Source organism: Bacteroides sp. HF-4919 (assembly GCF_018860125.1).
Genome location: NZ_JAHKNF010000007.1, coordinates 115,344 through 173,014, shown reverse-complemented (window position 1 = coordinate 173,014; position 57,671 = coordinate 115,344). Strand labels below are relative to the sequence as shown.

Sequence of the window (57,671 nt, the reverse complement as noted above, 5' to 3'; positions counted from 1 at the left end):
TCTACGGATAAAGCTTGCGCTCCTATTAATCTGTACGGTGCTACTAAACTTACATCTGATAAGTTGTTTGTTTCTGCGAATAATATAAAAGGTGCAAAAGATATTAAGTTTTCAGTCGTTCGTTATGGTAATGTAATGGGTTCACGTGGTTCTGTTATTCCCTTTTTTATAAGCAAGAGGGATAATGGAACAACAGAATTACCTATAACCGATATGAAAATGACCCGCTTTAATATTTCTCTTCAAGCCGGTGTGGATTTGGTGATGTTTGCTATCGGACATCATTTAGGCGGTGAAATATTCATCCCTAAAATCCCCTCCTACCACATTGTGGATGTAGCCAAGGCTATTGCTCCCAACCTTCCTTTGGTTGAAGTTGGTATTCGTCCGGGTGAAAAACTCCATGAAGAAATGATTACGGCAACGGACGCCTTGAATACTATTGACTTAGGCCGTTATTATGCGATACTTCCCTCAGTGTCGTTTAATTATAGTAAAGAGGATTATATCCTCCATCATCATGCCATTGCTGTTCCCGGTGATTTCCATTACAGTTCAGATAAAAACGAGGAATGGGAAACGGTGGAGAGCATGCGTGAAAATATAAAGAAATATGTGGATCCAAATTTTGAAGTCAAATGATCAGTAAACCTATTCCTTATGGTCGCCAGTGTATAACAGACGGGGATATACAGGCTGTTATTGAAACCTTGAAATCAGATTATTTGACTCAAGGGCCTAAGATTAAGGAGTTTGAGGCAGCTTTCGCAGAATATGTAGGTGCCAAATATGCTGTGGCCGTAAATAATGCTACTTCAGGTCTCCATTTATCGGCTACTGCATTGGATGTCCGTCCCGGTGATAAAGTAATTGTTACTCCCATGACTTTTGCGGCGAGTGCTAATTGTATTCGTTACTGTGGTGGTGAGGTTGTTTTCTGTGATATTGATAAGGATACTTATCTAATGGATATTCACAAACTTGAATCTTTACTTCAATTGTCTCCCAAAGGGACTTATAAGGGAATTGTTCCGGTCGATTTCGCCGGGTATCCTTTGCAGATGGAGGCTTTTCGCAGGTTAGCAGATGAGTATGGGCTCTGGATCATAGAGGATGCTTGTCACGCTCCGGGTGGATATTTTGTAGATGGTAATGGGCAGAAACAGTATTGTGGGAATGGTTCTTTTGCCGATGTTTCAGTTTTCTCATTCCATCCTGTAAAACATATTGCTACGGGTGAGGGGGGGATGGTGACTACTAATAACAAAGAGTTATATGACCGACTGTGTCTTTACCGTACGCATGGCATTACAAAAAATCCTGATTTACTTCAAGAGCATCATGGTGGTTGGTATTATGAGATGCAAGAATTAGGTTATAATTATCGGCTCACTGATTTTCAGGCCGCTTTAGGCATTTCTCAACTGAAGCGTGCTGATTCAGGTCTGGCACGTCGTCAGGAGATAGCTCAACGCTATACTGAGGCTTTTTCCCAGCTAGAAGGTATTTGTACACCTCGTGTGGATCGTGACATTTTCCACGCTTATCACCTTTATATTATCCAAGTGGCAGATCGTTTGGGATTATATAACTATTTGCATGATAATAATATCTATGCACAGGTCCATTATGCTCCTTTGCATTTGATGCCTTATTATCAGCAATTCGGAAATAAAAAGGGAAGTTTGCCTGTTGTTGAAGAATATTATGATCATTGTTTAAGTTTGCCTATGTATCCAACTTTGACAGATGAAGAACAGGAATACGTGATTCATAAAGTGATAGAATTTGTGAGAAAATGAAAAATTTGGCAATAATTCCTGCAAGGGGAGGTAGTAAACGTATTCCTCGGAAAAATATTAAGCCCTTTATGGGTAAGCCCATTATTGCTTATTCCATTGAGGCGGCATTACAGTCAGGCATATTCGATGAGGTAATGGTTTCAACAGATGATGAAGAGATAGCTGAAATGGCAAAACAATATGGGGCTAATGTTCCATTTATGCGGTCAAAAAAAAATTCTGATGACCATGCGACAATGGAAGATGTTATAGAAGAAGTGTTAAATGAATATTATTGTCAAAATAAATCTTTTGATTCATTCTGCTGCATTTTGTCTACGGCTCCATTTTTGAGATCAATGTCTTTGATTAATAGTCATATTAAATTTTTAGATGGGCAATATGACTCGTTATTTCCTGTTTTGCGTTTTACATATCCTATTCAACGTGCTTTGAGACAAATTGACGGAAAAATTGTGATGCGTGAACCTCAGTATATTCATTCTCGTTCACAAGATTTAGAACCGATGTATCATGATTCTGGACTATTTTATTGGATGACTGTTTCTAAATTTATGGAAGTGAAAGAAATATTTTGTGATAATAGTGGTATGATAGAATTATCAGATCTGGAAGTTCAAGATATTGATACATATGAGGATTGGCGGATGGCAGAAATAAAATATCAAATGTTATATCATGTTGATAACAATTTTAACAGAAGGTAGCATTGATTGGGGAATAGGGCATATTTGCCGTTGTCTGGCTTTTTATGATGCGTTTTTAAACGAGGGTTTTGATGTTCGTTTTATAATTCATGGAGATACTTCTGTAACTTCACTTCTTTCTAACAGAAATGTCGAATATATTCCCTGGCTAGAAGATATAGCACTTTTAAAAAATTACATTAAAGATGAAGTGGTATTTATGGATTCTATTCAGGCGGATCAGTCAATGGTTGATTTTCTACAGAATCATGTTTATAAATTAATTGTAATCGATGATTATCGTCGTCGATATTACCGTGATTCTATTATCATTGATTGGACTCCTAATGTTGAAAATAGCCACCGGCATAAATGGAATTCCAGTAACTTGTATTTGTTGGGGTTGCAATATTCTGTTTTGCGGAATGCTTTTAATTTAAAATCTTTTTATACGGTAAAACCTTCAGTTACATCTGTTTTTATAATAATGGGCGGAACTGATGTGCGTGGTTTAACCATTCCTATAGTTTCCTCATTATTAAATTCATATTCTACTTTACAATACAATATTGTCATTGGTTCAAGAACACATGTTGATTTGTCTTTATTAAATAACAGAAATATTCGTTTCTTTTATTCTTTAGATGCTGAGCATATGAAAACGTTAATGCTGGAATCGGATGTGGCAATTTCTGCTGGCGGACAAACTTTGTATGAATTGGCTTCAGTGGGGCTTCCTACAATAGCAATTCAGGTAGTAGATAACCAGTCGGAAGATGTTTCCGGCTTTTTAAAAAAAGGAACATTGAGCAATGCTTTTCAATGGGATGATCCCTATTTGTTTGAGCACTTAATTCAAGAATTAAGAAAACTTTTTTCTTTTGAACGCCGTAAGTTTATATCGGATACTTCTTTGTCTCTATCTGTTGGAGAAGGAATGATTTCTATTGTTCAAGTAATAAAGGAAAATTTGGGATTATGTTGATTTTAGAGAATCGAGCTACTGTTATTCTATATAACTTTTTGCGAAGTAATATAAGATCGGGTAAATTTTTGTTGCCCGCTAATGTTTGTCCGATAGTTCCGACCACTTTTCTGAAGGCCGGTTTAAGTTTTGATTTTATAGATATTGACGATACACATGCGATGGACCAACATTTGGCACTAAAGGCTATTTGTTTAGGAGGTGTAAAGGGTGTATTGTTCGTACATGCTTATGGGCATCAATATGATACCTCAAAATTTTATTGTCAGATAAAAGAATTCGATTCATCTATTGTTGTTATTGATGATAGATGTTTATGTCCACCGGAGTTTCCTAGTGAGAATCAAAACAATATTGATTTGACTCTTTATAGTACAGGATATGCAAAATATGTAGAACTGTTGTATGGGGGATTTGGCATTATGAATGACTCCTTTTCCTATAAAAGAGAGTTTTTAGCCTATGATAATTCTGACTATCAGACCCAAATGGATTGCTATAAACAATATTTGTCAGATAATAAACGATATTATTATCATGACTCCGATTGGCTGGATATTTCAGGGAGTAACTGGACTATTGAAGAGTATAGGAAAATAGTTTTAGAAAAAAAAGAGATTGTTGATTTACATAAGCGACGACTTAATGCCATTTATGATGCTGAATTGCCCAATGATATAAAATATGGTTTAAAATATTGTGATTGGAGATTTCTTGTTTGTATTCCTAATCGGGCATTAGTTCTAAAAGCATTATTTGATAATGGTTTATTTGCTGGGACAAATTTCCCATCTGTTTCTTATATGTTCAGTGGTATCCATTCTCCTATAGCAGAAGTAAAATCTATGTGTATTTTGAATTTATTTAATGATCTTCGGGTTGATACCGAGTTTGTTTTTAAATCTTGCCGTATCATAAACTCTTTAATATAACTATGAAAAAAATTTTGATATTAGGTGCTGGAAACATTCAAGTGCCAATTATTTTAAAAGCTAAGGAATTGGGTTTGTATTGTATTGTGGCAGATATGGATTCGTGTGCTCCTGGTTTTGAATTTTCCGATGAACAGCTGGCTATTAGTACTTTGGATACTGATAAACTCATGAAATATGCTGAAAATAATAATCTTGATGGAGTCTTAACAACCTCAGATTATCCTGTAAATGTCGTTGCATCAATATCTAAAAAACTACATCTATCAGCGATGCCTGAAGATGTAGCTAAAATTTGTACGAATAAATACTTGCAGCGAGAACTCTTTTTGAGAAGTGGTGTTCATACTCCTGCTTTTTATTTATGCGATCAACAAACAGATTTGTCCTTATATCAAGAATTTCCTTATGTGGTAAAACCTGTCGATTCATCAGCTAGTCGTGGGGTTCAGCGTGTAGACAGTTTGGCACAATTGAAAGATGCTTTTGATTTAGCTTTGAGCTATTCAAGAAAAGGACAGGTTCTGATTGAGGATTTTATTGATGGGCGTGAATTTAGTGTGGAAACATTTACTCAAAAAGGAAGAACTTCCATTATAGCTGTTACGGAAAAGCTAATAATAGGTGAGGATGAAGGCTTTTTTGTAGAAGATACACACATTGAACCAGCCCGTATAACTGCTGATGAATATGGAATTATTGCCGCAGAGGTTATAAAGGCTATAAATATTATAGGTTTAGATAATTGCCCGTCACATACAGAAGTAAAGTTGAATTCCGGAGGAGCTTTCATCATAGAGATTGCATGCCGTTTGGGGGGAGACTATATAACATCGGATTTAGTTCCTCTTTCGACCGGTGTAGATATGCTTGGGAATTTAGTTAAAATATCGTTGGGTGAAACGATTGATGTCACTAAAAAGAGGTCTCGCTATTCCTGTGTGCAGTTTTTGAATCCACAGAATTATACTCGTTGCGTGGAATTTATAGAATCACATGATACCCATATCAGTCGATATGATATCCGTCCTTATTCAAAAACGTTAATAAAGAGTTCTCTGGACCGTTTAGGTTACATTATTTTTAGTACGGATACTTTGGCGGAATTAGAGTCGATTTTAGATAAAATAAAATAGAAAATATGAGTAAATGTTTCATAGTGGCTGAGATGTCAGCCAATCATAATGGAAATAAGCAAGTTGCAATAGAGACTATTAAAGCTGCAAAACGTGCTGGAGCTGATGCCATTAAACTACAGACTTATACAGCAGATACTATTACGTTAGATTGTAAGAGTGAAGATTTTAAGATAAAACAAGGAACTATCTGGGACGGTGGCTATCTGTATGATCTTTATAAACAAGCTTATACTCCTTGGGAATGGCATGAAGAACTTTTTCATGTTGCCCAAGAGGAGGGACTGGTTTGTTTTTCTTCTCCGTTTGATAAAACAGCTGTTGATTTTCTCGAAGGTTTGAATAATCCTATTTATAAGATAGCATCTTTTGAAATAACAGATATACCTCTGATAGAATATGCTGCCCGAACAATGAAACCTATTGTTATTTCTACAGGGATTGCTATGCAGGAGGACATCCAACTGGCCGTGGAAACTTGTCGTGCTGTAGGTAATAATGATATCACTTTATTGAAATGTACTTCATCGTATCCGGCCCCTATAAAAGAAGCCAATTTATGTATGATCAAAGATTTATCAGAGCGTTTTGGAGTGAAGGCGGGACTGTCTGATCATACGATTGGAAGCCTATCACCAATCGTTGCAGTTTCGTATGGTGCAGTTATGCTTGAAAAGCACTTTATAATAGATGCTTCTATAGGTGGTCCTGACGCATCTTTCTCCATGGATGAAAAGCATTTTGGCCGAATGGTGGAAGATATTCGTATAGCTGAGCAGTCAATTGGTGTGGTTTCTTATGAATTGACAGACAAAATGAAATCTGGGAGGGAATTTTGTCGTTCATTATATGTTGCTGAAGACATGAAAGTGGGTGATATTATAACAGAAGAGAATGTTCGTTCTGTAAGACCCGGATATGGATTACATCCGAAGTATCTAAAAGAAATATTAGGAAAAAAAATAGGATGTGAAGTTAAAAAAGGTGCGAAATTTCAACTAAATCTCATTAATTAAAGTTATGGATATTATAATAGGTGCAGGAGTTTCAGGTATTAGTTATGCCAATTTTACCAAAAGCGAGTATATTATTCTTGAAAAAGAGAAAGAGATAGGAGGATACTGTAGAACTATTAAAAAAGATGGGTATGTTTGGGATTACTCTGGACATTTTTTCCATTTTAGAAATTCTGATATTAAATCTATAGTAACTCGTAATATCTCTCCAGAAGAATTAAATATGGTTGAGAAAAGGACACAAATATTGTATAAGGATCAATATGTTGATTTTCCTTTTCAAAAAAACATACATCAATTAGAGAAAAAAGAATTTATAGATTGCTTGTATGATCTTTTTTCTGTGAAAAAGTTAACAGAAGATGTTAAATCATTTAAGGATATGGTTTATGCTAACTTAGGTAAGAGTATTGCTGATAAATTTTTAATTCCTTATAATCAAAAATTGTATGCATGTGATTTAGATTTATTAGATAGTGGAGCTATGGGAAGATTTTTCCCAAAAGCTAGTAAAGAGGAAATTATATTGAATTTTAAAAACAGTTGTCATAATAATTCATATAATTCTTTTTTTGTTTATCCAAAAGGAGGGGCTATTGAGTATATTAATTCATTATTTAAGAATTTAAATGAAGAAAAAGTTTTTCTGTCAGAGGAGGTTCTTAGTATTGATGTATGCAAGAAGGAAGTGAAAACAAATAGACGCATGCTTAATTATGATAACTTAATTTCAACGATTCCTTTTCCTGATTTATTGCAAAAATGTAATATTAAGTATGATTCTAATATATTTACGTGGAATAAAGTCTTAGTTTTTAACTTGGGATTTGATAAGAAAGGAAGTGAAACTAAAAATAGTTGGATATATATTCCTGATTCTGATATTATTTTCTATAGAGTCGGATTTTATGATAATATTATGGGAACAGATAAAATGTCTTTATATGTAGAAATAGGATTTGCAAAAGATACTGTAAATATTAATATTGAAGCTTATTTAGAAAGAGTCTTATTTGATTTAAAAAAGAAAGGAATTGTTACTGACCAAAAATTAGTAAGTTACAATTCTGTGCTAATGGATCCTGCTTATGTACATATCAATCGTAGAAGCATAGATACCGTGAATGAGTTAAAGAAGCGGTTAGCATTAAATAATGTGTTCTCTATTGGACGTTATGGTAGTTGGACTTATTGTTCAATAGAAGATAATATAATTGAAGCTCAAGAATTAACTAGATATTTGAATGGCGAAAAGTGTTGAGTGGATAAAACCTTATAAGGGGCTTATTAGCAACTTTTCTTATTTATCTGTATTAGAAGTTTTAAAAGTTGTATTTCCATTATTGACTGTTCCATATCTTTTCAGAGTATTAGGAGTGGACATTTATGGGCTTGTTGTTTTTGCTCAATCTATAATTGCTTATCTGAGTATATTGATAAGTTTCGGACTTGAGATTAAAGCGACAAAAGACATCGCAGTTTACAGAGAGGATAAAAAGAAGCTTAGTGAGATAGTATTGACCATTACCTATTTAAAGTTCCTGCTTTTTCTATCGGTGGCTTTGATTTTTGTTATTATAGTATTCACTTCATCCTTTTTTGCATCTCATAAACTTTTGTATATATTGTCATTGTCTATTGTTTTTAATGACATAATGTTGCCGTATTGGTATTTTCAAGGAATAGAACAAATGAAATATATTACGTTGATACGTTTTACTGTTGTTTCAGTATTTACTGCATTGACATTTATAGTAATCCGTTCTCCAGAAGATTATATTTATGTTAATTTATTGCAAGGAGTTGGAGGAGTTGTAGGAGGGGGAATGATTTATTATTTAATTTTTATAAAACATTCTCTTAGTTTTTATATTCCTCCATTGGATACAGCTAAATTATATTTTAAAGAAAGTTTACCTTTTTTCTCCTCAAGGTTGGCTAGTTTAATGAATCAAACTTTGGCAAAAGTGGCTTCGGGATTTTTTTTAGGTATGGAGCAGGTTGCCGTTTATGATTTAGCATATAAAATTTGTGGTGCAGCTTGTATTCCTCTACAAACAATAAATACTGCATTATTTCCATATAATGCTAAAAAACAAAATACTTCTTTTGTGAAAAAGATGTTGTATGTTTCGATTGCTTTAGGGGTCGTTTTGATGTTAATAACTGTATTGTTTGCTGATTTTTTTGTGAAAATTTTATCTGGTAAAGAAATAATAGAAGCTGTTTATGTTACATATATTCTTTCAGGATATGTATTAATGTGTAGTATGTCACTATATTTGGGTTCTCCAGTATTAGTTGCATTTGGATACTTTAAACCTTTTAATACTAGTGTGATTTATTCTACTTTGTTGCTTATTGCTGCGTATTTAATTTTGTACTTGGGAAATATTTTTAATTTATATATGTTTTCTGCTTGCTTGGTAATTATCGAAAGTTATATTGTAATATATAGACTTTGGTATTGTGTAAAATATAGAATTATTGTTTTTAAATAATTTATTCAATATTATTTAACTATGCTGCTTTATTATTTCTATTTGTAGTGAGAATAAAATATATAAGAGAAAACTATTTTTGATTTTACTGAATAGAGGTTTTATTAAAGTTTGAATTGTATGTTTTGTTTGCTTTTCTTTGGCCTTTTGTTGTTGCAAATAAAATAATATTGTTTATAAGACATATTTGATAAATTTATAATTTTTAGTTGATAGTGATATGGATGTTTTTAAGCAATAAATTTATAAAAAATGGGAAATTTGTCTAAATATAATGAGGATGGAAGTGTATTACGTGAGATTCAACTCCATATGTTAGAGATTTTGAAAGTATTCGATAAGATATGCCAAGAGTATAAGATACCTTATTGGCTTTCGTCTGGAACTTTACTAGGGGCAGTTAGACATGGTGGCTTTATACCATGGGATGATGATATTGATGTTGAATTATTGCGTGAAGATTTATTGCGTCTTATACCAATTTTGCAAAAAGAGCTTCCTAAGTATGGTTTAATCTATCAAGACCATCATTCTGATCCTGGTTATCTTTTTACTCATACGAAAATTAGAGATTTAAAATCTCACATATGTGAACAGAATAATATTGATGTAAATTATGAATATAGAGGTTTATTTATAGACATTTTTGCCTTGGAGAAAACGACTCCTATAATTATAAAATTGGCTAATATTGCTCGATGCTATATTCGTTTGTGTGGACATAAAAATGACAAATGGGGAATAAAAAGAGCTTTTGATGATTGTTGTTATCATGTTGCGCATGGATATTATTCTATTTTACGTTTGGTGTCGAAACTGTTTAAACCTAAATACTATTATGATCAGTTAGGTAGTGGTTATATTATGAAAAGGAATCCTCAATATATTTTTCCTCTCCAGCGAATCAAATTTGAAGATATAGAATTTAATGCTCCTGCTGATTGTGATGCATTTCTGCGTGATGCATTTGGAGATTATAGGAGATTGCCACCTGAAAGTGAGAGATGTGGTCATATAATTGATGCTGATTTTATTTGTAATAAGAAATGAAAATATTAAATTTTGTTTACTTAGGCTATGCAGATGCTCCAAATGGTGCTGCTACATTTTTTCGAACGTTTATTGAAAACAGGAATAAGTTCAATAGTGAAAGATGTGTTACGAGATTTTATTGCCAGAACTTAACTCAGGTTTTTCATGATAATAATGTTAGTAATAATGGGAAAATGCGTCATAGCATCTTTTTACGTCGTTTAATTTTGTCATATAGTAGGTATAGCATAATACTGACACTCGTTGTATTTTATTTATTTATTTTACGTCATGCCCAAAGAGTTGTGTCACAAATAAAGGACGTTGGAGAAAATGATCAATGGATTTTTAATGACCCTTTTGTTTGTTATTTTTTTCTTCAAAAATATTCATGTGTAAACAATAAAACATTGATTTTTCATAACGATGGTGACTTGACGAAAATGCTTTTTGTTAATTTCCCTAAACTCAAATGTAAGTATATAAAAAAAATAATAGAACACAAGGAAAATTTACTACTAAGGCATCTTGATAATATTGTATTACTTTCTGAGAATGCTTTAAAAGTTGCTACTAGGAAATATTCTATTTTAAATCTAAAATCAAAATACTTTGTAGTTAGTAATGGAGCGGAGTTACCCTATAAATTTAGGCAGAGAAAAGAGGATGGCAAACTAATTGGAGTATCTGTAGGAACTATTGGAATTCGTAAGGGTTTTGACTTGTTAGTTAGTGCTTGTGAAAAGCTGAATATTGATTCAAATAGAATTCATATTTATTGTATAGGCAATATTCAAGATAATAGCATTATAGAGTCATCAAAAAACTTAGATAATATCTCTTTTTTAGGTGCACTTTCACAAGAGTATATTGCCCAGGTATTAGCTGATGCAGATTTCTTTATATTATGTAGTCGTGATGAAGGAATGCCTATCTCTATTATAGAAGCTATGCAGTATAGTCTACCGATAATGGCAACCAATGTGGGAGCAATAGATCTGATGTTTGAAAATGGAAAAGAAGGAATTTTAATGTATCCAAGTGTTGAGAGTATATATGACACATTACAAAGTATTAATAATAGTAAATACTCTCTCAAAGAGATGGGAAAGGAGGCAAGAAGGCATTATGAGACTTGCTTTACAATAGAAAGTATGATTGAAAAATATAAGAAATTATTGAATGTATGAATCATTCCCTTAGACATGCGGTTATTCGCTGTAAATGGTTGTTGAAAATAATAAATGGATGCTTTAATTTTATTCATAGAAAACGTTTCAATCGAATAATAAGAGAAAGGAAAATGTTGTCATTATTTGACTATGACAAACTTGTTGTAAGTATCCCTTATAGTCCTAGTGAATTAGTAATTGATAATAATCTTTATGGAATAGCATATTGGTTAAAAAGTTATGCAGGATTAGATGTAAATAAATCATTAGATGCTTCAATTGAGCATGGTGTATTTTTTGGAAACTTAGTTCGCGAAGATGATAGATTGTATCCGGTTAAGTCGATGATAACTTTTGGTAATCGTAGAATTAAACATTTAGAGTATGGTGGAATAAATAAGAATATTATAGCTGTTGGACCATATATCCATTATGCACAATCATTACTATCTTATCAGGAGAAATCTGATTTGAAAGCCAAATTAGGACGAACCCTTCTTGTATTTCCGTCACATGGAATTATTGGTGTTACTGCGACTTTCAATAATGATGAATTTATTGAGGAAATAGAACGAGTTAGAAAGGATTTTGACACTGTTTTGATATCTTTATATTGGACTGATGTTTTGAAACCTGATTTGGTGGCTTCATATGAGGCTTTGGGCTATAAAATAGTTACTTCGGGTCATCGTTTTGATCTGAATTTCTTATCTCGTCAAAGGAGTTTTATAGAATTAGCTGATTATACAATGTCTAATAATTTAGGTACTCATGTGGGGTATTGTATACATTTAAATAAACCACATTATATCTTTCAACAAAGAGTATTTTATGATGCTAAAGATCAGAAGACACAAAAGCATTTAAGTGATGCTAGTAATCAAGATAATAACCTTACATATGAATGGGAATTGAAGGAAATATGTGAGGCTTTCAATCAATATGAAATAGATATAACAGAGAAGCAAAGAGAGATCGTTGAAGAATATTGGGGAGAATCATATATTCGTACTCCTGAAGAATTGAGAAATCTTTTGAGATATAGCAAATGACTTTCTATTATATGATTTTTTTATTTCTATTTTTATCCGTACTCTTAGGGAAAATATATAATAGAATACAATCAATCCTTTTCTTTTTGTGGATTATTTTCTTTGCAACAATAACTGCTATACGTGATGGAGTTGGAACTGATTTTGAATCATATGTAGGTATTTTTGAAATTACTCCCCAATGGGATAGTTTATTTTCTACTATGCCATTAGTCGATTGGGGCTTTTGGTATTTGAATTCTACGGTTAAGACATTTGGTGGGGATGTTGTAGTTTTATTTTTTTTTACTTCATTTATAACTACATTGTCACTCTATTTTGTATCTAAACGTATTTTACCTCAGTATACTTTAGTTGTATTGTTGATCTTTTATTCATTTTTTTTATTGAGATTTGAATTTAATACAATAAGGCATGGTATAATGGCTATGTGTACTTGGTTGGGCTTTACTTATATTCCTTCACGTAATTTTAAGTTGTTTTTTATTTATGTGTTTTTGGGAGGGTTGTTTCATGTTATAGGTTTTTTCTTCATCCCTTTTTATTGGCTTCTTAATTATAATATAAAACCTCAAAAATGTATTTTGGGTATTATTATTTCTTATTTTATCGGTTTTTATATTCCAATATTTCGATTTTTGCAAGCTGTGATACCTGTAAATAATATTATAGGAAATAAGTTGTTTTTTTATACTGAGGAGTATTATGCAACAGAAAATTCTTCCGCTGCAGGAATTACTTTGGGATTGATGGTATACACTATTTTATTTTTCATGTTACTATATTATTGGAAAAAAATAGAGAATTATACTTATGCTCTTTTATTAAGGAATTCTTTGTTTTGGGCTATATGCTTTGCTCTATTGTTTAATCAATATGGTGTTTTTGTAGAGCGGTTTACTAGTTTACTATATATAAGTATTGCATTTATTATCCCAATGATTATTCACACTTTACCTAAGGATAAACTAAATAAATTGATATTTTATTTTTTGTTCTTATTATATTGTTTTTTGTTACTTACTAAAAACTTATCATCAATAGAACCTTCAACAGGACATTTTCAATATATTCCATATCGTATAGTAAAAATAATATAAATGTAATGAGAAAAGAGATGGATTTAATTTCAATTATTACTCCTATGTATAATGGAGCAAAATATGTTAGTTATACAATAGACTCTGTTTTGGCCCAAACATATTCGAATTGGGAAATGATAATTGTTGATGATGGTTCAAAAGACAATGGAGCCGAGTTAGTCCAAACATATTCTGAGAAAGATGGACGTATTAAGTTATTTAGACAGGCAAATGGAGGGTCTTCAGTTGCTAGAAATAATGGACTGAAAAATGCAAAAGGAAGATATATTTGTTTTTTGGATTCTGATGATTTGTGGGAATCTAATTTTTTGGAGGAGCAAATCGTATTTATTAAAGCAAAACAAGCAAAAATAGTTTATGCTTCATATAAAAGGATTAATGATGTTGGGCAAGAGATATTAAAACCTTTTATTGTACCGACTCAAGTAAATTATAATAAATTACTAAGGTCCTGTTGTATTTCTTGCTTAACCGCTTTATTTGATAAAGAACAAACAGGTGACGTTTTCTTTGATGAGAAAATGGGTAGTATGCGAGATGATTATGTTTTTTGGTTGTCTATATTACGTAAAGGCGGATATGCATATGGGAATCAAAAAGTTCTTGCTTCATATAGAATTATGAATTCAAGTACAACGGGTGATAAAAAGAAAGTGATAAAACCACACTTTTTAGTTTATTATAAAGTTGAAAAATTAGGATTGTTCAAAAGCATTTATTACTTAATAAACTGGGCTTTCATCAGTTTTTTTAAATATAGAGGATAGTACATGAACATATTAATTACTGGAATTCATGGTTTTATTGGCTCTAATTTCGCGATAGCTTTAAAAGATAAACATATTTTATATGCCCTTAGTACTAGTTGCTCTATATTCAAAGGTGTGTTGAAAACTTTTTCTTGGCAAGATCTCGAACCCACATCTTTCCCTTTTCAAACTCTTCCTCAATTCGATGCCATTATTCATCTTGCCGGAAAGGCCCATGATACGAAAAACCAATCGGCTGCTCAGTCCTATTTTGATATCAATACCGGTTTGACTCAAAAGATATTCGATTTCTTTTTGGAGTCTTCTGCCAAGAAATTCATTTTCTTTAGTTCGGTGAAAGCTGCTGCCGATAGCGTAGTGGGAGACGTACTTACTGAAGACGTGACTCCGACCCCGGTTGGTCCTTATGGGGAGAGCAAGATTAAGGCGGAAGAGTATATAAAAGGGCATTTTATGTTTCCAACTGCTTCTATTGATGAGGATCAGTCTTTGCGGTTGGGGAAAGATAAGGGGAGGACGGCTATGAATAAACAGGTATATATCCTTCGTCCCTGTATGATTCATGGCCCTGGAAACAAGGGAAATTTAAATTTATTATATAACGTAGTGAAGAAGGGAATCCCTTGGCCTCTTGGCGATTTTGATAATCGCCGTTCGTTTACTTCAATCGATAACCTTTGTTATGTGATTGAGGGGCTTTTGAATCAGGATGTACCTACGGGCATCTACCATATGGGAGATGATGAAGCTCTGTCAACGAATGAACTGATTAGCATCATGTGTGAAGCAATGGGAAAAAAGCCGCATATCTGGAAGATGAACAAAGGGCTTATGGAAGGATGTGCCGGCTTGGGTACTCTGCTGCATTTACCTTTGAATACGGAAAGACTTCGTAAACTGACGGAGAATTATGTAGTAAGTAACGCTAAGATCAAAGCTGCTCTCGGGATTGATAAAATGCCTGTGACAGCTAAAGAGGGGTTGATGAAGACCATTCGTTCATTTGAAGAAACTAAATAACTTATGTACTATCTAATCATCTTAGTTCTGCTATTCCTGGCAGAACTTTTTTATTTCCGTATTGCGGATAAGTGTAACATTATCGATAAGCCTAACGAACGTAGTTCACATACCCGGATTACACTGCGTGGGGGAGGGATCATCTTTTATTTTGGGGTGTTGGCCTATTTTCTCACAAACCACTTTGAATATCCATGGTTTATGCTGGCTTTGAGTCTGATAACTTTTATCAGTTTTATAGATGACATTCGTTCTACTTCGCAAGGATTGCGTTTAGTCTTTCATTTTACGGCAATGGCTTTGATGTTTTATCAATGGGGATTGTTTAGCTTGCCTTGGTGGACAATCCTTGTTGCCCTGATCATTTGTATTGGGATTATTAATGCTTACAACTTTATGGATGGCATTAATGGCATAACAGGCGGATACTCATTGGTCATTCTGATAGCATTGGCCTATATAAATAGGGTATATGTTCCATTTGTTGAAACGGACTTTATTTATACTATACTTTGCGCAGTATTGGTCTTTAATTTTTTTAATTTCCGCAAACAAGCGAGATGTTTTGCCGGTGATGTTGGTTCGGTCAGTATAGCTTTTGTAATCCTGTTCCTGATCGGAAGTTTAATTATCAAAACAGAGAATTTTGGCTGGCTTATATTGCTTGCTGTATATGGAGTAGATAGTGTGTTGACGATCGTTCATCGATTGATGCTTCACGAAAATATTGGTTTGCCTCACCGGAAACACTTATATCAGATAATGGCTAATGAATTGAGAATACCGCACGTAGCAGTATCGTTGGTGTATATGATTGCGCAATTTGTAATTATCATCGGGTATTTATATTGCCGGGATTATGGTTATTGGTATTTATGGGGTTGTATCATCTTGCTGAGTGGAATATATATTGTTTTTATGAGCAAATATTTTCATTTGCATCTTTTACCTAAAAGATAATTATTATGTTTATGATAATTGGGGGTATGGTCGTTATTAATCCTTTCATAGTTGGAGGATATGTCTGATAATCCCTTCTATAACTTACTTTTCCGGTTTCTATAAACTGTTTTAATAAGGATGCAATTAATGCATCCTTATTTTTTTGCTTCGTTTATGGTGTCTTTTATACACGATGTATCCCGAAATGAGGATCAACGTTAGCAGAAGTCCGGAGATAAAAACGAATAGATCCGAGAAAACACCTAAGAGAGGTGAATAGCAGCGACCGACATGGAGTTCTAAGCAGAAATTCCATAATGACATGGGGTGCTGTTGCATAAAAACAGGCATTGCCGGCAATGCTAAATTATTCTCTTTATTGCGTGCTCCGTTGTCGTATTCGAAGATTACCTCCCGTGTGATTAAATCGTCGGTGAATCCGTTAACGAGACTGCCGCCGAGCGGTCTCCCGTAAGTTGCTGCCGGGGGTTGCCCTGTATAATAATCGAGAACACTTCCTGTAGATGGATTCCAGATAAACAGTCCGCTGAAAGAGCCGATTAACCATTCGTCCGGGTTTTTCGGATAAAACACATTAACTCCCATAGGACTTACCGGTGGGGTTCGTTTTAATTTAACCGGTGGCAGTGTAAAGTCGTTTATAAGATAGAAACCGGTTGACGAAGACAATAACCAGACATTTTTTGATGCGTCCCATCGGATACTGCGGAGTTTGTCATGCCACGGATTGTCTGAATCAAGAGTTGTTCCGGGGATGGGGTTCGTGTTCACCAGAACAAAAGGTATCATTAGAGGCGGTCGGAGACACATACCCGTAACAGATAACAATATGGTCAGTACGATCAGCCATGTACCCAATTTATTGTGCCAGTTCAGTGAAGTTTTCAAGGCCTTTGCCTGTGTTTTGACAGGGAGCCTTTTTCTGTGTCTTCGGCGAATGAATGAGGGAAGAAAAGTATATATGATTCCCGTTATACTGAGAATGATTAATACTACTCCCAGAAAATCAACTACCAGTTTGCCGGGTGTACCGAACAACTCTCCGCTATGGAGGAGCCAGATGGTACGGAATAAGGAGGTTTTCGGTGAATAACTCGCGGGGGCTTTTAATTCTATTTTTTTGAATTGATGGTAAGGAGATACACTGGTATACAGATTAGAACGTGTGAGCACGACCAGAGTATCTCCGCGTTGGGTTATATCTGAGATTCGTTCCTCGTTTCCGGATATCGGATACTCCTGCCATTTGTTTTTGTCCAGGAGATAGACAGAGTATAATCCGGCACACCAAATATCGTTATTGGCAAGGCGGATGATATTACTTATTTTGCGATTGTCGATTCCCCGAACCAGACCTTGGTTGAAATCGGTAAAGGTGATGAAACAGGAGTCTGTTTGCCAGACTCCTGCATTACCATATGCCAGAATTTTCCCATCAGGAAGGCGTAATGTTCCTTTTATGATTCCATTATTCCAGTTTCTGTAGTGATAGCTTTCCGGCATCCAGTTTCTGTTGACTTCAACTTTTGAAAAAAGTGTACGGTGATTGAGTACAATGCCTGAGAAACAGAACATCAGGATAAAGAAGCTAAAGAACAAACCTACCCATTTATGGTATTTCTTCCAGAAATTTTTCATTAGAGATTGTTACTTAGTTTAAATTGGTACTGCCATTCGGCTGAATGGCGTATTCAAAGGAATAAATGCCACTATTGCCTTCGTCATCATAAAAACTTTTGGCTTTTAGTTTTGCATATTTCCCACTGGCTGTGCGGACGATAAATACATAATCACTTGGCGTGTAAGTGGGAGGGGGGCCGGCAAAAGTGATTGCTTTACAAAGTACTTCGTTGGCAGTAGACTCCATGGTAGGAGGAGGAAATCCGGTGCCGGGAGCGGTAATGGTATAGGCTGCATCGACAGTGAATGTTCCTTGAGGAACTGTCGTACAGGCTGCCATATCTTTGATATTCGTGAGTAAAGCACCGCCTTTTCCCTTACCGGACGCGCCGCTGTTGGTACGCACATTGTAACGGTTGAATGCGATATCCCAATCTGTATTTTCGGCATGGGTTTCTTCACTGACGTTTACTTCTTTTCCTTTTTCAAGTGAATAATAAATCCAGTCGTTCCCATATGCTGTTTTCCGGCTCAGGCTTACCTGTTTTACCGGTAAAGCACCTCCCCCCTGTGAGGGATCGTCGGGCAGAGAACCGTTATTGTCACCTGAGCAGGAGGTGCTGATAAATGCTGATAGTACGCCAAATAATAGAATGGCGAATCTGAATTTGCTTTTGTTGTTCATACTTGTTTTAGTTTAATTTATTTATAGTGTATAATTACATGCGATAAAATAATTTCTTCCCGGTGAGGTAGAGGTATTGAAGGTTACCCGGTCTGAGGTATAATCGAACAGGTTGGTTATTCCTGCCGTGATTCTCAGGTTCTGCATGATGTATTGTGACACCGTCAGATCCCAAAGACAATAGGGGTTCACCTTAGCCTGATAGTAAGCTTCTACTTTCTTTCCCTCTATTTCGAGTTCGTCCAATACGTCGAATCTCTTTTTTCCCATGATATTGCCGGACAGATTGACAACTGTGGCATAACGGGGGATACGTGTATTGTATTCGGCACGGATGTTGCCGGAATGTGGACTGGAAGAACTTAACCGGACTCCGTCAGCGTCTTTGCTTGTGTAGAGGTAATTGTAAGCTCCGTGTACATTGATGTGTCTGTTTATCTGTACCTTGCACATGGTTTCAACTCCTGCCAGATGACTTTTCCCCACATTGGTATAATGGAGTTCGGTTTGGTCATTACTCCACATTCCTTCTATTTTGTTTCGGAACCAGTTACTGTAGATGTTGGTATTGATATTGATCCAACTATTCACGTACTCTCCTGAAAGTGATATATAATTGTTGGTTTCAGGTTTCAGTTTACTGTTGCCATATATCCAGAACATCCCCAGGTGATCCCAATTCATATAGAGTTCTTTAATGCTGGGTGAACGGTATCCGCGTGCATAATTGAAGCGGACTGTGAATGGGAATACTTTATACATGACAGAAGCTTTGGGAGTGACGTTGGCACCATATTTTTCATGATAGTCACATCGCAGTCCCGCCACAACGGAGAATTGCTTGTTGATACTCCAATCGTCCTGGAGGAAAGCGGTAGCATACCATTGGCTTTTGTTCTCTTTTACACCGGTTTCGAATTTATCACTGAACAATGACTCTCTGTAAAATTCCAAACCGCCCGTGATGGTCTGTTTGTCCAATGCAGTGGTAGTGTAAACGACGCGTGGCTGAATAATATTGTTTTTATATTCAAGGCGGCGCCCGCTTTTCAATTCGTATTTATCATAACGATTGTAATGGTCGGTATGAATAGAAGCAACCAGAGCCGATTTATCGGAAATCGTATAGTCTATTGTGCCCCCATAAGTATAGTCTTCTGATTTTTCGAAAATGTTATCTGCTTGAAAATCATACTTGTTTAGCATATAATAGCTTCCCTTTAACTGGACCTTCAGTCGTTTACTGAAACGATAATCCATTTTATGGGTTACTTGCACGTCTTCGTATCCCGATATGCTGGTGGGAGTTGTGTTGAGTTCTTCGGTAATTGTGGTGTTATAGGCCGGGAAGAATTTTACCAACGGCTTTTTGTCATATAATTGATATCCGTCGAAACTTTTATAAAGTATATCGGTGTTCATCGTGAATTTTCCTAAGTTTAATCCAAGGGATAAATTGGTGTTCAGATTGGGTTTATCTAAATGGGTCCGGTACTTGTATTGTGAATGGTCCTTGGGGGTATCTTTATAATTTTGCTGGTTTTTTCCCGCATAACGTATCCCTGCGGAGGCTTCAAACTTCTTTTGGGCTTTACGGGTAATGATATTGATGACTCCACCCATAGCTTGTGAGCCGTAAAGGGCAGAAGAGGCCCCTTTGACTATTTCGATATGGTCGATGTTATAAAGATTGATTCGTGAATAGTCAATGTTGCCACCGTTTTCTCCTGCTATGCGTTCACCGTCTATCAGGAAAAGGATATGTTTGGAGCCCAAGCCCTGTATGTCGATACTGGTTCCATAACCGACTTCCTGAAAATTGAGTCCGGGTACTTCCTGGGTCAAGAGATCCTGGATGTTACCGGTTCCCCTTTCTTCTATTTGTTTTGCGGTGATTACCTGAGTGATAACCGGTGTATTTTTTATTTTTTTTTTCAGTTCGGGTGGCTGTAACCACAATTTGTTCAAGGTTGAAAGGATCATCATTCATATAAGAAACTGTGTCCTTTTCTTGCCGTACATTCTGTGCTGCTAAAGGGAGTGCACCTATAAAAGTCAGTAGTAATGCAAATTTTGTTCTTATCATAATCTTTGTTTTTGGATCAGCAAAGATATAGGGTACTTAAAGAGTGTGAAATACCTAAAAATAGGTAAAAGACGGATGCAGATTAATACTAATTCCATCGAAATAATCAGTTCAGCTTCCGGATGGCTTTTCTCACCTCGCATATCGGAGGGATTCTGCCGCTTCTCTTAAAGAATTTGCAGGAGATGGTGTAAGGAGTGGAATAAAAATCGTATTTTTGCAACCAACTTTTTTAAAATAACCGGTTATGAATACCATTCAGATAAAAGATAAACTATTCACTGTTTCTATCAAGGAACAAGAGATTCAAAAAGAAGTGATTCGCGTGGCGAATGAAATTAATCGTGACCTGGCAGGTAAGAACCCTTTGTTCCTCAGTGTGTTGAATGGTTCGTTCATGTTTACTGCCGATTTGCTGAAACATATAACGATTCCCTGCGAAATTTCATTTGTAAAGTTAGCCTCTTATCAGGGAGTATCGTCTACCGGTACTATTAAAGAAGTGATCGGTATCAATGAAGATATAGCGGGACGTACTGTTGTTATCGTAGAAGATATTGTAGATACGGGACTGACTATGCAGCGTTTGCTGGAAACACTGGGAACGCGCGGGCCACAGGAAATCCACATTGCTTCGTTGCTGGTAAAGCCGGATAAGCTTAAGGTGGATCTGAATATTGAATATGTCGCAATGAATATTCCCAATGATTTCATTGTAGGATACGGACTCGATTACGACGGTTTCGGGCGTAATTATCCGGATATTTATACAGTTATAGACTAACATAAAATAAATAATAGGTATACCAGTAATGGTAAAATGTAGAATTATAAATTAACAAGATGCTGAACATTGTAATTTTCGGTGCTCCCGGTTCAGGAAAGGGAACACAAAGCGAACGTATTGTAGAGAAATACGGAATTAACCACATTTCAACAGGAGATGTATTGCGTGCAGAAATTAAAAACGGCACAGAGCTGGGTAAAACAGCTAAAGGCTACATTGATCAGGGACAGTTGATTCCGGATGAATTGATGGTAGACATTCTGGCAAGCGTATTCGATAGCTTTAAGGATAGTAAAGGGGTTATTTTTGATGGTTTCCCAAGAACTATTCCGCAAGCTGAGGCGTTGAAAGTGATGTTGAAAGAGCGTGGACAGGATATCTCTGTGATGCTGGATCTGGATGTTCCGGAAGAAGAGTTGATGACTCGTCTGATTAAGCGTGGTCAGGAATCAGGTCGGGCTGATGATAATGAAGAGACTATCAAAAAGCGTCTGGTTGTATATAATACACAGACTTCACCGTTGAAAGAGTATTATAAGGGCGAAGGCAAATACCAGCATATCAATGGTCTTGGCACCATGGAAGGTATCTTTGAAGATATTTGTAAAGCGGTAGATACATTATAATTATATATGTGCCGATGTGCTCATTAAGAAAATAGCATGGATTATGGGTATGTCGGCACATGATCACATTGAAAATTTATTGATTATGGCTGAATCGAATTTTGTTGATTACGTAAAGATATACTGCCGCTCGGGTAAGGGTGGAAGAGGCTCTACGCACATGAGGCGAGAAAAATATACTCCTAACGGTGGTCCCGATGGAGGAGATGGTGGTAGAGGAGGCCATGTTATCCTGCGTGGTAACCGGAACTACTGGACATTGCTTCACCTGAGGTATGACCGTCATGCTATGGCCGGTCATGGAGAATCGGGGAGCAAGAACCGCAGTTTTGGTAAAGACGGCGCAGATAAGATTATTGAAGTCCCCTGTGGTACGGTAGTTTACAATGCCGAAACGGGAGAATATGTATGTGATGTTACGGAACATGGACAGGAAGTCATTCTCCTGAAGGGTGGCCGAGGCGGATTGGGAAACTGGCATTTCAAGACAGCTACCCGTCAGGCTCCCCGTTTTGCCCAGCCGGGTGAACCGATGCAAGAAATGACAGTGATCCTTGAATTGAAGCTGTTGGCAGATGTAGGTCTGGTTGGTTTTCCGAATGCCGGAAAGTCTACGTTATTGTCGGCTATTTCTGCGGCAAAACCCAAAATAGCTGATTATCCGTTTACTACTTTGGAGCCTAACCTGGGTATTGTGTCTTACCGTGACGGACAGTCGTTCGTGATGGCAGATATTCCGGGAATTATCGAGGGAGCCAGTGAGGGTAAAGGGCTTGGATTACGATTCTTACGTCACATTGAACGTAACTCTTTATTACTGTTTATGATACCGGCAGATAGTGACGATATCCGTAAAGATTATGAAGTGCTGCTAAACGAGCTGAAAACGTTTAATCCGGAAATGCTGGATAAGCAACGGGTACTCGCAGTCACCAAAAGTGATATGCTCGATCAGGAGTTGATGGATGAAATAGAGCCGACATTGCCTGAGGGAATCCCTCATGTGTTCATTTCGTCCGTATCCGGTCTGGGTATCTCAGTATTGAAGGATATTCTGTGGACGGAACTGAATAAAGAGAGCAATAAAATAGAGGCTATTGTGCATCGTCCGAAGGATGTCAGCAGACTGCAACAGGAACTCAAAGACATGGGAGAGGATGAAGAACTCGACTATGAGTATGAGGACGATAGTGATGAAGATGATCTGGATTACGAATACGAAGAAGAAGATTGGGAAGATAAATGATTTCACTCACCGACGATAAGAAAATGTTGGGGTATGGGCTGTTGGGCGCATACCCCAACATTTCTCATTTTGTGACGACCCGACATGGAGGTTATAGTGAGGGAGCGTATACTTCTTTTAATTGTTCTCCTTACTCGGGGGATGAATTTGAAAAAGTAAAAAAGAATCAGCTTTTATTGTTTCAATCGCTACCGCAAGTACCGAAACATCTGATCCTCCCTTTCCAGACGCATGGAACAAAAGTGCTTCTGATTAATAAGGATTTTCTGGAGACTTCTATAGAATGTCAACAGGAAATGCTGGACGGGATAGATGCATTGATTACCAGTGAACCGGGTTGTTGTATCGGTATTTCAACGGCAGATTGTATTCCGGTACTGCTATATGATAAAGTACATGGGGGTGTAGCAGCAGTACATGCCGGATGGCGGGGAACTGTGGGGTATATCGTGGGACACACGCTTGAGAAAATGCGGGCGACATTTGGTACGGAGGGACGGGATGTGATTGCATGTATCGGCCCGGGTATTTCTATTCAATCATTCGAAGTAGGGGACGAAGTTTATGAAGCTTTTCGTTTGAATGGTTTTGATATGTCGCGTATCTCTTTCCGACATTCGGTTACCCATAAGTACCATATTGACTTATGGGAGGCAAACCGGCAGCAACTATTAGACTTTGGTGTGCCGGGAGTTCAGATTGAAGTAGCGGATATCTGTACTTACATCCATTATGAAGATTTCTTTTCAGCGAGAAGATTAGGCATAAAGTCCGGACGTATTCTATCGGGTATTATGATAAACTGCTGATGGACAAAATTTTGATTTATTATGTATACCATTACTATATCGAAAGAGTTAAAAGAAGCATGTCCTGTTTTTGCAGGAGCTGCTGTATATGCTGAAGTGAAAAACACTTCTTATTGTGAAGGACTTTGGGAGGAGATTCAATCTTTTACAGAAAAGCTCACTACAACAACCCAGTTGGAAGATATTAAAAAACAACCAGTGATAGCTGCCACACGTGAGGCTTACAAACGGTGTGGAAAAGACCCCGGAAGATATCGCCCATCGGCCGAAGCATTACGCCGCAGGCTGATGCGGGGAATTGCCTTGTATCAGATTGATACTCTGGTCGATTTGATCAATCTGGTTTCTCTTCGGACCGGGCATTCGATAGGTGGTTTTGATGCGGATAAGATAGCGGGCACCAATCTGGAGCTGGGGATAGGCAAAAAAGAAGAGCCTTTCGAAGGTATTGGCCGTGGAGTACTGAACATAGAGGGACTTCCGGTATACCGCGATGCCGTGGGAGGAATAGGAACACCTACCAGTGATAATGAGCGGACAAAGATGGATCTGGAAACGACTCATATATTAGCCATCGTTAATGGTTATAATGGGAAGGAAGGATTGCAGGAGGCTGCCGGGATGATACAGACTTTATTGCGAAGATATGCAGGATCGGACGGAGGAACGATCACCTATTTTGAATAACAAGCGTCCATGAAGAACATACACACTTTTTTGATTTTATCTCTGTTTTCGTTGTGTACGAGTGCACAACGCAGTGCACAAACCAAATTCTCGGATATGGAAGTTAATCATGTCCGGGTGGCTACACCGGGACTTTTTGCTAAAGAGAATTGCATCATGCTCAATCTGAATTCCCTGTCTCGGAATTACTCTTTTCCTTTGCCGGGAGGTAAAGTCATTTCCGGTTATGGAACCCGTGGCGGACATAGTGGGGATGATATAAAAACTTGTGCCCGTGATACGATTCGCGCTGCTTTTGACGGAGTGGTACGTATGGCAAAACCTTATGGTGCATACGGCAATGTGATTGTGATTCGCCATCCCAATGGGTTGGAAACGGTGTACAGTCATAATGTGAAGAATCTGGTAAAAAGCGGAGATGCTGTGAAAGCGGGAAAAGCTATTGCCCTGACCGGACGTACCGGGCGGGCTACTACGGAACATCTGCATTTCGAAACGCGGATTAACGGGCAACATTTTAATCCCGGTCTTATTTTTGATATGGATAAACGCACTTTGCGCAAGGATTATCTGCAATGTACGAAGAAGGGGAAAGGGATTATTGTGAAAGCTTTGAAAAGCGAAAAAGTTCCCCCTAAGTATAAAACTCTTTCGCCTTTCCTTTATGAACTGCCCGGTATTAAAAAACCGGAATGGAATATACCAGGCCTAGCGAAATCCGCTGTGTATTCGGGTCTATAGCTTCTAAACGGCGGGCAGCTTTCAGGAGTTCGTTCCGTTTGTACTGATAATGGAGGAAGATCAATAGTTCGCTGTTTCGCATCGGATAGTATTCTACGCAGGCTTGCCCGCACCAGGTACGACGATAGGTGCCTTTCTCAAAGATTCCGTTTGTTTTATAAATCTTACCGGTTTCGTAGATACCTTTCAAGTATACATTCCAATTGGGATGGAGACGGTAGTCCACATTGGCAATGGTAGTGAAGTATTCGGTATATTGGGCCGTTTGTGGATTCTCCAGGTCAGTGTGGGGTAAGGCACTGATAATGCCTTTGTTGTCGATCCCCTGTCGGGAGTACATCAAATCTACATAAGCGATCCATGGCCCTTTTTCATAGACGTTTCCGGCAGTGAGATACAGGATGTTTCTTCCTTTGGCCTGCTGTCCCCATGAAGCGGCATATCTTAACTGGATGGCTTTATCCAGATAGTAACTGTTCCAGTTGATAGTTGAGATCAGGGGAACTTTGGTAGCTTCTACATTTGCCGGTAGCCCGTGGAGATAGGTATCTTCATCCCCACCATTACGGTTGTTTACTATCTGGAAGTTCAATTCCTGAGTAGGGGTTACATTCCAGGTGGCAGATACACCTGCCAGAAAGCAGTTGACATAATTATTAAACTCACTGAACTCACGCACTTTAATCGGGTTGACATAGTATTCGTAGCCACCCAGCATGAGGAACTGTTTTCCGGCGGTGATGGAAAAGCGGTCGGAGAGGTGATAGGTCAGATAAGCATACTCTACGGAAGAAGACAGGTTGTCCAGTACAAAGGGATTGCTGTATTTATTAAAAGATTGACGGAAATGGTAAGAGAACTTCTGGTTGATATTTCCTACAATTTCTAATTTGAACCGATTAAGTTTGAAAGCGACCTCCTCTAATTCATTCTCGGTAAAAGAAGCAGCACATGAGGTGTAGAGTTGCAGGTTCATGTGAGCGGAGAATCCTTTGTTTTCTTTTCCGGTGATGCGTTGGACTACAGAAGAAATAGAGTCGTTTGGGGAAATAATGGGTTGCTGTTGGGCCGTAATGGTACCCATGGTAAACAAGGTTACCAAAAGGAAGACGTGTCTTTTCATATTTGTGAAATCTCTTTGGGTTAATAAAAGTGATGCAAAAATAATAAAAAACGTCTTCCTTTTCGTCTTTTCAAGGTAAAACTGTCTGTTTCTCCTTAAAGTTCCTGTTCTGTTAGTCTACAAATTTCAGGCAAACAGGTTTGTCTACTTTTATATCTTTCTTGATGTCGGTCAATAGTCCGGTAGTCTGGTTCCTTTCAAATATCTGAATGGTATTGGTGTCGCGGCACGCTACCAGCAAATATTTGCCGTTGGGAGTAATGATGAAGTTACGCGGATGGATTCCCGTTAACTGATAACCTATCTTGGTCAGGGTACCATTGGTCTTGTCGACTTTGAAGATGGCAATTCCGTCTGCTTTCAGGCGGTTGCTGGCATAGAGATATTTTCCGTCCGGACTGATGTGGATATCGCCACTGCCTTGCGCATTTACAGTATCGGCTGCAATGGTTTGAATTTCATCTAGCATTCCGTCGGTATACCGGAAAGCTATTACCGTCCCTCCTATTTCGTTAATAAGGTAAGCAAACTTGCTGTCCGGACTGAATATCAGATGTCGGGGACCGGAACCCGGAGCAACCTTAAAAGCTTCCGGATTACCCTTTGTCAGGAGTTTCTCTTTGTTATCGGCATTGGCATTCGGATTGAGATTGAATTTATGTATCTGATCGGTACCTAAGTCATCGGCGAGTAAATATTTGCCATCCGGAGTGATACGTACGCAGTGCAGATGAGGCATTGTCTGTCGTTCTTTATCCGGTCCGGAACCTTTAAATTCGATTACATCGGAGGCGGGTAGCAGAGAACCGTCTTTTCCGATGGGAAAGACAGTGATACTCCCTCCGCTATAGTTGGCAGTGATAACATTCTTTCCGTTGGTGATCAGGTAGCACGGATCGGCCCCCATTGTTTTCTGAGTATTCAATAAGCGAAGCGTTCCTTTGGTTTTATCGAAAGCAAAGGCGCTCACAGATGCCTGGTCTTTGCTGAATTCATTGACGGAATAAACGAATTTTCCGTCGTCCGACGGAACGAGGTATGATGGGTTAGCAACTTCTGTATCACTGAGTGGTACTGATGCTCCGGTTTCTTCGTTGAACCGGAAAGTGTAAATGCCTTTACTGTCGCCGGAAGTATATGTTCCTACCAGCATAATCAGTTCGTTGTCAGTTGTTGTTGGATCTGCCGGCTGTGCGGTTGTCTTCTTTGGAGAACAACTGGCTACAAGCATGCCGACTGCACAGATACTAATGATTTTTTCGACCATAATAAATAGATGTTATTTTGAGGGTTTGTTGGTTACCTTCGTTATATTCTGAAAACACAAAGTTAGTATAATCTCCTGTGTTTCTTTCCGGAATGAATAAAATATCTAAAATCCATCCTCTTTTTCTTTCTTTATGATGAATATTCCCTATCTTTGCAGCCACATAAGTGGTTACCACTTCCTCATCTCAAAAGGGGTTGACTGGTTTTGACAGCGGGCAGAAATGGTGGGTAAGCATGCAGTGCGTCGGTGATTTGCACTTTAATCTCAGTTATCAAAATTTTATCTGGCGAAACTAATTACGCTCTTGCTGCTTAATCGAATCATAGTAGATTAGCTTAATCCAGGCACCAGGTGCCAGGACGAGACATCACTCGGAAGCTGTTGCTCCGAAGCATTCCGGTTCAGTGGTGCAGTTACATCGGGGATAGTCAGAAGTGGCCTCGCGCTTTGGATGAAAATTTAGAGGATAAGGCAGGAATTGATGGCTTTGGTTCTGCTCCTGCACGAAAAACTTAGGCAAAGATAAGCATGTAGAAAGCTTATGATTTCCTCGTTTGGACGAGGGTTCGAATCCCTCCAGCTCCACTTTATGACAGAAACGTCCCTCTGAACCGGTAAGTTCAGGGGGATTTTTTGTTAAGAATATCCGGATTGTCCGGGTTATTTGTTACGTTCTCAACGTAAGTCGTTGATAGGTAGCTGCCTATCGGCATTTAAACTGCTGTTATTTGTCCGGGTACTTTATTTTGTCTTTTAAAATAAACACTCTACATTTGACTTCTGAGCAATTCGTCATAGAGAGTCGACAAGTGAGAAACGGTCTAATCCCAAGTATGGTTAAAGAAATTATTGTCTGCTCATATTTATTGTTTATTCATATTCCGGTAAATGCCCTTGCCAATCTATCTTTTTCTTAATAAAAACCATATTGGGGAAACAAACTGAATATTGTCTCGTTATAATGTAGATCAGATTGATTTTTCATGTGAGTCGCCTTTCTTGATGTCCTGTTGCTCACCGATAAACGATGTGAACATCTCATTACTATTGTTTTGTTAGTATCCTCTACGACAACAGGGAGGGATTTAAGGCGTTCAGGAGCGCCACAAATCCGGTCACCTACTCACGTGATGTGCAGAAGGTAGTGTTTTTCTTTCCCCCATGACTACCTTACTATAGGGTTCCCACTTTTAATAAAACTACTCCATTTTAATTATAACAAACAAAAAGAATGAAATATATTTTATACTTCATGATGATGATATATGGTTCGTTATGCCATGCCATCGTTTGCAAACACATTGTAGAAATAAGTGAAACGAATACTCGTAAAGTGCATCAGATACGGAGAGATGCCTTGGGATATATGTGGTTTATGAGCCATACCGGAATAAGCCGGTTTGATGGAACGAAGCTGAAACACTATAAGTTGTCTGCCGAAGGACAGACTGTGGATTATTATATGGGCTGTTGCCGGCTGCTTACGGACAAAGAGAATGGGTTATGGGCGGTTACCCGAAACGGAGATTTATGGACGTATAATCCGTCATTGGATAAGTTTGAGTGCAGAAACCATCTGCCGAACCAGGATAAGGCGTCAGTGCGCTTTCTCTGTGCAGATAGTCAGGGGCATATCTGGTTTTCCGCTGGAAACCGGTTGATTGCTTATCGGGGAATTACTAATACTTTCTATCGGGTGAATCACAATCTGAAACAGATTTCCGGTATGGTAGAAGTAGCTCCGGGAGAGTATTTCGTGGGCTCGGATGAAGGCCTGTTTGAGATAACCATGAAGGGTTATTCCATAGAAAAACAATCCGGCGAACTGTCCGGGAAGAGATGTCGCCGGATACATGAAATGCTTTTTCATCCGTATAGCGGTAGACTGATTATCGCAGACTATTCGGAAGGGTTAATGGTGTGGGACACGAAGTCGGAGCAGATGATTTATACATGGGACAGGCCTGTGAACAGCCGGATTAGCAGTTTGCGAACATTGGACGACCGGAATATCTTAGTAGCAACGGACGGTGAGGGGTTATATCGCATGGACATTATTAACCCGGAAATCAGGTCTTTTGTACATACCGATTTTGAGAATGGCAATTCAATTCGTACGAACCGGATTGCCGATTTGTTTGTGGATGATCAGAAACATATCTGGGTGGCGGATTATCCGGAAGGCGTATCAATGATTGATATGGATTCTCCGGATGATTATAAGTGGTATAGGTTTCAGGCAGGAAATACGCATTCATTGGCGAACAACCGGATAAATGCGGTATTACATGATTCGGACGGGGATGTCTGGTTTGCGACGGATCGTGGTATCAGTTGTTTTCACCCGTCGACAGGCAGATGGGAACGGATTGTTACAGATCTTCCTTGCCAGATGTATACTGCACTTAGCGAAACAGGTCCCGGAGAGATATGTGCCGGAAACTATGTACACGGCTTGTACATCATCCGTAAGAAGAATAATAATCAGGTTGTTCCGTATGCCCGCATTTCCGGGGTCAATGCACTTTGCCGTAAGGATAAAGATCGGTTGTGGATTGGGACGGATGAAGGTTTGTTTCTCTATTGTCCCAATGATAATGGTGTTGTAGAAGTGAAATCCTTGTCCGGTCTGCACATTCATGCCTTGTATCAGTCCGATAGCAATTGCCTGTATATTGGAACCGAAGGAAACGGTTTGCTGGTCTACCGTCCGGAGCAATCCCGGCTGGATACTGTGAAAAATTCAGGAGTTACTAATGTGTACGCTGTTTGGGAGGATGACAAGAAGCGGCTGATAGGAAGCAGTGACCAGTTTGCCTTTTCATTTGATCCTGTACAGCATTCGTTTCGGCGGTTTCCCAATAAAGGACTCCGGATTACGTCGGGAGCTTTTATTGGAGACGGCAGGCAGATACTGGGTACATACCAGGGAGCAATTGATTATGACAAACAAGAGCCTCGTTCGTTACACAAGACCTGCCTGGGATTTTATCTGGACGGGCTTCGGGTGCTGGATAAGGATATGACCGTAGAAACAGAAAATACTCCGTTAGAAAAAGCACTGAATTATACAGCTACCTTACAGTTGGATCATGATGAAAACACTTTTTCGTTTACGGCTACTGCCGTCCGCTACGATGAAATACAGGATATAGCTTACAGCTGGAAACTGGATAATACGGACTGGAGTAATCCGTCGCCGGAGAATAGAATTCGTTTTTCGAACCTTGCTCCGGGTGAATATGTCTTCTCCGTACGGGCAATATCCATTGGCAACGGACGTCCGTTTGCACAGAGGAATATGAATATTGTGATTCGTAAACCGCTCTGGAAGACAAATGGCGCTTTTCTTTGTTATGGAGTTTTGGCTATTACGCTGGGGTCTTTAGCTGTTCGTTCATGGTTCATCTGGCAAGACAGGAATCTTTCAAGAGAAAAGATACAATTGTTTATGAATACTACCCGTAACCTCTGCATGCCGCTTACGTTGATAAAGGTTCCGTTGGAGTATCTTTATGAAAAATCGTCTTCCGAACTTGTCAATAACGTATTGCAACAGATTAAGGGTGTAAACAATCTGCTGGCCGACCTGGAAAGCATCAGCCGTATTTCGGCTTCTCCCGGGTGCCTGTCTCTTGCCGATCATGAGTTATCCATGTTTCTCAAAGAGACGGTGAACCGTTTCAGTGATTACGCAAACGAAAAATGTATTACGCTTCGTTGGGTGGACGAGCCGGCTTTTGTTACCGTGTGTCTGGATAGGGAGAAGATGGCTGCAATCCTCCGGAACCTTTTGATGGCTTTTACCGACAGTATAGACCGGGGCGGGGAAATACTTCTGAGTACATCGTGCAATACTCAAAACTGGGAGTTGAGGCTGGAGTCTGAAGATAATGGACTTCTTAAAAAAAATTCTAAATTATAAGGGATTGGTTTCGGGAGGCTCTGCCGAGACCATGAGTTGGTTATTTATACGCAAATTAATCTGTTTGCATAAAGGCAAAATCAAATTTACTTATAAAGAAGAGCATAAACTGGTTCTTATCTTAGTCTTTCCTGTTGCTATCCGGCAATCGGAGAAATTTTCCGACCTTTCCGATCTGCTTTCCGTACCTGAATTTCCGACCAAGGACAGCGAACTGTTACCGGCTAACGAAACGTTGCCGGCAATGGAAACTCCATTACCGAAACATCGGGAGAAGAGACGCAACGGACGTTCTTTGGTATTGGTCGAAACCCATAAAGAATTACGTAATTATCTTGTGCGAATCCTGATGCCGGATTACGAAGTTGTATCGGTTTGCGATGCGGAAACGGCCTTTACGACTATATGTGAACAGCATCCCGATGCTGTTCTGGCCTCTTCAGCCCTTGTCGGAATTTCGGGGGAAGAACTTGCTGTCCGGATTAAATCGGATGACAGGGTAGCACATGTACCTGTGATATTGCTCGTGAAACCGGGCGAAGACAGCAAGGAGACCCAACGGAACGCCGATCTTTATGTGACAATGCCTTTTGCCATTTCGTTCTTAAAAGCAGAGATTGAAAGTCTGATTACTAACCGGGAGATTATCCGCAAGAGGTATATCCGTTTGACATTAGGGGTTGATGCTCCGGATGATGTCGAAGCCGATGTGCCGTTGTCGGATAGTGATCAGGAATTTATCAGTCTGGTGAGAAGCCTGATTGAAGAGAGACTCACCGATTCCAGGTTTACGATTGACGAACTGAGTGATTGTGTGAATATGAGCCGTTCGAGCTTTTACAATAGGATTAAGGAGATAACCGGCCATGCACCCGCAGACTATGTTCGTAGTGTACGCCTTAACAAGGCGCTGATCTTGCTGATGAGTAGGAAATATACTGTAGCCGAGGTTGCCGACATGACGGGATTCAGTGATCCGAAATATTTCAGGATCGTGTTTAAGAAACGTTTCGGAGATTCACCGACAAAGTATATAAGCAATTTGTAAGTTAACGGGAGACCGGCCGGGGGAGTGCCTTGCCGGTCTTCATTTTATTAACTAATCCTGTCAGTGGGATTGAAAGAATAACTCTTATCTTTGCTTCTCAAAATGTGAACTGCGATGTAGAATTATTGCAGAAATGGGCGAACGTAAGATTATACATATTGATATGGATGCTTTCTATGCTTCCGTGGAGCAGAGAGACCATCCGGAATTGCGTGGTAAACCGCTTGCTGTCGGGCATGCCGAGGAGCGGGGAGTAGTGGCGGCGGCAAGCTATGAAGCGCGTCGGTACGGAGTGCGTTCGGCTATGTCGTCACAGAAGGCAAAGCGCTTATGTCCGCAACTGATTTTCGTTCCCGGACGGATGGACATATATAAATCGGTTTCCCGCCGGGTACACGAGATCTTTCATGAATACACCGATTTGATTGAACCCCTTTCGTTGGACGAGGCATTCCTGGATGTGACAGAGAATAAACAGGGAATTTTACTGGCGGTAGATATAGCCAGGGCTATCAAGCAGCGCATCCGTGAAGAGTTGAACCTGGTAGCATCGGCGGGTGTATCTTATAATAAATTCCTGGCAAAGATTGCTTCGGATTTTCGGAAGCCCGACGGACTCTGTACCATCCATCCCGATCAGGCGCTCGATTTCATTGCCCGTCTGCCCATCGAGTCATTTTGGGGAGTAGGACCGGTGACTGCTCGGAAGATGCATTTGCTGGGTATTCACAATGGCCTTCAGCTACGTGGCTGTTCGTCGGAAATGTTGGTACGGCAGTTTGGTAAAGTAGGACTGCTCTATTACGATTTTGCACGAGGAATCGATCTCCGTCCCGTAGAAGCGGTATGGATACGTAAATCAATCGGTTGCGAACATACGTTGGAGAAAGATATTCATGTGAAATCGGCTGTGATTATAGAACTTTATCACGTAGCTACGGAACTTGTGGAACGGTTGCAGCGGAAGGATTTCCGGGGAAAGACGCTGACGCTGAAAATCAAATTTCATGACTTTAGCCAGATCACACGGAGCATGACGCAGGCTCAGGAACTGACGAGCCTTGAAAGAATTCTGCCTCTTGCCAAACAGTTGCTGAAAGAGGTGGAGTATGAGCAACATCCCATTCGGTTGATAGGGCTTTCGGTGTCGAATCCGAGAGAGGAGACAGATGAGCATCGGGGAGTGTGGGAACAATTGAGTTTTGAGTTCAGTGACTGGGGAAAATAGTTAAAGATCGGGATGCGGGGATGAAATAGTCGGGTGATTGTATCTGTTTAGTATTATTTTTCTTATCTTTGGGAGTGATACGGCATTGAGAACTAATAAATTATAAAATATGATGAACCTGAGCAGATGTCCAATTCTCTTGTTGCTACTATTTGCGTTGTTCTGTAGTTGCCATGATGAAGACAGGGAGGATACACCTCCGACCGACAAACGAACCGCGAACTTCATTGTGAAATATAACGATGGATCCGGAATACATCCGGATTATAAGGCTAAAGTATATATTTATTATGGAATATATTCGATGGATATTGCAGGTTTCCGCTATCTTTCGGATGGAGTTCTGGAATATCGCGGACAGGAAATAGTCCCTGATATAGAATTGTCTGCTGATGGGAAAGAAGATGTGTCACTGTTATTAAGTAACACGGAGAAGATAACGGTCGTGGTTGAAAGTTCCTTTTATGAAGGGAAAATAGGAATAACGAGTTACTCTCCGGGAGATATGCCTATAAAGGATACATTTATATTTGGAGGATAGTATGATGACTCGGGACAGCCTCCTGAATGTCTGTCTTCGTTTTATGAATTATAAGGAAAGGGAGAAGTCGAAACTTCGCCCTTTCTGTATAGAGGCTCTGTTTGCCATGAACAGAGCCTTTGTTTGCTACGGATGGAGCCTCTGTTCTGATTCTGTAGAGTCTCTGTTTCCGGCAAGTGCTTACTTCATTTGTTTTCGGAGCAACCGGCTTCCGGTGCTTTTCCCGGTTGCATCCGGGGAAATTGCCGGTTTCTCCGCAAAAGTCCTTGAAGCCGCCGGAATCTGTTTGCTACAATCCGTGTATCACTTTCATCAGTTGTTCGCCCAGTCCGATGGTATAGCCTTGTGAAACAAAAACTACCCGGTTGAACGTATCACCGATAATAAACATCGGTAAGATGGTGCTGTTAGGCAATTTCATCGATTCGGCAATTTGTTTCTGGATGGCTCCGTTTACATCGATACCATAGGTAATGGTCGAAGGCAGTCCGGGGAATTCTGTCGGACGGAACTTCTTATATTGTTCTTCATTAGGGAAAAGCAGTACCATTTTACGGTCCCATTTTTCGAATTCGCTGCTTAAAGCCGCAATATCTCGGAGAGCATGGTTTGTCGGTTCTTGTCCGGCTCCCAACACGGCAACTACGAAATATCCCCGTCCGCAAGTCTGAAGAATGCTTTGCGGTTCGGAGGCTCCTATCGGCAGGTAGGTGGATTCGGAGTTGAAATTACCGATCACCTGCACCTGATCCTTACTTTCGCGCATCACCAGATCGACAGTTGTTGTTTTTCCCTCTTCGATGGTGAAGAAAGTGATGTTGGCCAACACTGCTCCACTTGCCATACGGGTTCCGGTTACCATCATGTAGTATCCGGTATCCATGCGAGCGCCATTTTTCAGTAAGTTCGACCAGGTGGCTCCTCCGCCCATATCTACGTCCCCTTCATCGTAGTTCAGCAATTGGAAAGTCCCGTTGCGGAATTTCGAGAGAGTGAAGTGTGAATAGTATTTCGGATCGCTCAACGAAAGGATAGGCTGGTAGCGGGCTACGAGTGTTCCGGTCGGTGCCTGTGTCTGCTGTGCTGCTTCAAAATCCACATCGTAGACTTTACCGTTCTTTAGGTCGTTGTCATTGAAACTCCGATATTGAATTTTTCCGGTCACTTCGTCTATCCAGGCGGGGATACCCAGACTACGTGCCATGGATACAAAGAAAATGTTACGGGACTTTTCGTCTGCTACCCGGGCTTTCCATACTCCCATTGGAGACATCGGAATACGTTGTGAGTTCAGTTCATTGTTGATAGTGATCTCTTTTCTGCACCATTCTACCAAAGCCTGTGGATTCTTTCGGAAAGCTTCCGCTTCAGTTGCCGGGATCTCTTTCTGGAAGAATGCTTTGTAGGGAGTGATCATTTCGTTGGCCACACGAGGGTTCAGTACGTTGCTGCAGAAGTCCTTGGAACCGGGCAGACCGGAGTTATTCAGATGATCGTTCAGTACTTCCGAACTAACATCTCTTAAGTCCTTGGCCGAGATTACTTTCAGCAGGCTGATGGCCTGACCGGCTTTATCGGCTTTTACGGCAGCAGAAAGGAAATTTGTCAGAGTCTGATGGTTACCTCTGGAAGCTATCAGTAGGCGTACTGTTTCGGTTTCATCCAGCTTGTTCTCTTTGGCAAAAGTCCGGGCTTGCTCTTCGGTAATGAAAGTGGCTACGTAAGCATTGCGGATGGAATCTTCCTGTGCCATGCGGCGGTCGTTTTCAGCACGTTGCTCCGGAGTCACTTCGGGCAGGTTGGCACCTTCGGCCGGAGGAACAATATCCAGTGGGAGTGAATAGGTTTCACCGGCGTTTTTGTCCAGTGCGATCTTCAGTTCGTTATCTTTGCCGAATGACAATTTGGAATAACCGAACCGTCCGTCTTTAGAGGCCCATACCAGCATATCGCCCTTGCCGGCAGTCAGTGATGCGCGTCCTGCCTTATCCGTATGTTTAGTGGCTACGGTGTAGAATTCAGCATAATTATACACCTTGAACTCTACAGTGGTATCGGATACCGGCTGCCCTTCGGCATCTGTCACCAATACCGAGCCTTTGGCCGTCGGGGCATAGTTGTCGATTACATTGATTTCCGTATAGTTCGGAGTTTCGTACATGATTTCCTCTTGTCCGGCATAGCGTCCGAATACTTTGGTATGCATCAGCATGCCACGGCTGGCAGGAGCATTAAACCAGCCCAGGTTCAGTACCGGTTCCGGTTCGCAGGCGCCGAAAAAATACCATTTACCATCTACCCAGGCTTCTACCCAGGCATGGTTATCGTCGGTATGCGCCCAACGCGGAGTATAAACCTGCCGTGCCGGAATGCCTACCGAGCGGAGAGCGGCTACAGTGAAGGTCGATTCTTCACCACAACGGCCATAGGCAGTCTTTACCGAAGCGAGTGGGGAACTGGTACGGGCATCGCTTGGGGTGTAGACTACCTTTTCGTGGCACCAGTGGTTCACTTCAAGCACAGCGTCGTGCAGCGACAGGTTCTTCACACGATCTTTCAGTTCATTGTAAAATACCCGGCGCGAGTCGTCCAGATTTTCGTTGTTTACCCGGATAGGGAGTACGAAATGGCGGAATACGTCATCGGGGATCTCTTTTCCCCAAGGCATTTCGCGACGCGCCTGATCGGAGAGTCTGACATTCTCCAGATAGTAATCACCTGTATAATCCGTCACGTCACCTGTGGGCATATAGGCATAGAGGAACATCAAAGCCTCCTGTTCGGAAGTGGTGAGTTTTTCATTGAACACTGCGAACAGATCTCCGTTAGGGAGCTGTTGCTTCTTCTTTTCAAAATCTTGCGTCACTTGGCTACGGTAAGTCTCATCTTTCAGGAAGTGGGACTCACTGCATGAAAAAAACGCAACCGACAACATCGGGATGATTAGAAAGCGGGTCAGGGTTTTCATACAATTTGTTGTTAAATAAGGCTTCGCTCCTTTTTCTCTCCCGGAGAGAGGGGAGGAGTGAATGCTGTTGGTTTATATATTTGATTATGATTGCTTTTTTTGTTTCCTAAAATCCGTTCATAGGGAAGAGTACTGTGGGGATCAGCAATACCATTCCCAAAATGATGAATAAAAGAAGTACCTTCCAGAACCATTTCACCCATATCTCGTAGGGGATGCGGGCGATGCCCAAGGCTCCCATCAATACGGCGGAAGTAGGTGTGATCATGTTGGTAAATCCGTCACCAAACTGATAAGCCATTACTGTAGCTTGCCGCGAAAGTCCGATGACATCGGAAAAAGGTGCCATGATAGGCATGGTTAATGCAGCTTTGGCCGATCCGGACGGGATAATCAGGTTGATCAGTGTCTGTATCAGGTACATCACCCCCAAAGATACTATTTTTCCGGTTTCTCCCATCAGTGAAGCCAGAGAATGTAAGATCGGGTCGATGATATGTCCGTCTTGCAGTATTTGGATGATCCCTCCTGCCAGACCTACCACAATGGCAGCTGATAGCATATCTTTGGCTCCATCCATGAATTGCCTGATGATGTTATCTGTTTTTTCACTGTTGGCAAATCCCGAAAGAATACCCATTGCGAGGAAGATGGCGGAGATCTCTGGCAGATACCAGCCATGTCCCATGACACCGGTAATCAGGAAAAGAATGGTGAACGCAAGCAAGGTCAGTATGAAGAACTGGTTGGATTTACGTAAACCCAGCCAGCCGAAGACGGCAAATAAAACAGACAGGACGGGCACTGCATAGCAGGTGACAGACGCTTCGCCTATTGCGAAGGTACTGGTTGGGTAAATGATGGAAAACAGGCATAAGGATATGAGTAACAGTATGTAGACGATCCATGCCGGACGAGTCGTGACACGGGATATCTCTCCGCTGCTTTCTTCTTCCCGTTTTCGCCAATAAGCGTCGGCATGATACATGGGTGATTTCTCCGGATGCTTTTTAATGACAGCGGCATATCTGAGTACACAGACTATCAGGACCGTGGTCAGTATCAGCCAGCAAAGCATGCGATATTCAAATCCGGAAAATAGCGGTAAGTCGGACAAGCCTTGTGCAATGCCAATGGTAAACGGGTTCAGTACGGCGCCCGAAAAACCTATGTGGGCAGCAACATATACCATGCAAAGCCCCGTGATGGAATCATATCCCATCGAAATGGCCAACGGGACGATGATAACGACAAAGGCCAGGGTTTCTTCACTCATGCCAAATACGGAGCCGAAGAGGCTGAAAAGAATAATGACTAAGGAAATCACCACATTATTTACACCCAATGATTTAATCAGTCTGTGCTTTTCAAGCCCCTTCGTAAAGTTCAGAAACGAAAAGATGCCGGTATCGATGGCACGACTGCTGTTCATTATCTGAAAGGCACCTCCCATGATCAATAAGAAGGCGATGATTCCCGCTTGCCGTTCGAAGCCTTCAAGAAGAGCACTGAACACTTGCCAGGTCTGTGGTGTCTGTTCTACCCGGTGGAAAGAGTGGTCTATAATGACTGTGCGGGAAATGCCGTTGATGTCAATGGTCTCGCGCACATATTCACCTGCGGGAATGATCCAGGAAAGCACTGCACAGAGCAAGATGACAGAAGAAATGATGGTGTATGTGTGGGGTATCCGTTTTAGCATAGTCGTTTTTCTTGATAAAGCGCAAAGTTATGCAATATATTTGTAATATGCACTTGCCAAATCTGTCCTTATAAAAAAGAAAAATCAACTAATAATACACTTTTCTTATGTTTTAGAACATGTTTTCAGAAACATTTCGTATCTTTGCAGTGTTAATAAAGAAAACAAGATGTAAAACCGCTCTTCAAAACGTGGAGAGCAAAAAAAGAGGACCAAAATTATGAAAAAGAATGCAAATGAAATTATGATGTTGCAGTACCGTATCAAACGTTACCAAGCAATGGGAAATGGAACAATGTGCCAGCTGTTGAATGGCAAACTTCAAAAACTGCTTGCAAAGCAGGTTACCATGTAATTAAACACACCTATATTATATGAATAAGAAGCGGGGAATCGGATGATTCTCCGCTTTTTTTGTCATTTATCTGTCTGTTCCGGGAACAATCATTATAAAATATTCGTTAATTAAACAACGAATCCTGTTTTATCTCAAATTTATTACTACGTTTGCGGTCACTATGATAAAGTACGTATTCTGCATATTGATAGGTATCTTCTTAATGTATGGAGCCGGTTGCACAGCCCCTGCAGAAGAGAACGCGGAACTTCCTGCGGGAGTTACTGCAACCTTTATATCGCAATGTGCCGGAGACCACTCTTTATTCAACGACCAGACGGCTGACTCGAAAGTGAGTGATGCCATCCTTCCCCACGGTTCTTTTTCACGGGAACTCGGTTCATCCAAAGTATTAAAACTTAAATTACAGACTGCCATCCGCTTGCTTAATACCTTTCATATCCGCCAGTCGGAGAAGGGAGATGCTTATCCGGATTTCAATCATAACTTCATTAAATATTCCAGCGGGTATTATGTATACTCGTTAGGGCATATCCTGATTTAGCTTTTCGGTTTCACACTTCCGTATTGAAGTGATTGGGTAACCCCATTTATCTGTTCCGATAAATGCCGGGGAAGTGTGTCTTGTCACCCTCCGGCAGTCGTCATTCGTTGCATTTTATTTTTTCAATCTAAAATCATACCATGTTATGTTTAGTTTATTGTTATCCACTTTTGCCATGATGGGGCTTACCTTCGTCATTGGCTTTTTCGTTGCCGGAGTAATAAAGCTGATTGCTTCTGCGGCTGATTCATTGGCTTTCTACAGTTCACACCAGGAAGAGCTTGCCCGGTTGAAACGTATTCGGAAACTTCATCAGAAAGTAGCTATCTTGATAACCGAAAGTGCCCTTAGCGACGAGGAGTACGGGAGTGACGGGCGTGAAGACTTCAGCAGGGGCATCACCAAACATCCCGGAGACAATCGCGGGTTCTACCACGGTGTCAGTCCCGGTGAGCCGGAACGCGGACTGATGGATTATTTTTATCCGGAAGATACAAGATCCATGTTTCTTCGCAAAGAAGAGCAAATGTTACAGCATGACAAAAAGAACAATAAGAAAGCATCTTCAACCAATAAAAACAAATAAATCTTGATAGTATGGAAAGTATAGACTTTGGAACCCTGTTTCAGGGATTTGGAACAATGATGGCCAGCGGATGGTTTCTGGCCAGTGCCCGTATGTTTTTAATAGCTTTGGGATTTCTGCTCATCTATCTGGGCTGGAAAGGTGTGCTTGAGCCGATGGTTATGATTCCGATGGGACTGGGGATGGTAGCCATTAATTGCGGAACACTGATTATGCCCGACGGAGCATTGGGGAACCTTTTTCTGGACCCTATGTTATCGGATACGGACGCGTTGATGAATACGATGCAGATTGACTTTCTGCAACCGGTATATACATTGACGTTTAGTAACGGACTGATAGCCTGCTTTGTGTTTATGGGAATCGGTACGTTGCTTGATGTCGGATTCTTGTTGCAGAAACCGTTTGCCAGTATTTTCCTGGCCCTTTGTGCTGAGTTGGGGACTTTCCTTACAGTGCCTATCGCTTCGGGTCTGGGGTTGTCTTTAAAGGAAAGCGCTTCTGTTGCAATGGTCGGCGGAGCCGATGGACCGATGGTGCTGTTTACTTCGCTTGCCTTGGCCAAACACTTGTTTGTGCCTATTACGGTGGTGGCTTATCTGTATTTGGGATTAACATACGGGGGATATCCTTATTTGGTAAAGCTGCTGATTCCTAAACGTCTGCGTGCTATCAAGATGGTGGAGAAGAAAGCTCCTAAAAATTATGACGCAAAAGTGAAGCTTGCCTTTTCTGCTATTCTGTGTGCTGTGCTGTGTTTCTTGTTTCCGGTTGCTTCTCCACTATTCTTCTCCCTCTTCTTAGGGGTAGCTGTACGCGAGTCCGGCATGAAGCATATCTATGATTTTGTAAGTGGTCCGTTGCTTTATGGTTCTACCTTTATGCTGGGATTACTGTTGGGTGTGCTCTGTGATGCCCATTTGTTGCTCGATCCGAAAATTCTGAAACTTTTGGTGTTGGGTATGCTTGCTTTGTTATTGTCGGGTATCGGGGGAATCATGGGTGGTTACATCATGTATTTCATTAAGAAAGGAAACTATAATCCGGTGATCGGTATTGCTGCCGTGAGTTGTGTGCCTACTACGGCAAAGGTTGCCCAGAAGTTGGTAAGTAAAGATAATCCGAACTCTTTCATCCTGGGGGATGCACTGGGTGCAAACATTTCAGGAGTAATCACTTCGGCTATCATTACGGGTATTTACATAACGATTATACCTTATTTATAATAATGTTGTAGCTGACAGAATGATTTCATGAGTGACTGACAGAGCTTATCCATTTACAGTTTGTATATTTGTCGCTCTCAGATAGTTTGAAAGACAAGGTTATGAAAAAACTTATCCCTCGATATACCTTTTTAAAGAATAAGTACGGCAGTGAGTTGCTGGTGGATATAGTAGAACTGAAAGATATAAAGAAATATGTCGTTAAAAGTTCTGTTCATACCCTGACTTATTATGACATTACCTTTATCACCGAAGGGGAAGGAAGTTTCATTCTTGATAATCATACCTACCGGGGCGGTGTGGGAGATGTGTTCTTCTCCAAGCCGGGAGAGATACGTAGCTGGGATACAAATGCGATTGTGAATGGATATGCTCTGATATTTGAAGAAGAGTTTTTATCTTCTTTCTTTAAAGATTCTTTGTTTGTGCAGCATCTTTCCTTTTTCAATCCGGTGAAGGAATCGTTGAAAATACATTTGCCGGAACGCTCTTTTCTGCGTATGTTGCAACTTCTGCAATCTATTAAGGAGGAGATTGATCTGTTCAGACAGAATGACGTTCATGTGTTGAGAGCGCAACTTTATGAAGCGTTGATGCTGCTTGACCGTTTTTACGTGCAGACCGTATCGGATGCAGGGATAAACAAGGAAGGACGCAGTCCGTATCTTGTTCAGTTTGTACAGTTGGTCGACCGTGGGTTCAGTGAATACCGTACCGTGCGGTATTATGCCGGAAGACTGTGTATTACTCCTAACTATCTGAATGAAATAGTGAGTACCGCTATGCAGATAAGCGCCAAGCAATATATTCAGAATAAAGTGATGGAAGAAGCAAAGCGGATGCTTGCTTACACGGATTTGCCGGTTGCCGAAATAGCTTTCGAACTGAATTATGAAACGGTTTCTTATTTCAGCCGTTGTTTTCGCCGGTATACGGGAGAAACTCCTTTGGGCTACCGGAGGGGACATAAACCATAAAAAGTGTCATTTCTGCCTTTGTTTCTGTCACATACCCTCTTTTTTCTTTCTGTACCTTTGTGTCAGTGTAAAACTATTAAAATTTAGAACAATGAAAGATGTAGAGAAAACGATTGGGAATCTGATTGATAAGCAAAAGATCGCATTTATCGGATCTGTTGATATAGAAGGCTTCCCCAATATTAAAGCAATGTTACAGCCCCGGAAGCGTGAAGGTATTCGGACTCTTTATTTTACCACCAATACCTCTTCTATGCGTACCACTCAATACCTGAAGAACCAGCATGCTTGTGTCTACTTCTGTGACTCTCGCTTTTTTAGGGGAGTTATGCTGAAAGGTAAGATGGAAGTGCTTACAGATAATTCCACTAAAGAAATGATATGGAGAGAAGGCGATACGCTCTACTATCCGCTTGGCGTTACAGATCCGGACTATTGTGTACTGAAGTTCACCGCTATCACCGGCAGGCGTTATGGAAACTTCAGTTCGGAAGATTTTGAGGTAGAGTAGGCTGTTTTCAATCTTAGAAGCTGATTGAAAACAGTGCTTCTACCTGGAATTTTCCATAGTCGATCGGCTGGATCAGCCGTACGCCTGTCGTGAGCGGATAACTCATACGCAGTACATTCCAATCGAAAATAAGATCGCCTCCGTAAGAGCTTTGTGTGCTCCAGTTGCTTTTGCGACTGGCTTGGTTGCGTGACAAGTCATAAAAAAGATTTGCACGCAGCCTGCGTATGTAAATCAGTGAACTGATGCTCAGGTCGGGCGAAAGCAGGGGTAAAGCATAATCTGCTTTGAAGGCCCATTGTTGGCGGGTTTGATATTGGAAATGATATCCGCGAGGCTTTTCCAGCAGATGTTTGGGGAGATACAGTGATTTATTGTCAAGGTCTTGATATTGGTAACCCAAGCGGAGCATCAATCCGTGATTCCTGATGATACCCGGCCAATAGGTAGTCAGTCGGACAGCATACAAACTACCGAAATTCTCCTTATTGAACGGGGTTTTCAAGTATTGCAGCCGAAGCTGGTAACCGTTTCGGGGAAGGATATCGCGTTGTGCTTTTCGCCTGTAATCATAAAATAGGATTTCCGGGAGAATGTATTGGAAGTTGCGATACTTTCCACTATGATACTCCTGATACTTATTGTTTGTGAAATAGTAAGTAAAAGCAGGCTGTATGCCTCGTATGCGTTGGTTACGTGTCAGGTTGAAAGGGAGGTAAACTCGCGCTTCCGCTTCCAGTAGATTGCGTCCGGGATAATATCCTTTGGTGATATCCTGACCTTTGTCATCTTTGGTCCAGCCGATATTGAAAGCCTTATCACCATAGTCGGCAGCAAGATTGATTATAGGGAACCAGCCCTGATAGGTGAATGACAGTTTACCGTGATGGTAGCCTTCGTCATAATACCAGCCGGCCTGCATGATGGCAGTGTTCAGTGTATTTTGTGACATAATGGTTGCTCCCGGCTTGACAATTGTACTTAAATCACTTGCACTGCTGTTCATTGCTTCGGCCACATCATAATAGAAAGGTGCCCAGCTGTGTATCTTGAAAGTATGTGTACCTTTATGATAGCGTTTGGGGGTGAAATCAATGCTATCCAGACGGGTAGAGTCAAGGTTGAACTGTTCTTGAGCAGCCAATGTTTCAACGAATGGCATCGGAGCAGGACGGGCTAAATCGGCCTTTTCAAATAGTAAGCTGTCAGTCGACAACGCAGCAATCCGGTATCCGTCTGCTTGATAATCAGCAAAAAGCAGATGGTTGCCTGACTGGGAAAATGAAGGATCGAATGCACCGAAACGAGCGGCTGTCAGCCGATAAACCTGTTTGTCGGAGAGATGAAGACAGTAGATATTATTTGTGCCGTTGGCTCCCGACTCAAAAAAGAGTTTTCCGTCTTTCCAAGTAGGAGAGGTGATGTTGGCTGAGGTGGTTTTTATCAACTCCTTCCACTCTCCGGACCGCGGATTGAATTCCAACAGACTGGTTCCCGAATCGGTTACGGCTATGGAGAAAATATCAAGGCCTTCTCCGAATGTGAGTTCTTTGATAAATGCGTTGTCAGGTACGTCGAAAGAGGATAGCTCTTTTCCCTTTTCTGCATTTATCAATACAAGTTGGTTTTTGCCTTCTACAGTGGGGCGGGAGACCGCAATGGTCCGACCGGACTTGTCGATAGCCGGGGCCAGATAACGTTGGCGCGGGGTGATTGTTTTTATCTGCTTTTTATCCAAATCATAATATTTCAGAACGGAATAGTTCTCGTGCGTCCAACGGAGCCCTGGAACCAATTCACTCCAGTAAATCCGGTTGTTCCGGAAGTTGAGACGACTATTGATACTTCCGATATAACTCAGATGCTTTTCTTTACCGTTGCTGATGGCTACCAGAGAGTTTATATCTTTCAGTCCGGATTTGACGGCAATAATTACACTGTCATTGATCGATTGGGGATATCGATAAGAGGTGTAGGTTTTTGAGGTAGAAGAGAGGTAGTCGGGCACAAGTGTACAGGTATCCTGTTTTTCCCATTCTTTCCGCAAGAAATCGAATGTGTCGTGCTGAAGACGTTTGAAACTGCTTCCTGTGTAATGCTTGAATGAGCCTTCAAATAATAAATTCCGGACATAACGGCTGGTACTTTTATCCCAGATATCAGCTCCATAACGCTGGCGGGCATATGAAGCCATATCGTAGCCCAATGCATAATAAGTTCCTGTATAATTTTTGTAAGATCCCATTAACCACTTGTCGAAAGTATAAGGCTTTCCGCCTGCTAATAATTGGGCACGATAGATCATGTTAAACTCCGGAAGACGTCCCCGTCCGCCATTTGACATGGCAGTTTCGGTGCTTACCGCATCTCCTTCGAGAAACCACACAGGAAGAAAAAAGGAGGCCACACCGGCTGCCTGTTCACCTATTATATAATAAAGAGGTTTGAAGATACCATGCATCACCTTTCCGGTCTGGAATACGTGGCGCGACTCGTGCAATACCAGATGTTTATCCCAGCTTTGAGTACTTAGGTCCGAAGAAGGAGTTGTAATCAGTTCCATCCGTCTCGGTGCCCAGGAAACCATTCCGTTGGATTGCATGCTGGCCGGATGGAGAATGACCGGGAAACGGGCTTTGATCGGCTTTCCGATGGTCTTGGACATATGGGGATATACATTTTCAAGAAAGAGAGCATATCGATAGGCCATTGAATCATTTCCTTGCGGGTATACCAGATCATAGTGAGGCAGTTTCGCTATGTTCCATTTAAACCGGGCGGGATCCGACCCGTAATCCATGAATTGTGCATGAAGCCGGAGCGGTGCCAGCAGGCAAAGAAGCGAAAGAAACAGATATTTGGATTGTAACATGAGCTGATTTTAAATAGTTATCTGTCGCAAAGCTATAAAAAAATCTCAGTCTGTTCTGTTAAATTCGTTTATACATCAAGAAATTAGTCATTTCTATGCCGTTCACATCGACCGTTTGTTCTTTTTCGGTGATATATCCGTGTTTTTCAAAAAAAGGTCGGGCGGTGATACTTACTTCCGAGTGAACCGATACAGCGCGACAATTGCGGGCATACTCTTCAGCTTTTCTCAACAGAATGGAAGCGATACCCCGATGCTGATATTGGGGATGGACGAACATGCTGTGCAGATACCCTTTAGGGTTGATAGAGGTGAATCCGGCTATTTGTGATTGTCTGATATCTTCTGCTAACAGAAAACATAAGTCACTTTGAAATAATTCCTGCCAACGTTGTTGAGTTCCTCGTCCGATCCATGCTTGAATCTGTAGGTGATTATAATCGGCAGAACAAGTGTTCTGTACGCTTTGTGTAAACACTGTTTGCAGCAAACTTATATCTTGGATCCTTGCTTTTCGCAGCCGGACAAGAGGAATTTGCAGGTGTAAAACAGGAAATGGTTTTCCCGTTCCGTCCAAGGCATCGCGGCCTGTCACTTCAAATCCTTGATGTAGATAGAATCCTAATGCTGCCGTGTTTTGCTCATTTACGTCTACTTTATAAATGTATTTTTCACGGATGGCGAATTCAACCAGTTCACTGCCATAGCCTTGTTTCTGGGCCTTAGGACTGACAAACAGCATTTCGATACAATCGGTGCTCAGTCCCATGAAGGCAGCGATGGTTCCCGAATCTTCACGGATGACATAAAGTTGTACTGCGGCAAAGTATTCGTTCCGGATCAAAGGTTTATAAAACTGTATATCCGTTTCGGTCAGGAAGTGGTGGGTAGTGCGAACTGCCTCCTCCCAAACCTGAAGGAGCTTGTCATACTCGTGTATGTGGGGTTGTTCTATCATTGGTTATTTGTTAAAAGTCAGCTTTCTTTTCAATATATATTCGTTGTCCGGACACCGGATGGGTAAATTCCAGACGTTCTGCATGTAAATAAAGTCTCTCTGCTTTCTTGCCGTAGAGTTCATCGCCTGCGATGGGGCAATTCAGACCTGACGGATGGGCGGAGTGAACGCGTAACTGGTGTGTACGTCCCGTTTGCGGGAAGAAAGCGATACGGGTTCGTCCGTTTTTGCGATCTATTACGCGGTATCGGGTGACGGCCTTTTTGCCTGATTCTCTGTCTGCTTTTTGTCTGGGCCTGTCAAGAAGATCCGGACAAATGGGAAGATCGATGGTTCCTTCGTCTGTCGGTAAGATACCTTCCAGCAGTGCTGTATACTGCTTTTTAATGCTGTGGTTTTCAAACTGCGCCTGTAAGTGCTGATGTACTTCCTTGGTTTTGGCTACCAACAACAATCCTGAAGTTGCCATGTCCAGTCGATGTACGATCATCGGTCCCGTAGCTTCAGGATAGCGGGCCCTGAGTAGACTGTAGGCGGACAGTTCCTCCGATTTTCCAGGTACGGAGAGTAGTCCTTCCGGTTTATGGATAACCAGAAGCCATTCGTCTTCAAAGAGAATCTCTATTTCCTTTGGCGGGGCAGGGGCTGTTGCCAAAGGATCCGGTTCGACATCCAGACCTTGTAGCATGTGACGTAAAATGGGCCCGCATTTTCCTTTGCAGGACGGATAGTAATAACCGTGACGCCTGATTTCTGTTTTCGGTGATTCTCCCCACCAGAATTCGGCCATGGCAATGGGCTTCAATCCATTTAGGTAAGCATATTGCAATAGCTTGGGCGCGGCACATTCACCTGCTCCGGCAGGTGGTATCTGCTGAATGGTTTGTTCGAAGATAGCACACAAGTTCTTGCTTTCTCCCCTGGCATTCAAAAAGCTGAATTGATGGAATAGCTTTTGCTGCAATGCCGCCGAACGGTTTTTGCGTTCTGCTTTGAGAGATTCAATCTGCGATGAAATACTTTCCAGTTCTGCTTTCACTTCGGAGATTCGCTCTTTCCAATATCTTTCCAGACGTTTGAATTCTGCTTTCTGATATTGGCTTTCGCGTATCATGGCAGCTTGTTCATCTTCATCCGGTTGCTGCTGCCGGCGCTGTTCCCGTTTTTCTTTTGCCGTTTTCAGGGTCTTTCTCGCTTCGGTCAATACCTGTTGTGATGAGGCTGTCTCTTTCGCCAGCCTTTGTTGGAGTTTCACATACCGGTCACTGTTTTGCAATTGTCCGATTCGGCGGTTGATAGCCGAGATTTGTTCTTCTTCTATCTTGAAGAAACCATCCGGTTGCAACAAATCGTATACCGGTGGTACAAAGAAAGAGTGTGAATTGCTTCCGCACAAGCTACCCGAGAAAGCAGCCAGATATCCCATTTGTCCGTTAGAAGTACGGACTATCAATACGCCGAACATTTTTCCTTTGTCCAATTCTTCTTTCCATCTTGTCTGTTTATTTATGTAAGCCTGTACTTCTCCTGCTGCCATTACACATAACGGATGAGGAGTGTAATGGAAGGGATAAGTAAACAAGTGGGGCAATTCGATGCCGGCAATGGAGGTCTGGAAGGAATGAAACATGCTATTTTATTGGATTTAAACGGGATCTTGTGCGACAATTTTCAAAAGTTCCTCGAAGGAACTTACTTTATCATATTTAAGCTTTCCACCGTTTACATTCGCAAAATGTTTTTTGGCACATTCTATCTTTGCCCTTTCTATTTCCCGGTCTTGCAGGGAAGAATCGCTGGCTTTGGTTTCGGCTATAAAATAAGGATACTTCGACAACTTTTGTTTGAAGACGATGGCCCAGTCCGGATGGTATTTTCCCATTGGAGTAGGGATATAGAAACTGTTGGGTAGTTTTACATAAGCTTCTATTTCGTCATTTTCTTCCAGTTTTTCCATGAATGTTTTTTCATTTCGAGAGTCGAATCTCACATGGTCGTACAGATGTTTATCTGCTTTCATTGTGTTTACTCCCAAACATCCTTGAACAGCTGCCTGGGTAAAGACCGATACATCATAGTACTGGTCGATTGGGCTATATTCGATATGTTGTACTATCAGACGCGCTTTTTCTTCGTTAATCAGTTCCGAAGCCTTAATAATAAAATCTTCGGGATTATTTCTGAATTGGGCGAATACATTCGGTTTTATCCGGGCAAGAATCTGAGCAACTGCCTTTCGGGTCAGATTTGTGGCGTTTGTGAGTTTACCGAGCAAGTCATATTTTACTTGATCGTTTGCCATGGCATCTATCTTTTCATAGTGCGCCTGATTGGGATCTACTTTAAATGCCTCTCCCGAAACCAAAGTTGCTTTAGACTTGATTTCGTCCATTTGGCCTGTAATGACAGAAAGATAGAGCTGGGGTACTCTTAACTTTTCATTTAAGCTCCCGATTGCTTTCTCTACCAATTCTTTTTCGTCAAACTTTACGGTGTAGGTTGACTTGCTGCATAGCAGCTTTAGCAATTCCTGAAGTTTGCTGTTTTCAAGTTTATCTTTCGACAACCGAAGATTTATGTTATATTTCCTTGCATCGTCCGGTTGCATCTCCCTTGGATTGTAGATAGAGGCCAGGATGCTCATGATAGATGCCTTATAATCTGTGAGCTCGTCGTCGAAAATCACTTCTCCCTGTTTACGGTCATCATAGAATTTATCCGTCAGTTCTCCTTTCTTGATGTACTTGTTTTCAAGTAAAGAGTCGTAGATACTTTGTGCTATATCTTCGGTGGCTATGATGGTTTCACCGTTAGGCAATCGGAGCGTCTTGCCCTTGAATAATTGGATAGTTACTTTCTGTGGGCGGTCGGCTATGGCTTCTGCCATTTCTGTCTGTAAGCCTTTGGCAAACGATTCATACGATTCACTGGCTATCACGGTCAGTAGGTTGACACGATGCATTTCTTCGCCTAAAACGTTGACGTCCATGCGTTCGCCTTGTCCGTTTACACAGAGGCGCAGCCCGCGTCCCACCTCCTGACGCTTGCGTACCTCTGCCGAACTTTGTTTTAAGGTACAGATCTGAAAGACGTTCGGGTTGTCCCATCCTTCCCGCAGAGCGGAATGTGAAAAAATAAAGCGGATCGGCTCTTTTCGGTCAAGCAGACGTTCTTTATTTTTCATAATCAAATCGTAAGCCTCCTCATCTGCCGATTCTTTGGTTCTGCGCTCGGTTTTACTGTTAATCAGTTTTCCTTTTCTATCTTTAGAGAAGTACCCTTCGTGAGCTTTCGATGCCACGGTCGATTTCAGGTAATCGATATATTCCGGCTGATTGAATAACGAAAAATCCAGGTGCTTTATGATATCGGTATATTCCTGTTCGAAAATCTCGGCATATTCTCCTTTTCCGTCCGGGTTATACCGGCGGTATTTGGCTACTTCATCGATGAAGAAAAGGGAGAGAACTTTGATGTCTTTCTCAAACAGTTTCTGTTCTTTTTCTATGTGTGACAAGATAGTTTCGCGTATTTGGATGCGTCGTAGTTGAGTTTCGTTGACGCTACCCGCTACGTCACCTGCATAAAGTTTGATACCGTTCCGGAAGGTGACGGAATTTTCAACGCCGTTGATATCTGTAACTACATAGTCGTTCCGGTATTCCTCCAGACGGTTTGATTTAGCGTACAAGTCATCATTTACTTTCAGAGTCCGTACTACCTGATTTACTGCTTTGGTCCTTTTTATTTCGAATCCGATATTGGCAGTCGGATTTTTGTCCGGATACAGGTTTAAACCTTCCAGATAGACGAAGCCTTCGGTGGCTGTTGTTCCACTGATGGAAATACCTTTGACGGCAATCTTCTTAACCAGTTTCAGGTTGTAAGCTTCCATCGCGTCCAGGCGATAGACCAGGTTATAGAGTTCGCGGTGTGTAGCCGAATAACGCAGTGTGAACAGGGGATTGAATCGTTTCAATCCCTCTTTTGTTTTGACTCCTTCTACCGACTGGGGTTCATCGATAATCAGTATCGGATTCATTTGTGCAATCACATCGATAGGACAGCTGCCGCCAAAATCATCCAGTTTCATGTAGATGCGGCGGGCGTCTTTGTTCGTAGCATTGAACTTCTGTGAATTGATGATCATTACATGGATTCTGCTGTCTGTGACAAATGCGTTCAATTCACCCAACTGTTTGGAGTCGTAGATGAAATAAGACAGAGGGGTGCTGTAATCCGAGGCAAAGTGTTCCTTCATAATCTCCAGGCTTTTGTGGACTCCTTCGCGGATGGCAACACTGGGTACGACAATGATGAACTTGCACCAACCGTAGCGTTTGTTCAGTTCGAAGATGGTTTTGATGTAGGTATATGTTTTGCCGACTCCTGTCTCCATCTCGATGGTGAGATTGTATTTCCCTTCCAGCGCTTCCGACGGTTTGATTTGTTGGGCACGCTGGATATCCTGGATATGTTTCAGAACGATCTCATCTGTGAGTTGGGGTACGACAGGGTGGTTACGGAATCCTGTAAACCTTTCGTAACTGGTCTGTCCGTCTTTCTTCCGGGTCTCTACTTGATAGTCGAGCATCTTGTATGGCTGCCCGGCAAAGACATCACATACCGCTTTTGCTGCGTCTTCCTGAAACTTCTGATGTTTGAATTTTAATTTCATTTCTGTATCTTCCTTCTCTGTTTAAAGAATCTCGATCGTAGTACCGGGAGATAACGTTTTAAATATCTCGTCTATGTTGATGCGATCGGCACTATCTCTGAACGAGGCATCCCGGAAAACAACCCGGCGTGGTTGCCTACCGGCTATTTCACGGAAGACTTCTTCGGGAATCTGTTCTGCGAAACATGCCATTAATTCGGTCTTGTCGACAGAATAAACCGTATATCCATTTATATCCTCTTCATCGTGTGGGAGTGACAGGGATAGTCCCAGGTTGGTCAGGCAACCATAAAGCAGATCGAGTCCGGTACGGTCTTCTTTGATATTGTCTGTGAAATAAAACAAATCACTTTGTGAATATTCCCCTGCACTGTAATATACGTCTTTCATATTGCTGTCGGCAATCCGAAAAACACGGAAACCGATGTCCGGGCGGTTCTTTAATTTAAGTTGGTTGCATTCCGCCTCAATTGTGTCTCCGGCACGTCGAATACGTTCTTTGGACAGTTCGCAGATGTTCAATGCTTTATGCTTTTCCGTGAGGAAGTCGATCGCGTTTTGCATGATCTCTTTTTCACTGGGAGTCTTGGCCTTTTTTATTGTTTCAGTCACATCTTCCGGCAGTTGTACGAGAATGTACTTCACCTTGTTTTTACGCGGTTTCATGTTCATCCGCATAACCGCTTCGGCAGTAGTGCCACTACCAGAGAAGAAGTCCATCACAATACAATCTTGGTTTTTGGTGTCGATAAACTCACATAAATATTGAATCAGACTGACAGGTTTCGGAAAGTTGAACACTTTCTTATCAAAGAACTGTAGCTGATAGTTACCGGCCTGCTCATTAGTTTCAACTCCTACTTTGTAATTGATCAGGTTGGGTGGAACTTCCGGGTCATATTCCAGTTTTTCGTACGAAGGACTTAACTTAAGAGTCGGTATTTTGATGGTTGTTCCTTTTTTTATCTCTTTCTCCAGATTTTCCTGACTCCATTTGAATTTGGCTTTCAGCTTGACGGGGGCTGTAAACAGTCCGTCACGTACGGTGGTATCTTCCAGTAATTCCACGTCATAAGCATTTGTTCCGTACATGCCCGCTTTTATCACTCCGTCGGGGATGGAAGTAACTACTTTGTTGGCGGGGAAAGTCAGAATGCCGACGGAATTCGGTTGATTCAACAGACCGTTTGAACTGACCGACTCCTTCTTCAGACCCTGGAATTTCATGTCGTTTTTCTTCTTCTGATAGCAGACAATGTATTCGATGATTTGCTTGCTTTTTTTCGAGAGATTTTCCGGAGTTTCCGTCTTTGCCCAATTAAAAACATCGATGAAATTTGAAGCATTGAATACTTCATTTCCTATTTTAATCAGGTTTGCCAGTTCGTGATCGTCAATAGAAATGAAAATGATGCCATTATCATTTAATAGGATACGGGCAAGCATCAGCCGGGCATACATCATGCTGCACCAATCGGAATGAAACTTTCCGTTAGCCTCTGTATTCAGAAACAACCGTTGCCCTTCCTCATTATATCTGCCCTGTTTCTCGTCGGATTCTTCCTGTGAAAGAGCGAATGTGTCATTGAAGATAAAGTCTTTACCTGTGTTGTAAGGCGGATCGATATAGATAACGTCTACCTTTCCTGCATAACTCTTTTTCAGGAGTTTCATTGCGTCCAGATTGTCTCCCTCGATGTACAGGTTTTGGGTTTGCTCCCAATTCCTGCTCTCTTCCGGGCAGGGACGTAATGTTTTGCGGATGGGATGCGCCACCTCTCTTATCGCCTGCTTCTTGCCCACCCATGTTAATTCGTAACGTTCGTCGTCATCATATACCACTCCCATTTCTGCTTGGTTGGCTGTAAGCAGGAATTTCAGTTTATCAAAGTCGATAGCTTTATGTAGTTGTCCGTCCTTACCCATCGATTCAGTGACTACGTTTGGGAAGAGTTCGGCTATTTTATTCAGGCTGTCCTCTGCGATACTCACAGATTCCATTTTTAGCTTTTCCATATATGATTTCATTTTTGTCCTGCAAAGTTAAGATTTTCATTCTGATTGGCTAATTTCCTCTATAAATAATGTGTGTTTAATGAAGTAACCTATCGATATCACGAACCGGTTGTTAGCTTACGTAACAAGGCAAGTGCTTTATCTTGCTGACCGGATAGTCTTATGTTCTAATTCCACATAGAAAAACATGGGGATGTTTGCTATCAAAACATGGGGATGTTTAGGTGGACAACATGGGGGTGTTCTTATACTAAACATCCCCATGTTTTGAGATTGATGATTAGGAGGAGAGAGGCATAAGGTGCGAAAGTACTTCCTGAATTATAGGAAGCAAGCGTATTTACTTGTATTTATTTTCATAGAATATGCCTTTTCTGAATACTTTTGCCTATTTTTGCGTATTCAATCTATTGACAGAATGGAGTAATATTTAGTTGAAATTTTATAGTAAAAATCATGAAAAACGCAATTGGTAATTGTAGGCAGCGAAAAGCAGTGCTGTTCGCCCTCGCTTTGCCTCTGATGTTTTCCGGTTCGCCTATGCAGGCTATGCATCGGTCCGAAATCGTTAGAGAAGTGACACAACAAAACTTGAAGATCGTTAGTGCAAAGAAAATCAATCCGACTACGATTGAAGTATTATTCTCTAATAATCAGAGAATGACATTCGATTTCTACGGGGAAAACATCTTCAGAGTATTTCAGGACAATGCCGGAGGAATCATCCGTGATCCGGAAGCAAAACCTGAAGCACAAATTCTGGTAAACAATCCCAGAAACACAGTTTCTACACTCAACTTGAATGATGGCAGCAATCTCATCTCTATCACTACGGGGAAAATCAAAGTGGAAATCGACAAGAATACTTCTTTGATGAAAGTGATCGACCTGGAAAAGAATGCTGTAGCTTTTGAAGAAGCCGAACCGGTACTTTTTGATAAAGGAAAAGTTACTGTAACTCTGAAAGAGAACCCCAACGAATACTTCTATGGCGGTGGTGTGCAGAACGGACGTTTTTCACACAAAGGAAAAGCAATTAATATTGTAAACGAAAATAGCTGGACAGACGGTGGAGTAGCTTCACCCACGCCTTTCTATTGGTCTACTAACGGCTATGGTATGATGTGGTATACTTTCAAACCGGGTAAATATGATTTCGGTGCGGAAGAAAAAGGTAAAGTGAAGCTTATGCACGATTCTCCTTATCTTGATGTATTCTATATGGTTAGTGATGGTGCCGTAGGGATTCTGAATGACTTTTATCAATTGACCGGTAATCCGGTGCTGTTGCCTAAGTTCGGTTTTTATCAGGGTCACTTGAATGCCTATAACCGTGATTACTGGAAGGAAGACGAAAAAGGAATCTTGTTCGAAGATGGAAAGCGTTATAAAGAAAGTCAGAAAGATAATGGCGGAATCAAAGAATCATTGAATGGTGAAAAGAATAATTATCAGTTCTCGGCCCGTGCAGTGATTGACCGTTACAAGAATCACGATATGCCGTTGGGTTGGCTCCTGCCGAATGATGGATATGGTGCCGGATACGGACAGACGGAAACACTCGACGGAAATATTCAGAATCTGAAAAGTCTGGGTGACTATGCCCGTAAGAATGGCGTTGAAATTGGATTGTGGACACAATCGGATTTACATCCGAAAGAAGGCATCAGTGCATTGCTGCAAAGAGATATCGTGAAAGAAGTTAGAGATGCCGGTGTGCGTGTGTTGAAAACAGACGTAGCATGGGTCGGTTGGGGATATTCGTTCGGATTGAATGGAGTAGCAGATGTGGGTCACATTATGCCTTATTACGGTAACGATGCACGTCCATTCATTATTTCACTTGACGGTTGGGCCGGTACGCAACGATATGCCGGAATCTGGTCGGGTGACCAGACAGGCGGTGTATGGGAGTACATCCGTTTCCATATCCCGACTTATATCGGTTCAGGCCTGTCAGGTCAGCCTAATATTTCTTCGGATATGGATGGTATCTTTGGCGGCAAGAATATGATTGTCAACACCAGAGACTTCCAGTGGAAAACTTTCACTCCGATGCAGTTGAATATGGACGGATGGGGATCTAATGAAAAGTATCCTCACGCTCTGGGCGAACCTGCCACTTCTATCAATCGCTGGTATCTGAAACTGAAATCGGAATTACTGCCTTACACTTATAGTTTCGCAAAAGAGGCTGTAACCGGTATGCCGCTTATCCGTGCCATGTTCCTGGAATATCCGAATGCTTACACCTTGGGAACAACTACGCAGTATCAGTTTATGTATGGTACCGATTTTTTAGTAGCCCCCATTTACAAAGCTACCAAAGCAGATGCTGAAGGCAATGATATCCGTGATGGCATTTATTTGCCCGAAGGAGAGTGGATCGATTATTTTACCGGAGAGAAATATCAGGGTAACTGTGTTCTCAACAATTTTGCCGCTCCTCTCTGGAAGCTTCCGGTATTCGTAAAGAACGGAGCTATCATCCCGATGACCAATCCTAATAATAACGTTGCTGAAATTAATAAGGGACTTCGTATCTACGAAATCTATCCGTATAAGCACATGATGACCGTTGAATATGACGATGACGGTATATCTGAAGCATATAAAGAGGGTAAAGGAACCACTACTTTCATTGAATCGAATGTTGATTCAAAGAATAATGTGAAGATTTCGATTCGTCCTACACAGGGTGATTTCGATGGCTTTGTAAAAGAGAAAGCCACAGAATTCAGAGTAAATGTTACTGCTAAGCCGAAGAAGGTTTCTGCTCAGATAGGTAAAGGCAAAGTGAAGTTGACCGAAGTGTCTTCTATGGATGATTTCCGGAAAGGTGAAAACGTATACTTCTATGACGCTGCTCCTAATTTGAATAAGTTTGCTACAAAGGGCAGTGAATTTGAGAAGAAGGTTATCACTAAGAACCCTCAAGTTCTTGTGAAACTGGCTGCTACCGATATTACTAAAAATCAAGTTGTAATGGATATCGAAGGCTTCCAGTATGCGCCTGCCGATAATTACAGAGTAACGTCCGGTTCGCTGACTGCTCCTGCAGCTCAGATTACTGCCGAGAATATTGAAGCTTATACTTTGAAACCTACATGGAGCAAAGTGCCGAATGCCGATTTCTATGAAATAGAATTCAATGGCATGTTGTATACAACAATTAAGGATACTGAGTTGCTGTTTGACGGACTGGCTGCTGAAACAGACTATACATTTAAGATTCGTGCCGTAAACAAGGATGGCTATTCGGATTGGGCTGAATTCGGTGCTAAGACAAAAGCTAATCCGCTGGAATTTGCTCTTCACGGAATTAAGGGTGAAACAACTGCGAAGAATCAGGAAGGATTTGATATCGATCGTTTGTTTGACTTTGCCGAGCTGGGTGATATGTGGCATACGAAGTATGGAGCAAAAGCACTGCCTTATGATATGATTATCGATCTGAGAACAGTGAACCAGCTGGATAAATTCGAATACCTGCCACGTACCGATGGTGGTAACGGAACGATCCTGAAAGGTACTGTATATTATAGTATGGATAAGGAAAACTGGACCGAGGCCGGAGCAATCGACTGGAAACGTAATGGTGATGTGAAAGTATTTACATTTACTGAACGTCCGACTGCACGCTATATCAAACTGGCTGTAACAGAAGGTGTAAACAACTATGG

At 40.9% G+C, this 57,671-nt stretch carries 46 protein-coding genes, 1 other RNA gene and 1 pseudogene (2 of these 48 cut by a window edge); 35 read left to right on the top strand and 13 right to left on the bottom strand.

The window, feature by feature from the left end; all coding sequences use genetic code 11:
• The 16 genes from pseB to KO473_RS13565 form a co-directional block, all read left to right on the top strand.
• On the top strand, positions 1-642 hold the 3' portion of the coding sequence (pseB, locus tag KO473_RS13640; protein ID WP_216035129.1) for a UDP-N-acetylglucosamine 4,6-dehydratase (inverting). It extends 381 nt beyond the left edge of the window; 642 of the gene's 1,023 nt are visible here — the last part of the coding sequence; the start codon falls outside the window, past its left edge; the stop codon is at positions 640-642.
• Entirely contained in the window at positions 639-1,802 is a 1,164-nt protein-coding gene (gene pseC, locus KO473_RS13635; protein WP_005818699.1) for a UDP-4-amino-4,6-dideoxy-N-acetyl-beta-L-altrosamine transaminase, read from the top strand. The genes pseB and pseC overlap by 4 nt, the downstream gene beginning before the upstream one ends.
• Positions 1,799-2,509 (top strand): pseudaminic acid cytidylyltransferase, encoded by a 711-nt coding sequence (gene pseF, locus KO473_RS13630; protein WP_005818701.1) that lies wholly within the window; start codon positions 1,799-1,801, stop codon positions 2,507-2,509. Before pseC ends, pseF begins: the two co-directional genes overlap by 4 nt.
• Positions 2,481-3,473: a PseG/SpsG family protein gene (locus KO473_RS13625; protein ID WP_005818702.1), complete on the top strand. Its 993-nt coding sequence runs from the start codon at positions 2,481-2,483 to the stop codon at positions 3,471-3,473. Before pseF ends, KO473_RS13625 begins: the two co-directional genes overlap by 29 nt.
• Positions 3,467-4,405 (top strand): hypothetical protein, encoded by a 939-nt coding sequence (locus tag KO473_RS13620; RefSeq protein WP_005818704.1) that lies wholly within the window; start codon positions 3,467-3,469, stop codon positions 4,403-4,405. Before KO473_RS13625 ends, KO473_RS13620 begins: the two co-directional genes overlap by 7 nt.
• Before the next feature lie 2 nt (positions 4,406-4,407).
• Positions 4,408-5,541, top strand: coding sequence for an ATP-grasp domain-containing protein (locus KO473_RS13615; RefSeq protein WP_005818705.1), 1,134 nt, complete (start codon positions 4,408-4,410; stop codon positions 5,539-5,541).
• 5 nt (positions 5,542-5,546) lie between these two features.
• Entirely contained in the window at positions 5,547-6,557 is a 1,011-nt protein-coding gene (gene pseI, locus KO473_RS13610) for a pseudaminic acid synthase (protein WP_005818707.1), read from the top strand.
• 4 nt (positions 6,558-6,561) lie between these two features.
• A complete protein-coding gene (locus tag KO473_RS13605) occupies positions 6,562-7,818 on the top strand; it encodes an NAD(P)/FAD-dependent oxidoreductase (RefSeq protein WP_005818708.1) in 1,257 nt (418 codons plus the stop codon).
• Positions 7,802-9,058, top strand: a complete 1,257-nt coding sequence (locus tag KO473_RS13600) for an oligosaccharide flippase family protein (RefSeq protein WP_005818710.1) — start codon at positions 7,802-7,804, stop codon at positions 9,056-9,058. Before KO473_RS13605 ends, KO473_RS13600 begins: the two co-directional genes overlap by 17 nt.
• Positions 9,059-9,310: 252 nt before the next feature.
• Complete coding sequence (locus tag KO473_RS13595; protein WP_005818712.1) at positions 9,311-10,108, top strand: phosphorylcholine transferase LicD; 798 nt, start codon at positions 9,311-9,313, stop codon at positions 10,106-10,108.
• Positions 10,105-11,280: a glycosyltransferase family 4 protein gene (locus tag KO473_RS13590; protein WP_005818714.1), complete on the top strand. Its 1,176-nt coding sequence runs from the start codon at positions 10,105-10,107 to the stop codon at positions 11,278-11,280. The genes KO473_RS13595 and KO473_RS13590 overlap by 4 nt, the downstream gene beginning before the upstream one ends.
• Positions 11,277-12,314, top strand: coding sequence for a hypothetical protein (locus KO473_RS13585; RefSeq protein ID WP_234058942.1), 1,038 nt, complete (start codon positions 11,277-11,279; stop codon positions 12,312-12,314). The genes KO473_RS13590 and KO473_RS13585 overlap by 4 nt, the downstream gene beginning before the upstream one ends.
• 11 nt (positions 12,315-12,325) lie before the next feature.
• On the top strand, positions 12,326-13,414 hold the full coding sequence (locus KO473_RS13580; RefSeq protein ID WP_157195907.1) for an EpsG family protein: 1,089 nt from the start codon (positions 12,326-12,328) through the stop codon (positions 13,412-13,414).
• Between the two features lie 5 nt (positions 13,415-13,419).
• Complete coding sequence (locus tag KO473_RS13575; protein WP_005818720.1) at positions 13,420-14,184, top strand: glycosyltransferase family A protein; 765 nt, start codon at positions 13,420-13,422, stop codon at positions 14,182-14,184.
• A 3-nt stretch (positions 14,185-14,187) separates the two neighbouring features.
• Positions 14,188-15,207, top strand: coding sequence for an NAD-dependent epimerase/dehydratase family protein (locus KO473_RS13570; protein ID WP_005818722.1), 1,020 nt, complete (start codon positions 14,188-14,190; stop codon positions 15,205-15,207).
• 3 nt (positions 15,208-15,210) lie between these two features.
• Positions 15,211-16,167 carry a glycosyltransferase family 4 protein gene (locus KO473_RS13565; RefSeq protein WP_122130464.1) on the top strand — a complete coding sequence of 319 codons (957 nt, stop codon included), beginning with the start codon at positions 15,211-15,213 and terminating at the stop codon, positions 16,165-16,167.
• A 126-nt stretch (positions 16,168-16,293) separates the two neighbouring features.
• On the opposite strand, the gene KO473_RS13560 is transcribed toward KO473_RS13565, so the two are convergent.
• The 3 genes and pseudogenes from KO473_RS13560 to KO473_RS13550 all read right to left on the bottom strand — a co-directional run bounded on the left by KO473_RS13560 (position 16,294) and on the right by KO473_RS13550 (position 20,561).
• The gene (locus KO473_RS13560) at positions 16,294-17,808 is read right to left on the bottom strand and encodes a PepSY-associated TM helix domain-containing protein (RefSeq protein WP_122130463.1); all 1,515 of its coding nucleotides are present in this window, start codon (positions 17,806-17,808) and stop codon (positions 16,294-16,296) included.
• Between the two features lie 13 nt (positions 17,809-17,821).
• Positions 17,822-18,475, bottom strand: a complete 654-nt coding sequence (locus KO473_RS13555) for an HmuY family protein (RefSeq protein ID WP_022011805.1) — start codon at positions 18,473-18,475, stop codon at positions 17,822-17,824.
• A 21-nt stretch (positions 18,476-18,496) separates the two neighbouring features.
• Positions 18,497-20,561, bottom strand: a pseudogene (locus tag KO473_RS13550) (TonB-dependent receptor plug domain-containing protein).
• A gap of 247 nt (positions 20,562-20,808) precedes the next feature.
• Here KO473_RS13550 and hpt point away from each other — a divergent pair.
• The 6 genes from hpt (at position 20,809) to KO473_RS13520 (ending at position 25,457) form a co-directional block, all read left to right on the top strand.
• Positions 20,809-21,345 (top strand): hypoxanthine phosphoribosyltransferase, encoded by a 537-nt coding sequence (hpt, locus tag KO473_RS13545; protein WP_005809904.1) that lies wholly within the window; start codon positions 20,809-20,811, stop codon positions 21,343-21,345.
• A gap of 59 nt (positions 21,346-21,404) precedes the next feature.
• Positions 21,405-21,974 carry an adenylate kinase gene (locus KO473_RS13540; protein ID WP_005809902.1) on the top strand — a complete coding sequence of 190 codons (570 nt, stop codon included), beginning with the start codon at positions 21,405-21,407 and terminating at the stop codon, positions 21,972-21,974.
• A gap of 85 nt (positions 21,975-22,059) precedes the next feature.
• Positions 22,060-23,220: a GTPase ObgE gene (obgE, locus tag KO473_RS13535; RefSeq protein WP_032529872.1), complete on the top strand. Its 1,161-nt coding sequence runs from the start codon at positions 22,060-22,062 to the stop codon at positions 23,218-23,220.
• Positions 23,217-24,029, top strand: coding sequence for a peptidoglycan editing factor PgeF (gene pgeF / locus KO473_RS13530; RefSeq protein WP_122130462.1), 813 nt, complete (start codon positions 23,217-23,219; stop codon positions 24,027-24,029). Before obgE ends, pgeF begins: the two co-directional genes overlap by 4 nt.
• A gap of 21 nt (positions 24,030-24,050) precedes the next feature.
• Entirely contained in the window at positions 24,051-24,716 is a 666-nt protein-coding gene (locus tag KO473_RS13525) for a B3/4 domain-containing protein (RefSeq protein ID WP_005809897.1), read from the top strand.
• A 9-nt stretch (positions 24,717-24,725) separates the two neighbouring features.
• Positions 24,726-25,457, top strand: coding sequence for a M23 family metallopeptidase (locus KO473_RS13520; protein WP_005818730.1), 732 nt, complete (start codon positions 24,726-24,728; stop codon positions 25,455-25,457).
• Here the strand turns inward: KO473_RS13520 and KO473_RS13515 are convergent.
• From KO473_RS13515 to KO473_RS13505, 3 genes are all read right to left on the bottom strand, one after another.
• A complete protein-coding gene (locus tag KO473_RS13515; protein ID WP_005809893.1) occupies positions 25,396-26,580 on the bottom strand; it encodes an OprO/OprP family phosphate-selective porin in 1,185 nt (394 codons plus the stop codon). The two genes, KO473_RS13520 and KO473_RS13515, sit on opposite strands and share 62 nt — an antisense overlap.
• Positions 26,581-26,692: 112 nt before the next feature.
• Positions 26,693-27,847, bottom strand: a complete 1,155-nt coding sequence (locus KO473_RS13510; RefSeq protein WP_122130461.1) for a lactonase family protein — start codon at positions 27,845-27,847, stop codon at positions 26,693-26,695.
• A complete protein-coding gene (locus KO473_RS13505) occupies positions 27,828-28,010 on the bottom strand; it encodes a hypothetical protein (protein ID WP_232307387.1) in 183 nt (60 codons plus the stop codon). Before KO473_RS13505 ends, KO473_RS13510 begins: the two co-directional genes overlap by 20 nt.
• A 30-nt stretch (positions 28,011-28,040) precedes the next feature.
• Between KO473_RS13505 and ssrA the strand changes: the two genes are divergently transcribed.
• The 6 genes from ssrA (at position 28,041) to KO473_RS13475 (ending at position 34,941) form a co-directional block, all read left to right on the top strand.
• Positions 28,041-28,438: a transfer-messenger RNA gene (ssrA, locus tag KO473_RS13500) on the top strand.
• 643 nt (positions 28,439-29,081) lie between these two features.
• Positions 29,082-31,775 carry a two-component regulator propeller domain-containing protein gene (locus KO473_RS13495; RefSeq protein ID WP_216035128.1) on the top strand — a complete coding sequence of 898 codons (2,694 nt, stop codon included), beginning with the start codon at positions 29,082-29,084 and terminating at the stop codon, positions 31,773-31,775.
• 31 nt (positions 31,776-31,806) lie between these two features.
• A complete protein-coding gene (locus tag KO473_RS13490) occupies positions 31,807-32,823 on the top strand; it encodes an AraC family transcriptional regulator (RefSeq protein ID WP_032540899.1) in 1,017 nt (338 codons plus the stop codon).
• Between the two features lie 133 nt (positions 32,824-32,956).
• Positions 32,957-34,051 (top strand): DNA polymerase IV, encoded by a 1,095-nt coding sequence (dinB, locus tag KO473_RS13485; RefSeq protein ID WP_005775870.1) that lies wholly within the window; start codon positions 32,957-32,959, stop codon positions 34,049-34,051.
• 112 nt (positions 34,052-34,163) lie between these two features.
• The gene (locus tag KO473_RS13480) at positions 34,164-34,592 is read left to right on the top strand and encodes a hypothetical protein (RefSeq protein WP_122130487.1); all 429 of its coding nucleotides are present in this window, start codon (positions 34,164-34,166) and stop codon (positions 34,590-34,592) included.
• A 1-nt stretch (position 34,593) separates the two neighbouring features.
• Positions 34,594-34,941, top strand: coding sequence for a hypothetical protein (locus KO473_RS13475; protein WP_147346475.1), 348 nt, complete (start codon positions 34,594-34,596; stop codon positions 34,939-34,941).
• On the opposite strand, the gene KO473_RS13470 is transcribed toward KO473_RS13475, so the two are convergent.
• Positions 34,882-37,560, bottom strand: a complete 2,679-nt coding sequence (locus KO473_RS13470) for a transglutaminase domain-containing protein (RefSeq protein ID WP_122130459.1) — start codon at positions 37,558-37,560, stop codon at positions 34,882-34,884. The two genes, KO473_RS13475 and KO473_RS13470, sit on opposite strands and share 60 nt — an antisense overlap.
• Positions 37,561-37,666: 106 nt before the next feature.
• Positions 37,667-39,262, bottom strand: coding sequence for a YfcC family protein (locus KO473_RS13465; protein ID WP_005818737.1), 1,596 nt, complete (start codon positions 39,260-39,262; stop codon positions 37,667-37,669).
• A 220-nt stretch (positions 39,263-39,482) separates the two neighbouring features.
• Between KO473_RS13465 and KO473_RS23695 the strand changes: the two genes are divergently transcribed.
• The 6 genes from KO473_RS23695 (at position 39,483) to KO473_RS13440 (ending at position 43,464) form a co-directional block, all read left to right on the top strand.
• Complete coding sequence (locus tag KO473_RS23695) at positions 39,483-39,617, top strand: hypothetical protein (protein ID WP_005775876.1); 135 nt, start codon at positions 39,483-39,485, stop codon at positions 39,615-39,617.
• Positions 39,618-39,780: 163 nt separating this feature from the next.
• Complete coding sequence (locus KO473_RS13460; RefSeq protein WP_005818739.1) at positions 39,781-40,164, top strand: hypothetical protein; 384 nt, start codon at positions 39,781-39,783, stop codon at positions 40,162-40,164.
• Between the two features lie 145 nt (positions 40,165-40,309).
• Positions 40,310-40,750 (top strand): LapA family protein, encoded by a 441-nt coding sequence (locus tag KO473_RS13455; protein WP_005818740.1) that lies wholly within the window; start codon positions 40,310-40,312, stop codon positions 40,748-40,750.
• A gap of 11 nt (positions 40,751-40,761) precedes the next feature.
• Positions 40,762-41,976, top strand: a complete 1,215-nt coding sequence (locus KO473_RS13450) for a sodium ion-translocating decarboxylase subunit beta (RefSeq protein WP_005775879.1) — start codon at positions 40,762-40,764, stop codon at positions 41,974-41,976.
• Positions 41,977-42,077: 101 nt separating this feature from the next.
• Positions 42,078-42,953, top strand: a complete 876-nt coding sequence (locus tag KO473_RS13445) for a helix-turn-helix transcriptional regulator (protein WP_005818741.1) — start codon at positions 42,078-42,080, stop codon at positions 42,951-42,953.
• Positions 42,954-43,044: 91 nt separating this feature from the next.
• Positions 43,045-43,464, top strand: coding sequence for a pyridoxamine 5'-phosphate oxidase family protein (locus tag KO473_RS13440; RefSeq protein ID WP_005818742.1), 420 nt, complete (start codon positions 43,045-43,047; stop codon positions 43,462-43,464).
• 13 nt (positions 43,465-43,477) lie between these two features.
• Here the strand turns inward: KO473_RS13440 and KO473_RS13435 are convergent, their stop codons facing one another.
• From KO473_RS13435 to KO473_RS13415, 5 genes are read right to left on the bottom strand one after another with little or no spacing between them, the layout of a single operon-like run.
• Positions 43,478-46,336 (bottom strand): hypothetical protein, encoded by a 2,859-nt coding sequence (locus KO473_RS13435; RefSeq protein WP_122130458.1) that lies wholly within the window; start codon positions 46,334-46,336, stop codon positions 43,478-43,480.
• A gap of 58 nt (positions 46,337-46,394) precedes the next feature.
• Positions 46,395-47,294 carry a GNAT family N-acetyltransferase gene (locus KO473_RS13430; RefSeq protein ID WP_122130457.1) on the bottom strand — a complete coding sequence of 300 codons (900 nt, stop codon included), beginning with the start codon at positions 47,292-47,294 and terminating at the stop codon, positions 46,395-46,397.
• Positions 47,295-47,304: 10 nt separating this feature from the next.
• Positions 47,305-48,924: an RluA family pseudouridine synthase gene (locus KO473_RS13425; protein WP_005818746.1), complete on the bottom strand. Its 1,620-nt coding sequence runs from the start codon at positions 48,922-48,924 to the stop codon at positions 47,305-47,307.
• A gap of 15 nt (positions 48,925-48,939) precedes the next feature.
• On the bottom strand, positions 48,940-51,972 hold the full coding sequence (locus KO473_RS13420; protein ID WP_005818748.1) for a type III restriction-modification system endonuclease: 3,033 nt from the start codon (positions 51,970-51,972) through the stop codon (positions 48,940-48,942).
• A 21-nt stretch (positions 51,973-51,993) separates the two neighbouring features.
• Positions 51,994-53,988: a site-specific DNA-methyltransferase gene (locus tag KO473_RS13415; protein ID WP_005818752.1), complete on the bottom strand. Its 1,995-nt coding sequence runs from the start codon at positions 53,986-53,988 to the stop codon at positions 51,994-51,996.
• 456 nt (positions 53,989-54,444) lie between these two features.
• Between KO473_RS13415 and KO473_RS13410 the strand changes: the two genes are divergently transcribed.
• Positions 54,445-57,671: the 5' portion of a TIM-barrel domain-containing protein gene (locus KO473_RS13410; protein ID WP_005818755.1), read on the top strand. The gene runs 640 nt beyond the window's last position; only the first 3,227 of its 3,867 coding nucleotides appear in the window; its start codon is at positions 54,445-54,447; the stop codon falls past the right edge of the window.

Excerpts from the sequence above, each read along its gene's own strand:
- pseC (WP_005818699.1), top strand. The coding sequence starts at position 639 with ATGATCAGTAAACCTATTCCTTATGGTCGCCAGTGTATAACAGACGGG.
- pseF (WP_005818701.1), top strand. The coding sequence starts at position 1,799 with ATGAAAAATTTGGCAATAATTCCTGCAAGGGGAGGTAGTAAACGTATT.
- KO473_RS13625 (WP_005818702.1), top strand. The coding sequence starts at position 2,481 with ATGTTGATAACAATTTTAACAGAAGGTAGCATTGATTGGGGAATAGGG.
- KO473_RS13620 (WP_005818704.1), top strand. The coding sequence starts at position 3,467 with ATGTTGATTTTAGAGAATCGAGCTACTGTTATTCTATATAACTTTTTG.
- KO473_RS13615 (WP_005818705.1), top strand. The coding sequence starts at position 4,408 with ATGAAAAAAATTTTGATATTAGGTGCTGGAAACATTCAAGTGCCAATT.
- pseI (WP_005818707.1), top strand. The coding sequence starts at position 5,547 with ATGAGTAAATGTTTCATAGTGGCTGAGATGTCAGCCAATCATAATGGA.
- KO473_RS13605 (WP_005818708.1), top strand. The coding sequence starts at position 6,562 with ATGGATATTATAATAGGTGCAGGAGTTTCAGGTATTAGTTATGCCAAT.
- KO473_RS13600 (WP_005818710.1), top strand. The coding sequence starts at position 7,802 with ATGGCGAAAAGTGTTGAGTGGATAAAACCTTATAAGGGGCTTATTAGC.
- KO473_RS13595 (WP_005818712.1), top strand. The coding sequence starts at position 9,311 with ATGGGAAATTTGTCTAAATATAATGAGGATGGAAGTGTATTACGTGAG.
- KO473_RS13590 (WP_005818714.1), top strand. The coding sequence starts at position 10,105 with ATGAAAATATTAAATTTTGTTTACTTAGGCTATGCAGATGCTCCAAAT.
- KO473_RS13585 (WP_234058942.1), top strand. The coding sequence starts at position 11,277 with ATGAATCATTCCCTTAGACATGCGGTTATTCGCTGTAAATGGTTGTTG.
- KO473_RS13580 (WP_157195907.1), top strand. The coding sequence starts at position 12,326 with ATGATTTTTTTATTTCTATTTTTATCCGTACTCTTAGGGAAAATATAT.
- KO473_RS13575 (WP_005818720.1), top strand. The coding sequence starts at position 13,420 with ATGAGAAAAGAGATGGATTTAATTTCAATTATTACTCCTATGTATAAT.
- KO473_RS13570 (WP_005818722.1), top strand. The coding sequence starts at position 14,188 with ATGAACATATTAATTACTGGAATTCATGGTTTTATTGGCTCTAATTTC.
- KO473_RS13565 (WP_122130464.1), top strand. The coding sequence starts at position 15,211 with ATGTACTATCTAATCATCTTAGTTCTGCTATTCCTGGCAGAACTTTTT.
- KO473_RS13560 (WP_122130463.1), bottom strand. The coding sequence starts at position 17,808 with ATGAAAAATTTCTGGAAGAAATACCATAAATGGGTAGGTTTGTTCTTT.
- KO473_RS13555 (WP_022011805.1), bottom strand. The coding sequence starts at position 18,475 with ATGAACAACAAAAGCAAATTCAGATTCGCCATTCTATTATTTGGCGTA.
- hpt (WP_005809904.1), top strand. The coding sequence starts at position 20,809 with ATGAATACCATTCAGATAAAAGATAAACTATTCACTGTTTCTATCAAG.
- KO473_RS13540 (WP_005809902.1), top strand. The coding sequence starts at position 21,405 with ATGCTGAACATTGTAATTTTCGGTGCTCCCGGTTCAGGAAAGGGAACA.
- obgE (WP_032529872.1), top strand. The coding sequence starts at position 22,060 with ATGGCTGAATCGAATTTTGTTGATTACGTAAAGATATACTGCCGCTCG.
- pgeF (WP_122130462.1), top strand. The coding sequence starts at position 23,217 with ATGATTTCACTCACCGACGATAAGAAAATGTTGGGGTATGGGCTGTTG.
- KO473_RS13525 (WP_005809897.1), top strand. The coding sequence starts at position 24,051 with ATGTATACCATTACTATATCGAAAGAGTTAAAAGAAGCATGTCCTGTT.
- KO473_RS13520 (WP_005818730.1), top strand. The coding sequence starts at position 24,726 with ATGAAGAACATACACACTTTTTTGATTTTATCTCTGTTTTCGTTGTGT.
- KO473_RS13515 (WP_005809893.1), bottom strand. The coding sequence starts at position 26,580 with ATGAAAAGACACGTCTTCCTTTTGGTAACCTTGTTTACCATGGGTACC.
- KO473_RS13510 (WP_122130461.1), bottom strand. The coding sequence starts at position 27,847 with ATGGTCGAAAAAATCATTAGTATCTGTGCAGTCGGCATGCTTGTAGCC.
- KO473_RS13495 (WP_216035128.1), top strand. The coding sequence starts at position 29,082 with ATGAAATATATTTTATACTTCATGATGATGATATATGGTTCGTTATGC.
- KO473_RS13490 (WP_032540899.1), top strand. The coding sequence starts at position 31,807 with ATGAGTTGGTTATTTATACGCAAATTAATCTGTTTGCATAAAGGCAAA.
- dinB (WP_005775870.1), top strand. The coding sequence starts at position 32,957 with ATGGGCGAACGTAAGATTATACATATTGATATGGATGCTTTCTATGCT.
- KO473_RS13480 (WP_122130487.1), top strand. The coding sequence starts at position 34,164 with ATGAACCTGAGCAGATGTCCAATTCTCTTGTTGCTACTATTTGCGTTG.
- KO473_RS13475 (WP_147346475.1), top strand. The coding sequence starts at position 34,594 with ATGATGACTCGGGACAGCCTCCTGAATGTCTGTCTTCGTTTTATGAAT.
- KO473_RS13470 (WP_122130459.1), bottom strand. The coding sequence starts at position 37,560 with ATGAAAACCCTGACCCGCTTTCTAATCATCCCGATGTTGTCGGTTGCG.
- KO473_RS13465 (WP_005818737.1), bottom strand. The coding sequence starts at position 39,262 with ATGCTAAAACGGATACCCCACACATACACCATCATTTCTTCTGTCATC.
- KO473_RS23695 (WP_005775876.1), top strand. The coding sequence starts at position 39,483 with ATGAAAAAGAATGCAAATGAAATTATGATGTTGCAGTACCGTATCAAA.
- KO473_RS13460 (WP_005818739.1), top strand. The coding sequence starts at position 39,781 with ATGATAAAGTACGTATTCTGCATATTGATAGGTATCTTCTTAATGTAT.
- KO473_RS13455 (WP_005818740.1), top strand. The coding sequence starts at position 40,310 with ATGTTTAGTTTATTGTTATCCACTTTTGCCATGATGGGGCTTACCTTC.
- KO473_RS13450 (WP_005775879.1), top strand. The coding sequence starts at position 40,762 with ATGGAAAGTATAGACTTTGGAACCCTGTTTCAGGGATTTGGAACAATG.
- KO473_RS13445 (WP_005818741.1), top strand. The coding sequence starts at position 42,078 with ATGAAAAAACTTATCCCTCGATATACCTTTTTAAAGAATAAGTACGGC.
- KO473_RS13440 (WP_005818742.1), top strand. The coding sequence starts at position 43,045 with ATGAAAGATGTAGAGAAAACGATTGGGAATCTGATTGATAAGCAAAAG.
- KO473_RS13435 (WP_122130458.1), bottom strand. The coding sequence starts at position 46,336 with ATGTTACAATCCAAATATCTGTTTCTTTCGCTTCTTTGCCTGCTGGCA.
- KO473_RS13430 (WP_122130457.1), bottom strand. The coding sequence starts at position 47,294 with ATGATAGAACAACCCCACATACACGAGTATGACAAGCTCCTTCAGGTT.
- KO473_RS13425 (WP_005818746.1), bottom strand. The coding sequence starts at position 48,924 with ATGTTTCATTCCTTCCAGACCTCCATTGCCGGCATCGAATTGCCCCAC.
- KO473_RS13420 (WP_005818748.1), bottom strand. The coding sequence starts at position 51,972 with ATGAAATTAAAATTCAAACATCAGAAGTTTCAGGAAGACGCAGCAAAA.
- KO473_RS13415 (WP_005818752.1), bottom strand. The coding sequence starts at position 53,988 with ATGGAAAAGCTAAAAATGGAATCTGTGAGTATCGCAGAGGACAGCCTG.